Consider the following 57671-nt stretch of genomic DNA (forward strand, 5'->3'; position numbering starts at 1 on the left):
TATCCGCGAGCGAGGTCATGGGCACCGAGGTACTGCCGTCGATGCTGGCGCGCATCCGCGCCCTTCACCCGGGTCTGACGTTCGAACTGATCCTGTCGGACAGCGAGACGGATATCCTTCGGCGGGACGCCGACCTCGCCGTGCGCATGGTGCGGCCCCGGCAGGGCAGCCTCGTCGCCCGGCGTGTCGGCACGATCAAGGTGGGCCTCTATGCCCATCGAAACTGGCTCGCCGAGCACGGCGCGCCCTCCTCATTCGAGCAACTGCTCGCTGCGCCGAACTTCATCGGTCAGGACCGTCGCCGCACCTTGGCGGATGCGCTGAAGATCGACCAGACGCGCCTGCACCAGAGCCTCGTTCTGGCGACCGACAGCGATGTGGCGCAGATCGCAGCCCTGCGCGCTGGCTTGGGCGTCGGCGTCATGCAGGTGCCGCTCGCCGCGCGAGAGCCCACGCTCGTCCGCGTGCTTCCCAAGCTCGACCACAGAATGGAGGTCTGGCTGGTCACGCACCCCGACCTCAGATCCTCGACCCGCGTGCAGAGCGCCATAGCGGCGCTGCACGCCGAGCTAAAGGGCTATATCCGGTCGGCATGAGCGTCATGCACGACCTGGCCAATTAGGACATCAGTGCGTCAGCCAGCAATTGCGCGTGCGTGATCATCGCATCATGGCTCGCGTCAAGCTCGAGATAGCGCCAGCCGTCCCTTTCCCGTACCCGAGATACAGATTTTTCAAGAAGATCGCCGTTCGCCTGAGTGCAGCGGATATAGGTCTTGCGGGCTATGGGAAGCGTTCCGCGCATCATGGCGGGCTCGAAATAGCTGCCGACCGGTTGCGGCGTCAGGAGGCTATCGACCCACGGCTGATCCTCTTTCCTGATCCCGAAGACGGCTGCCGGCAAGGGTGGAATATGCCAGCCAGGATCTGCCATGGCGGAAGCGCGATAGGACTCGATCAGATGCGGTGCATGGTCGAGCAGGATTTCTCCATCGTCCGGCAAGAAGGCATCGAGCAGCACAAGATGGAAGACGAGGTCGCTCAGGCGATACGCGGCAGCTGTCGCCGGAAAGCCACCGTAGGAATGGCCGACCAGCGTGACGTTCGTGCGTCCGAGATTGAGAACATGGTCGACGATCTCGGCGACATGCGTTTCGAGGGTGATGTCGCGTGAGAGTAGCGGCGCCCGCTCGGCGAGCCCAGCCAGCGTCGGCGCCGAGACCACATGCCCCGCCCGCTCGAGCAGAGGCACGACGCGCTGCCAGCACCATCCGCCGTGCCAGGCACCGTGAACCAGAACGAAGGTCCTCATTCTCCGCTCTCCTGTGCCTTAGCACCTGTTCAGCTCGGTCTTGGCGAATGCGTCGGTTGGTGCCGAACAGGCTGGCCTTTACGCCGCCGCCTTTGTCCGCGCCATGCTCGACAACCTCGCGACGGCCGTTCTCACCGCAATCCTGCTGATGCGCATGACCAAACCTCGTGCGGATAATCGTTGAGGGCTCCGCCCGACGGCCGCCGCGTTCTGGCCGATCGCATATTGGAAGTCTTCTCCAAATTCCGGGCGGAAGCGTCACGTCGACCGCCGGGCATCGATACTGTATGGATTTCCGACAGGCATGGCGCTTGGTACGCTCTCGGCGGGACAATCGACAAGGAAGCAGAAACAATGGATTCTGCGCCACCTCCTCACGCACACCGCTGGCCTTGGCTACGGTTTCCTGGAGCCAGAGAACGGCCCGCTGCATCGGGCTGGCGTCTCGGATGGCATGGATCGGGCCGGCATGACACTTGCGGAAAATCTGCGCCGGCTCACCGATGTGCCGCTCCTGTTTCGTCCGGGAACGCGCCGCTCCTATTCGCTCGGCCTCGACGTCACGGGCGCGCTGATCGAAGCCGCGACGGCATTGGCTCTTCCGCAAGCCGTGCGCCGGCTCGTGACCGACCCGCTCGCGCTCAAGGACACCGGCTTTTCGGTTGCCGATACCGCCCGGCTCGCCACAGCTTATGCCGACGATTGCCCGCGCCCGCGTCGCATGCGCGAACCGGACTTGGTGCCGTTCCTTCCTGGTCTTCCCGGCATCCGAATGGACCCGTCGCGCGCCTTCGACGCAACGGCTTTTCCGTCCGGCGGCGCCGGCAAGGTCGGGAGTGCGCGGGATACGATGGACCTCCTTGAAACCCTGCGCCAGGGCAGCGGAGCGCTGATGCCAGCCGAATGTGCGGCGGAAATGGCGCACGACCACATCACGGAGCTCGAAATCGAAGGCTCGCCGGGCTGGGGCTACGGCCTCGGATTCTCGGTGCTGCGCGAGCCGCGAGCGGCGGGCGTGGCCGAGACGCCCGGCACATGGCGTTGGGGCGGCGCCTATGGCCACAGCTGGTTCGTCGATCCCGCCAAACGCCTGACACTTGTCGCCTTCACCAACACCGCGCTCGAGGGTATGTCGAACGGTGGCCGCTTCTCCGCCGATCTCAGCCGCGCAATCTACGCGGCGGACTGTCGTTAGCGCGGCGTTGGTGACGATCTCGAAGCGCCCCGCTTGCTGACCGAGACGCCGAGACATGTGAACCATCCTGCGACGGAGTGGCGCCACAGGCGATTTGGACGCGATGGATATGGGCAATTGCCCTCCGTTCCGGTCCGAGTCAGCATCCGCCCCAGGGACAAAGGCGGGCCCCCTTGCGAAACGGAGCGCGGCGGCCGATGCTTCGCTCGCATCGCGATTCACAAGGAATTCCTCATGTCCGTCGACACCCAGGCCGCCACCGACCGTCTCATGCGTTTCCTCAGTGTCGAGGGTGTGAGCGGAAAGGAGGCGGCGATCGGGCGCGAACTCGCCGCGGCGCTGAAGGAGAGCGGCGTGCCAGCCAAGGCGATCCGGTTCGACGACGCCAACAGCCGCATTCCCCTGCCGACCGAGACCGGCAACCTCATCGTCGACCTGCCGGGACGCGGCACCATGCACAACCAGCCGCGCATCATGTTCATGACCCACATGGACACGGTGCCGCTGTGCGCCGGCGCCAAACCGAAGATCGCCGGCCGCAAGATCGTCAACGAGGCTAAGACCGCGCTCGGCGGCGACAACCGTTGCGGCTGCGGCATCCTCGTGACGCTGGCGGCTGAGCTTGCCAAGCAGAAGCTCGATCATCCGCCGATCACGCTGTTGTTCTGCGTGCGCGAGGAGACCGGGCTGTGGGGCGCGCGCCACGTCAAGACCGACGACCTCGGCGCTCCGGTGATGGCCTTCAACTTCGACGGCAGCTCCGCCTCCGGCGTCACCATCGGCGCCGTCGGCGCGGACCGCTGGCAGGTCGAGATCTTCGGCCGCGCCTCGCATGCCGGCGTCGCGCCGGAGCGCGGCATCAGCGCGACCATGATCCTGGCGCTCGCGCTGGCCGAGGTGAAGGCTGGCGGCTGGTTCGGCAAGGTGGTGAAGGGCAAGGGGCAAAGCGCGAAGGCCGGCACCAGCAATGTCGGCCCCGTCACCGGCGGCGAAGGCCGCCCTGCAGGCGACGCCACCAACGTCGTCACCGACTACATCCATGTGCGCGGCGAGAGCCGCAGCCACGATGCGAAGTTCTGCAAGGAGATCACCAAGGCCTACAAGACCGCGTTCGAGAACGCCGCCAAGCGCGTCACCAACAGCGACGGCAAGTCGGGCCGTGTCAAGTTCAAAGCCGAGACCGACTACTATCCGTTCCGCATGAAGGAGAGCCTGCCCGTCGTCAAGCGCGCCGTCGCGGCGGTGTCCGACGTCGGCGGCACCCCGGCCATCCGCGCCGGCAATGGCGGGCTGGATGCGAACTGGATGGTCCGCCACGGCGTTCCCACCGTGACCTTCGGCACCGGGCAGAACGAGCCGCACACAACGGACGAATGGATCGATCGCAACGAATACGAGCGGGCCTGCGCGCTGGCGCTGCGGCTTGCGACGATGCGATGAGCTCAGCTGTTCATGGCGGCCGATCCCCTCTCCATCCTCAAGACCGTCTTCGGCTATGACAGCTTCCGCGGGCGGCAGCGGGACATCATCGACCATGTGACAGCGGGCCGTCACGCCTTCGTCCTGATGCCGACCGGCGGCGGCAAGTCGCTGTGCTACCAGATCCCGGCGCTGGCGCGTCCGGGCATCGGGCTCGTCATCTCTCCTCTCATCGCGCTGATGGAAGACCAGGTGACGGCGCTCCGGCAGGCCGGCGTGAAGGCGGCGGCGCTCAATTCCCGGCTCTGGGGCGCGGAGAAGGATCTGCTCTGGCAGGACATCGAGCGGGGCGAACTGGACCTGCTCTACATGGCCCCGGAAACGCTGCTGAAGCCGGAGAACCTGAACCGGCTGACATCCGCGCAGCTGTCTCTGATCGCCATCGACGAGGCCCATTGCGTCTCGCAATGGGGCCATGATTTCCGGCCCGAATACCGCGCGCTGAGCTGTCTCGCTGAGCGCTTCCCCGCTGTGCCGCGCATCGCGCTCACCGCGACGGCGGACGCGCCGACCCGGGCGGAGATCGTCGAGCACCTGAACATCGGCGTCGAGAACAGCTTCGTCTCCGGCTTCGACCGGCCGAACATCCGTTATGGCGCGGCCGAGAAGACCAGCACGATGCAGCAGACGCTGCGCTTCCTGGAGTCCCGCAAAGGCGAGAGCGGCATCGTCTATTGCCTGTCCAAGCGCAAGACGGAGGACGTCGCCGCCGCCCTGACCGACCATGGCTTCACCGCGCTGCCCTATCACGCCGGCATGGAGATGAAGGCGCGGGAAGCCAACCAGCGCCGCTTCCAGCTCGAGCAGGGGCTGATCATGGTCGCCACCATCGCCTTCGGCATGGGCATCGACAAGCCCGACGTCCGCTTCGTGCTGCATGTCGACCTGCCTTCCAGCATCGAAGCCTACTATCAGGAGACCGGCCGCGCCGGCCGCGACGGCCTGCCCTCCGAGACCCTGATGCTCTACGGCGCCGACGACATCGCGCTGCGCCGCCGCTTCATCGACGAGTCGGAGGCATCAGATGCCCGCAAGCGCACCGAGCGCCGCAAGCTCGATGCGCTGCTCGGCTTCGCCGAATCCTGCCAATGCCGCCGGCAGGTTCTGCTGCGCTATTTCGGTGACGACTGCGAGCCCTGCGGCAATTGCGATGTCTGTCTCGATCCGCCCGCGACCTTCGACGGCACCATCGCCGCGCAGAAGCTGCTGTCCTGCGTCCACCGCACCGGCGAGCGCTTCGGACAGGCCCATGTCGTCGCGGTCCTGCTCGGCGAGACCGACGAGCGCATCGAGCGGCTGGGCCATGACAAGCTCTCCACCTTCGGGATCGGCAAGGAGCACGACCGCAACGCCTGGCGCTCCATCGTCCGTCAGCTCGTCGCACATGGGCTCATCACGGTGGACGTCTCAGGCCATGGCGGCCTGTCGATCTCGCCCGAAGGCCGTCAGTTCCTGCGGGACAAGCCGCCCCTGAGCTTGCGTGTCCTCAAGAAAGCCAAGCGCGACCGGGCATCGCGAGATCGCCAGACGGCACAAACGTTTCCTGCCGCCGACCGCGACCTGTTCGAGAAGCTGCGCGTCAAACGGATGGAGTTGGCCAAGGCGCAGAACGTGCCGCCCTATGTCATCTTCCATGACAAGACACTGGCCGAGATGGCCGCGCGGCGGCCGCGATCGGTCGCCGAGTTTGCCGCGATCCCCGGCGCCGGCGCCGTCAAGCTCGCGCGTTATGGCGAGGCCTTTTTGACGGTCATCAATGACCATGCTGCGAGCGCCTGAGACGGCCTGCGCTTGGTCGACTGATCCAACTTGTCAGACAGCCAATTGACCGAATAGCCAAGGCGCGACGTCGCGATCTCGCGGCGGCTTGCGCCCGAGCTTTGCTCGATGGTCCCCTCTTCTCCTTGAAGAAGAGGCGCAGGGAAGACCGGGTATCGGCTGATACCCGCGGTCCGCGTGCAGCAAAAAAGCACGCGGCAGAACCACAGGTCAGCCCAACAACCGGCCTTCCCTGCGCAATGGTTTGAACAGATTATACGCGATCTCCTCGGGGACCGGCTTGTTTGCCCCCGTCGCCGGCGCGATGCGAAGCATCGTCGCCGACTTGGTCTCAGCACCGGGAGACCAGGACCACGCGATTTCACTGTCGCATCGATCCGTTCGTCCGCATGAAAAGATCATGCTGCAAACCGACGCGCCCACCGCATCCCAGGCTCGACGTTCGTGACGATCGCGAAACGTCCCTCTTCTCGAGCCGAGACGCGGGAGAATGTGAACTTGATTTGCCCGACGACACAAGCCGAGCGACATGCGACAAACTGGCACGACGGGCAATTCACGCATGACGCATGTGCGGAGATCTGCCGTCAGGGCAAGAGCGCGGACGATACCGCTCAAGCGCAACGACATGCCGCGCGAGCCAAGCACGTGTGCCCAGGTCGCTCGGCTCTCGCTAGTTCTTGAAGACATCTCCTGTGACGACGACCAGATCACAGCGGAACTCGTCAGAGGTTTTGCCGCCGGCATCTTCAACCCGGCGATAGCAGGCGTTATTGCCGAAGGGTCTGTTCTCAAATTTTCCGTTCTTGTCCTGCACGACCTCGGATTGGATCTTCCCGCCGAGCATATTGAACAGGACGCGTGCCTTATCGCCTTTGCAGGCTAGAATGATGGCGTCACCGCCGTCTTCCAGGCCCCCCGCGCTCACGGATTCTTTCAGGCAGTCGTTGACGCCTGCGAAAATCAACTCCTTCCGTCCGACTTCGGCGGCGGACGCACTCGGCAGAGCGAGACAGATGAACAATATGAACTTCTTCATGACGACGGCTCTCCAGGCCGGGTTGAACGATCGATCGCCTCATCCAAACCATTTGGGACGATGAGGAATGCCTGCTTTGACTATCAGCCGAAAAACTCGGCGCAAGTCAGGCAGACAACGCAAGAGCCCTTCCAAATCTCGGCGCCGGACGAACGCGCGTGCCGGTGCCGGCCTTGCCTCTCTCCCCATTGTCACGGCCATGGAGTCCCGATTCATCCGCGCGCCGTCCGGCTGGATCACGCCGCCGAGCGCGCTACGTCGCTGCGACCCCATTTTTGGTCGTGATGCGCCCCGAGCGCTTCGATCCGAAATGGCGCGGCGTAATCGGCCTCACGTCAGGCGCCTGTTCACTCACGATAGCCTCGCGTTCAGCCACGCATCGCTTCGCTGTCGCGCATCGAGAGCCTGAGCTGGTTATGCTCCTCATTGTCGCCCCCCCGCGTCCTGTACGCTGGCCAGCACGAAATCCGTTGCGCTTCGCCCCTGCAAGGCAGCTGAACGCTTGATCAGGCTCTGGTGCGCGGCACTCACCCGCGCGTCCAGGCGCTCCGCCCGAACAGGCCCCTCTGTTGGCGCGAGATGCGGTTGATTGGACCGTGACACAAGGCAAACACTGGTCGACAGGCTGCAGCGCGGAGACGGACTTGGTGCCGTCGATCCGGTTGCGCTCGCGCGAACTTTGAGCGATTGAATTGAGCCGCTCCACCCAGGGAACCGCGAACATGATCACCGTCTTCGGCGAAGGGAGAGGGTTCCGGGTCGTCTGGCTGCTGGAGGAAATGGGGCTCGCCTACCGACTGAGGCCGGTGGACCTTGCCGGCGTCGAGAACGACGCGGAGTTCCTGGCCGTCAACCCCGCCGGATTCATCCCGGCCATCCAGGACGGCGATGTCACCATGGTCGAGTCGATTGCGATCATGGAGTACCTGATGACCCGCCACGGGCCGACGTCGCTCGCCCCGGACCCGCACGATCCCACCTTCCCCACCTATCAGCAGTTCCTGCACCTGGGAGAAGCCGGCCTCGCGATGGGCGCTTACTTCGTCGGCGGCGCCCGCAATTTCGCCCCCGAGGCCGAGCGGAACAACTGGAGCGCCGGCCAAGCGCTGGAGATGTTCGAGAGCCGGCTGCGGCTGGTGAGGCGGCAGCTTGCGCGCTCGCCCTATCTCGCCGGCGAGGCGTTTACGGCGGCCGACATTTCGGTGACCTATGCCCTGGAGCTGGCCCGAAGATTTGGGGGCATCGCCCTCGGCGAGGCGGAGCAGGCCTATATGGCCCGCACCAGCGCACGCGACGCCTACGAGCGGGCCATGGAAACATGTAAGGGCAGAAGGGCATGGCTCGCTGCCGCGGCCGGTCAATGACCGCTCTCGGCGCTCAACCGCTTACAGAGCGCGAGCCAGTCCCGTAGGCCGCCATGAGCGTAGCGACATGCGCGCCGGCCTCGCCTCCGGGGTCGCTCCCGCCGACGCCCGTTGGGCCTCGGCGGGCGCTCGCCCGGGCTATGCCAAGAGAACACGACGCGCATCACCCATGTGCAGCGCGGCCAGGAGTATGCTCACGACGCGTCCGGCGCGACGACGCCCTTGCTGAAAATGAAGCAGCCGTAGAACCGGCGCTCGCCTGTCGCGATCACGCAATAGGCGGCCTTCGCCTTCTCATAGAACGCGTGGCGCTCGACGCCGACCAGCGGCCAGGATTTTCCTTCGGCGCGATCGATCACGGCCTGGACCTCCTGCTGCACCGGCGGCACCACCTCGGGCTGGCCGACTACCTCCATCCTGACCGCGGCATCGTTGACGAAGGTGTCGAGCGGCAGCACCGACAGCACCGCCTGGACGGCCCGGGCCGCGCTCACATTGTCGATGCGCAGCAGTTCGCCAAACACGGTCTGGCGCGCGATCGCGTCGGCCGGAAAATTGGTGTCGCAGATCACCAGCCGGTCGCCATGCCCCATCGCGCGCAGCGCATAGAGCACGTCGGCATTGAGCAGCGGATCGAGGGTCTTGAGCATGGTCTCTCCCTGCATCACGGTTTGCATTGTCATTCTGCCTGCCCTCACACTTTCGGCCGCGTCGGGCGAGGCGTTCAGTTGGTGGTGCGCTCTTCTCCAATGGGGTTCCAGACATTCTTCAGCTCCACCAAATGGCGCATGATGGGTGCGGGCCGACGGGGATGATCTGCAATGTTCGCGGACGACATTGCAGGGCGCCCCTATAGCAAGGCCGAGCACAACCGCTCCCTGCAGGCAGCGACCGGCTGACCGCCGTCAGCGAAACCCATCCTGACCGAACCAATCAATCGAGGGGTTTCGCCGCCGGCTCAACCCATCCTGCCTACGACCGCAACCGCGCGCGCCCGGCCGTGCGCTGCACCGGTCGGTAGACCTTCAAAATCATCCCGACGGCAGCGCGGCCGAAGGCTGCGCGTCGTGGCCCACCATTTGCTTTGACGTCTATTGCACCATAGGCGACGGGCTGGCGCATCCCGAGTATCTGATCCCGTCGGCTCCCTGACACAACGCCTCGCACGAATGTCGGATTGGCCCCAACCTGAACGTCGTCTGGCCGGTTTGCCACGACGGCAGCAAACGCAACCGACAGCCTGAACCAGGATGGGAGGCAATTTGACGAGATATTCAGGCCGCAGCCAAGACATGTGCGAGTGGGACGAGTTCGATCAGTCCCAGTCGCAAATGCGAGCCGTGCTGGCGCGAGACCAAGGGGGTGAGGTGCCGCCGTTCCTGCTCCTCTCCCTTCCCGGAATAAGCGCGCACGAGCAGCGCGTGTGTTCAGATCTTTGGGTGCGCGATCGGATCGCCGCACGTCGTCCTGAACGCGACAGGCTTGCTTTCCGGTTTCCCATCGCTCCTCGCGATAAGATACGCGTCGCCTATCTCTCGAACGACTTCCACGACCATGCCACATCGCGGTTGCTCATCGAGACGCTCGAGGCGCATGACCACAACCGCTTCGAGGTGCATGCCTATTCATTCGGCGTCGACGACGGCGGAGGAATGCGTCAACGCCTCTGCAGCAGTTTCGACGCTTTTCATGACGTGACGGCGATGAGCGACACGGACGCCGCGCGCACCATACACAGCGCAGGAATCGATATCCTTGTCGACCTGAAGGGATACACGCGGGGCGCTCGGACAGGCATCATGATGCTGCATCCTGCACCTGTTCAGGTGAACTATCTCGGATATCCCGGGACGATGGGCGGGGACACGTGCGACTACATCATCACCGACCCGTTCATGACGCCGATGGAGATTGCCTCTGCCTATTCGGAAGCCTTCGCCTATATGCCACACTCATATCAGCCGCATGGCCGAAAAAGCACCATCGGCCGTCGGCCTGAGCGCGCAGAGCTTGGCTTGCCGAAGACGGGTTTTGTGTTCTGCTGCTTCAATCAGGCCTACAAGATCACACCGCCGCGCTTTGACTTATGGTGCCGCTTGCTCAATGCAGCCCCCGACAGCGTGTTGTGGCTCCTTGCCGACGAGCGCGCGCAAGGCAATCTTCGGGGAGAAGCCTTGCGACGCGGGATCATCCCTGATCGTCTCGTCTTTGCTCCCCACATGACTCAGAGTGATCACCTGAGCCGTCTGCAGAATGCCGACCTCGTTCTCGATACCTCACCGTTTGGCGCTCATACGACGGCAAGTGATGCATTGTGGTGCGGCGTCCCGATCATCACATGCGCCGGCGAGACCTTTCCGTCCCGAGTGGCCGGAAGCCTCTTGCATGCGATCGGGATGCCGGAGCTGATAGCCCGAAACGAGGACGAGTATTTTTCAGCCGCCTTGGCGTTCGCGACACAGCCGGGCCTGCTGCATGCGTGCAAAGCCAAGCTCCGACGCAACCGCATGACGACGCCGCTTTTCGACGTGGCCGCCTATACAGCGGCTCTCGAAAGTCTTTATGGCGCCATGTGGGAGCGCCACCGCTGTGGCGTCGCGCACACAACAATTGGCGCCGTTGCGATCTGACAAGGGCGCAAGGCTGTTATTCCCTGTGGCGATCCTGACGGATCAACCTGCAAACGGCGTGACACTGGAAGATGGCCTGCGGATCGCCAAACCATCTGCAGCCGCACGCTGATCGGTACCTGCTACTTGCAGCGTACGGCCGAGGCGAACCACCCTACTCCCACTCGATTGTTTAACACGCAACTAAATCATTGATACTTTGATCTTATTTCGCGGCGCTGCTTCAGGATGCCGATGGTGGCACCGACGATTTTTCTGCGTCTTGATTCCACAGGAATATTTTGCACGATCAGGCCAAGCTCCTTTTGACAACTATCGGCTGCTATCGCTTGCACGGCAATGCCCAACTTCTGAACTGGTGCCAGCTACTATCGAATGAGAGCGGGACGGAAACCACGGGTTACAGTCAGCCGTCGACGCAAGCTGCGCCGCGCCTCTATTCCGATAGCTCTCACACCGCGGTGAGTGAACGGATGTCACGTCGTAGCGTGCTCAACACGTCCTGCTCCGCAGAGCGGACGAAGAAATGGTTACCCGGAAACGCCCTGACGGCGCAGGAGACGGCGGCGTGCTCCCGCCATCCTTCCAGCTCGTCGAGACCGACACTGTTGTCGCTCTCGCCACCATAGACTAGCAGCGGACAGGATAGTTTGAACGCCTTCGGCGCGTCATATGTCGCAACTGCCTCGAAATCGGCGCGCAATACCGGCATCGCGAGCTCCATCAGGTCCCGGTCAGCGAGCAGCTCCTCCGGCGTACCGTCGAGCTTGCGCAACTCCTCGATGAACTCCTCGTCGGGCAGAGCGTGGATCTCCGGCTCGGAGCCGCGCAGGACGGGCGGCCGACAACCGGACATCACGGCGGCGATCACGGGCCGCCTGGGAGACAAGACGCGCAACACCTCGAACGCGACCAGAGCCCCCATGCTGTGGCCGAACAGAATGATCGGCCCGGTCATTTCCGCCACGATCTCGGGAATGATCCCCTGGACGAGATCGGCAATCCGGCGCGAGAGCTGCTCGCGCCGGCGAAATCCCCTGCCGGGATATTCGACGGCCACGACATCGACATGCGGCGACAGCGCCACGGCCCAATCGCGATAGCCCGCGGCCACGCCGCCGGCGTAGGGAAAGCACAGCAACTTCGGGCAACCGGGTCGCGCGCTGGCATAGCGCAACACAGATCGGCTAGACGACGCCTGCACGCGACAACCCTTCATATCCAGTTATGGCCGACATATCGGCTGCGATCCTTCCATCATGGAACCTGACGATGCGATCAGCGACGGCGTCGAATGACTCGTCATGCGTCAACACGATAACGAGCTTCCCGTCGCGCTTCAACGCCGGCAGGAGCGAGAGATAAAACTGCTCCCGCGATCTCGCGTCCTGATCTGCAGCCCATTCGTCAAAGATGTAGATGTCGCGATCTTCCATCAAGGCAGATACGAGCAGCAGCCGCCCCTTCTGACCACGCGACAGATCCTGTGTGTTCAAGAACCTGGCGTGCTCCGTCATGACCTTGCGGTCGATCGACCATTCCTCAAGCAAGCCGCGCGCGCGATCATCGCAGGTCTCGTTTCCGGGAATGCGCTCGAACGCATGCGCATCCTCGAACAGGCAGCTGTAGATCTGGCGATAGAGCTCGCGGCTCCGATCATCGATCGGCCGACCGTCCAAGAGGATCACGCCGCTCGACGGCTCGTACAGGCCGGCGAGCAGCCGCGCAAAGGTGCTCTTGCCGCTGCCGTTTCCGCCCTTGATGAAGACGATCTCTCGGCGTTTCAGCACGAGATCCACCGGCCCGAATGCAAATGCATCGGCGGGCCCGGGCTCGCCGTAGGAATAACAGACGCCCTCGAAGCTAACCTGCCGCCACGGGACATCACCCGCGCCGCTCTCTCCCGCTTCGGGGTCAACGGCTGATGATGACGCAAGCACCACGCCGAGATCTTGAATCCTGCGAAACACCGCATTGACATGTCCGAGCGACGCGAACGACCCGATGGCGGCATCCAACGGGCCGATCAGGTAGATCGCAGCAAAGAAGAACTCGACATGCCGGGCGTCCGGAGAATGCTGAAACAAGAGGATTCCGATCACCAGCAGAAACACGGCCTGCCCAACATTCATCGCGATGGCGCCGGCCCATGTCGCCTGCTCGCGAAAGCGGAGAAACTCGGTCTGACGCCCATCGATGTCCTCGGACAGGTAACTGGACGTTCGGACCGCGCTCAATTTCAGCTGTTTCAGTCCTGCGATCAGGCCCCCCAGCACCTTGTCGAGGCGCTCCCACGCCAGCCAGGCCTGATAGCTCAATCTGGTCGACCGCTCGACCACGGCCCAGTACAGCGGCACGCCAATCATCGCCGCGCCGACGATCACGCCTGCTCCCACCGGCGAGAGCCAGCACATGTAGACCAGGAGGCTCGCGACCATCGCGAGGTTCGTCACCATGTTGACGAGGATGGGAGCCGCCGTCGCAATCGTCTGGACGTCGGCGGCGACGACCGCTTTCAGCCTTCCGGCTCCGATCATCTCGAGCTGGCGGTAGCGCGTATTCAGAATCGCCGAGACCAACGTCTTTCGAAGCCGCAGAATGACTGCGCTGCCAACACGGACCGAAGCTCTCGCGGCGGCGAGACGGCTGACGACCGATGCCGATGCGAGGGCCGCGAATGAGATGACCTCGGGCAGAGCAGCCGGCGCCTGGAGGCGAACATGCGCAAAGACGTAGGCAAACAGCGCGACGGTCGTGGCAGCCGCGACAATGCTGCACCCCGAGGCGACAGCGATAGGCCCGGGCACTAGGCGAAGTAGGAAAGAGACGAGATTGTTCTGCATGAGGATGACCTAGACCGGCTCGACGGCCAATCTCTCGGAGACGGGCTGGGCTCTCTCGAGCTCGGCCCGCAAGCGAGCCGCGATGTGGTCCGAGGCCGGATGCTGGATCATGGAGCCGTGATTGCCTGGGACGTAATGCACGTCAAAGCCGTTCAGCGACTTGGATCGCCAGAATTCCTCAGCCCTGGCGAAGTGATCCGGCGTCCTGACCGGATCTCCGTCCGGCTGGAACAGCAACAGCTTCCCGACATAGGGCGACACCACGTGCTGCTGGAGAGCATGCAGATTGGCCTGGAACACGGAGACCACATGCGCGAACTCTGCGTCCGTCATTTCGCTGGACAGCGACCTGTGGCGCTTGGCCAGACGCAGCACATAATCGGCCTTGGCAGCATCGGAGAGCCGCCAGAACGAATGCCATCGCGACGTCAGCCCGCGCTGTGGCGGAATTTCCAACACGCCCATGAATGTGAGCCACTCGGTGCGTTCGACCTGGCGCCTGTTGTGCCGCCACTCTCCGGTGGAGCTCGGCGGAACGGTATCGATCAGCGCCAGCACCCCGACCTGATGTCCGAGCTCGTTCAGCTTCCTGGCGATGGCAAAGGCGATCAGCCCGCCGGCGGACCAGCCGACGAGGTTGAACGGTCCCGTCTGCTGTATCTCAAGCATGCGGGCGACATGGTGATCCGCCATCTGGTCGATCGAGACCAGCGGATCCTGCTCGCCATGAAGACCAAGCGCCTTGATGCCGTAGACGGAATAGCCGGGCCCCAGCGACTTCGCGAGGTCGCGATAGCACAGGATGCCTCCCCCGATGGGATGAACACAGATGATCGGCGTCCCCTGCTCGCTCAACTGTATCGGAATGATGCAGGAGTAGTCGCGCCTGCCCGATCCCTGCATCTCGAACCCTTGTTTCGCCGCCCGCGCGACGGCGATGTGGGCGGCCATCACCCCAATCGTCGGCTTCTCCTCGAACAGGAGGCGCACCGGCAGATCGACGCCGAGCGCATGTCGGACTTGCGCGATCAAGCGCATCGCCAGCAGCGAATGGCCGCCGAGCTCAAAGAAATCGTCATGCACGCCGACGCCGTGTAGTCCGAGCAGGTCCGACCACAGCTTCGCGAGAATTTCCTCGGCGGCCGTGCGTGGAGCAGCTTCACCGGCGCTGTGCCGCCGTTGCGGTTGCGGCAGCGCGTCGCGGTCGAGCTTCCCGTTCGGCGAGAGCGGAAGCTGATCCAGAATGACGAAGGCCGAGGCTGCAGGCACCATGTAGTCTGGAACCCGTCGCTTGAGATGCGCGCTCAACGCCACCGGGTCGATGGTCTTCTCGTCACCGACGACATAGGCAACGAGCCGCCTGTCGCCGCTGCCGTCAGCCGGCGCCGTCACCACCGCCTGCGACACGTCGGCATGCTCGGCGAGCGCAGCCTCGATCTCGCCGAGCTCGATTCTGAAGCCGCGGATCTTCACCTGATGATCCAGGCGACCCAGATATTCCAGTTCGCCGTCCGTGCGACACCGGACGAGATCTCCCGTCCGGTACAACCGCTCGCCATCTCCGAACGGGCTCGGAACGAAGCGCTCCGCCGTCAGATCGGCACGGCCGAAATAGCCGCGAGCAAGTCCCACGCCGCCGATATACAACTCGCCGGCGACGCCGACGGGCACGAGCGCACCGTGATCATCCAGAACATGGAGCTGCATGTTCGAGATCGGACGGCCGATCGGCACGCTGACCGCATCCGCCCCCAGGCGGCACGCGAACGCGCTCACATCCACCGCAGCTTCGGTCGGTCCGTAGAGATTGTGCAGCTCGCTGCGCGAACGCCGCAGGAACCGCGTCTTCAGCTCTCCCCCGAGCGCCTCGCCGCTGCACATCACGGCACGCAGGCTGACACAGCGGGAGACATCCTCGGTCTCCAGGAACACCTGCAGCATCGACGGGACGAAGTGCGCGATGGTCACCGCCTCACGCTGGATCAGGGCCGCGAGATAGGAGGGATCCTGATGACCCTCGGGCCGGGCCACGACGAGCGGCACGCCCTCGATCAGCGGCCAGAAGAACTCCCACACTGACACGTCGAACGAAAACGGCGTCTTCTGCAGAACGCGGTCGCCGGGGCCGAGCCGGTAGGCCGCCTGCATCCACACCAGCCGGTTGACGATGCCGCCATGCGTGTTGGCGACCCCCTTGGGCCGCCCCGTGGATCCCGAGGTGTAGATGACATAAGCGAGATTGCCAGGACGGCTGCTGTCGACAGGAGCCTGCTGCGGCTCGGCCGCAATGGCGGACCATGCCGCGTCGATCTCCACCACGCGGCCGGCATGCGCGGGAAGCGACGCGGCAAGACGCTGCTGCGTCACGATGACGGGCGCGCCCGCGTTCTGCATCATGTAGCTCAACCGTTCCGCCGGATAGCCCGGGTCGAGCGGCAGATACGCCCCGCCCGCCTTCAGGATTCCGAGCAAGGCCACCACCATCTCCAGGCTGCGCTCGACGCACAGCCCCACCACGACCTCAGGCCCCACGCCAAGCCGACGCAAATGGTGCGCAAGCTGGTTGGAACGTATGTCCAGCTCCTGGTAGCTCAGCTGCTGGCCCTCGAACACCACGGCGAGGCCGTCAGGTGTCCGTGCGGCCTGCTCGGCAAACAGCTCGTGCAGGCATTTGTCCGCCGGATAGTCGGCCTTCGTCGCATTCCAGTCGATGATCAGCTGATGACGCTCCGCCTCGCTCAGCAGCGGAAGCTCCGACAAGCGGGCTTCCGGGGTCGACACGATGCCACCCAGCAGGATTTCGAAATGTTCCGCCAGCCGTTCGATGGTCGCGCGGTCGAACAGATCCGACGCATATTCAAACGTCCCGACCAAGCCGGCCTCGGTCTCGCGCATGAACAGCGTCAGATCGAACAGCGACGTGCGGTGCTCGCTGCCCAGCAGCCGAAGCGTCAGTACCGGCAGCTCGATCGCGTCCTGCGGCGTATTCTGCAGGCTGAAGCTGACCTGAAACACCGGCTGGCGGCTCAGGTCGCGGACCGGCTGCAACTCCTCGACCAGCTTCTCGAACGGAAGATCCTGGTGCGCATAGGCCCCGAGCGCCACCTCCTTCACCCGCCCGAGCAGCTCGATGAAGCTCGGATTCCCGGACAGGTCGGTGCGCATCGCGAGCGTGTTGACGAAGAACCCAATCAGTCCCTCCAGCTGGCGGTCGACGCGCCCGGCGATCGGCGAGCCCACGACGATGTCGGTCTGGCCGCTGTAGCGCGACAACAGAACCTGATGCGCGGCCAGCAGCACCATGTAGAGCGTCGCGCCCGAACGGCTCGACAGCGCCTTGAGCCCGTCCGACAGCGCACGCGACAGCGTGAACGGCACCATTCCGCCGGCAAAGCTCGCGACCGCGGGACGCGCACGGTTGGTCGGCAGCTCCAGCGCTGCCGGCGCTCCCGTCAGCCGCGTCTTCCAATAGGCAAGCTGGCGCTCCAGCGCCTCGCCCTGCAGCCAGGCCCGCTGCCACAGCGCATAGTCCGCATACTGCACCTGGGGATCAGCCAGCGGCGGCGCAGCGTTGGTGCGATAGGCCTCGTACAGCGCTGCGAGCTCTCGGACCAGCACGCCGATCGACCAGCCGTCCGACACGATGTGATGCATCGTCACCAGCACCACATGGTCCTGCGGCCCCAGCCGGATCAACCGTGCCCGGAACAGCGGTCCCCGCGACAGATCGAACGGCTGCACGGCCGCATCGCGGAGCAGACGATCGATCCTGAGCCGGCGCACCTCATCGTCTTCGAGTTCCGATAAATCGTCTCGGCCGAGCCTGAACACCGAGGGGGCGTCGATGATCTGCACCGCCTGCCCTTGCTCCGTCTCAAAGTGCGTCCGCATCGCCTCGTGACGCCGGACCACTTCGGCAAAGCTCCGCTCCAGCGCGATGGTGTCCAGGGTCCCCTCGAGCCGCACGGCAAACGGCAGATTGTAGGCCGCTCCCACCAGCCCGAGCTGATCCAGGAACCACAATCGCTCCTGCGCGTAGGACAGCACCAGCCGCTCCGGACGCGGCTGAACCTGCAGCGGCGGCAGCGCCACTCCGGCGCCACTGCGCAACGCGCTCTCGATCCGTCCCGCCAGATCGCTCAGTCGCGGCGCATCGAACATGGCCCGTAGCGGGAGATCGATCACGAACTCGTCGCGCAGCCGGGAAAGCGCCCGCATCGCCAGCAGCGAGTGGCCACCCAATGCAAAGAAGTCGTCATGCCGGCCAATACGGTCCAGCTTCAGCAGCTCGCACCAGATCTGCGCCAGCCGCTCCTCGACCTCGCCCAGCGGCGCAATGAAGGCGCGATGCCCAAACGCTGCCGATCCCGGCGCAGGCAGCGCCTTGCGGTCGAGCTTGCCGTTCGGCGTCTGCGGCAGAGCCGCCAGCTGCACATAGGCCGACGGGACCATGTAATCGGGAAGACGCCGCGACAGCTGCGCGCGCAGATCTTCTGCGCGCACCGCCGCCTCTCCCACCACATAGGCCACGAGCCGCGTGCCACCGCTACCGTTCTCCTGGGCCGTCACCACCGCCTGCGACACGCCGGCGTGCGCAAGGAGCGCCGCCTCGATCTCCCCAAGCTCAATCCGGAAGCCGCGGATCTTCACCTGGTGATCCAGCCGCCCGAGATAGTCCAGTTCGCCATCCGCTCGCCAGCGCACGAGATCACCCGTCCGGTACAGCCGCTCGCCATCCCCGAAGGGGCTCGGCACGAACCGCTCTGCTGTCAGGGCGGCGCGGCCGAAATAGCCCCGTGCCAGTCCTGCACCACCGATATACAGCTCACCCGCGACACCGACGGGCACCAGCTCGCCATGACCATCGAGGACATGAAGCTGCGTGTTCGCGATCGCATGCCCGATGCCGATCCGGCGCTCGGTCGTGATCCGGCTCAAGCTCGACCAGACCGTCGTCTCCGTCGGACCGTAGAGATTCCAGCTCGCGGATGATCCGTCCGCGAGTCGCGACGCCAGATCAGGTGGCAATGCCTCGCCGCCACAAAGCACCTTCAGCGAAGCGGACGGTCGCCAGCCGGCGTCGGTCAACAAGCGCCACGTCGCAGGGGTCGCCTGCAGCATCGTCGCCCCAATCACGGCAAGCCGCTCGCGCAGGCGTTCTCCGTCGGCGCTGAGCTCGCGGGGCAGCACCACCACGCGCGCCCCTGCGAGCAGCGGCAGGTAGATCTCCAGTCCTGCGATGTCGAACGAGATCGGCGTCACCGCCGCCACGACGTCCGATGCGTCGATGCCAGGACGCACGGCCATGTCCGTCAGGAAATTGATCAGCCCCGCATGCGCCACCATCACGCCCTTGGGCCGTCCGGTCGAGCCCGAGGTGTAGATGACGTAAGCGAGGTTGGCCGGCCGGCTGGTGTCGACCGGCGCCTGCTGCGGCCAAGCCGCGATAGCAGCCGCATCCGCATCGAGCTCCACCACCCGCCCTGCATGAGCGGGCAGCACGCCGGCCAGGTGCCGCTGCGTCACGATGACCGGCGCGCCCGCGTCATGCAGCATGTAGCTCAGCCGATCCGCCGGGTAGCCGGGGTCGAGCGGCAGATAGGCTCCGCCGGCCTTCAGGATTCCCAGCAGCGCCACCACCAGCTCCAGGCTGCGCTCGACGCAAAGCCCCACGACGACCTCGGGCCCCACGCCGAGCCCGCGCAGATGATGCGCCAGCTGGTTCGCGTGTGCGTCCAGCTCGCAGTAGCTCAGTTGCTCGCCCTCGAACGCCACCGCCACGGCGTCCGGCGTACGCGCAGCCTGCGCCGCGAACAGCTCGTGCAGACAGCGCTCAGGATAGGCCTTAGCCTTGCCCGCCCAATCCTCCAGCAGAAGGCGACGATCCGCGGCGCTCAGCACCTCGAGCCGTCTCATCGGCCTTTCCGGATGCTGTGCCAACGCATCCGCAAGCTCTGTCAGCGCCGTCTCCATCATCCTGCACAGCGGGGCCGCTCCTATCGACCTCATCGTCTGCGCCGTCAGGCCAAAGCCGTCTCCGGCGTCATCGACCGACAGCATCACGGGATAGTTCGTGCGTTCCTCTCCCCACAACAGCTCGATTCCGTCCCACGCCGGGTCGTTGGCCACGCCGCCGCTGTAGCGGTAGTTCAGCAGTGACGTGAACAGTGGGCCGGAACCTTTGATGCCGCAGCAGCGCTGCGCGAGTGCGAGCGAAGCATGCTCGTGACGGAGGAGCCGCCCCAACAGCGCATGGACATCGCGAACGCTCGCGGCTGCGCTCTTCTCTCCGATCGCAATCCGCACCGGGAGCGTGTTGATGAACATCCCCGCCGTCCGATCCGCTCCGGACATCCCGTGCAAACGTCCGAACAACACAGTCCCAAACACCGCATCACGCCCTCCCGACGTCCGCGACACCACAAGCCCCCACGCCAGGTGAAACAGGCTTGCAGCACTCACCCCGAGCTCACGCGCGTGGCCGCGCAGTCGTGCCGACAGGGCGGCGGGAAGCGCATGACGCGCGTCCTCGATGTCCGTACCGTCTCCCTGCACATTGACGAGGCCGAACGGTGCTGATGGCTCGGTCACGTCCGCCAACAGCTCGCGGAAGAACGTCTCGTGCTCCGCCGTGCTGACGCCGTGCAGCGCCTGCCCGATGAAGTTGCGGAACGGCACCGGCGCAGGCAGCTCCGCCTGCCGGCCCATCAGATGGGCATGAACCTCATACGTGAGCACCTCCAGGGTCGTATGATCCATGACCAGATGATGATAGGTCAGCAGCAGCAACCAGCGTCCATGCTGCCCGTCGTGGGCGACACAGCCCCGCAAGAGCGGCGCATGCCGTACATCGAGTCGTTGGCTGCGTCCGAAGCGGGACCGCAGCTGCAGAGCCGCATCGCCGCCCGGCTCATCGAGGACCACGTCTTCGACCGCAAGCCGCACGCGCCGCCACACCACCTGCACCGGCTGCGGCAATTGCTCCCACATCACGGACGTTCGCAGAATGTCGTGCCGACTGATGACGGCGTCCAATGCCGCGACGAAGCCGTCGAGCCGCGACCGCGTGTCGAACGCCAGCACGCTCGACAGCAGATACGCATCATGCTCCGCATCCATCATGTGATGGAAGAGGACGCCCTCCTGCAGCGGCGCGAGAGGATAGATGTCCTGAATGTTGGCCATGCCGCCGTCGACAGCCGAGGCAATCAGGTCGATCTCGCTCTGGCTCAGCTTCACCAGCGGCAGCATCGCCGGCGTGATCGCAGTGCAGCCCTCGGGAACTAGATTGGCGGGCACCTCGACAGATGGCACCTCGCTGCTGGCGGCGGCCGCTAGTCCGGCGAGGTCAGACGCACTGAACACGGCCCGGATATCCGCAACGAGGCCCGCTCGACGCATCCGCTCGATCAGCGTGATCGCCAGCAGCGAGTGGCCGCCGAGCGCGAAGAAGTCATCGTGGCGGCCGACACGCGCGACCTTCAGCAGCTCGCACCAGATCTGCGCCAGCCGCTCCTCCGTCTCGCCTCGCGGAGCTTCGTAGCGGTCATGCGGAAATGCTGCCGTTTCCGGTACGGGCAGCGCCTCGCGATCCAGCTTGCCGTTCGCCGTCAACGGCAGAGTAGCGAGCTGGACATAGGCCGAGGGCATCATGTAGTCGGGAAGACGGCGCGCAAGATGGGCTCGCAGATCTTCCGTGGCAACCTCCGCATGTCCCACGACATAGGCCACCAGCCGCTTGCCGCCTCGGCTATCGGCCTGGGCGGCGACGACCGCCTGCGAAACGCCGGCATGCTCGGTCAGCGCCGCCTCGATCTCGCCAAGCTCGATGCGGAAGCCGCGGATCTTCACCTGTTGATCGCGTCGCCCCAGATATTCGAGCACGCCATCCTTAAGCCACCGGGCCAGGTCGCCCGTGCGGTACAGCCGCTCGCCACAGCCGAACGGGCTCGGCACGAACCGCTCCGCCGTCAGGTCGGCGCGGCCGAAATAGCCGCGCGCGAGCCCTGCCCCGCCAATGTACAGCTCACCGGCGACGCCCGCGGGCACGAGCTCACCCTGGTCATCCAGAACGTACAGCTGGGTATTCGAGATCGGCCGCCCGATCGGCACGTTGACGGCCAGTCCAGGCCGCGGCGCGACCGCAAAACAGGCGCTGAAGGTGGTGCCTTCCGTGGGCCCGTAGCCATTGACGAGCTGGCAATCGGGCATCTCGTCGAGGACGCGTTGGACATGAGACGGCGAGAGCACGTCTCCGCCCGCCAGCAGATAGCGCAGCGGTCTGACGAGCTCGATGTCGTGCTCGATGACGGTGTGGAACAGTCCCGCCGTCAGCCAGAGAACCGTGACACGGGATTCCGCGATCACCCGCTTCAGCGTCGCGACCTCGACAAATCCCGCCGGGTAGACGATGAGCCTCGCTCCGTTTAACAACGGCATCCAGATTTCGAATGTCGAGGCATCGAAGGCGAGCGGCGCCAGATGCAGGAATACGTCGTCAACCCCGACGCTCACATAGTTCGCATTCTTGACCAATCGAACGATATTGGAATGGGTGACGGCGACGCCCTTGGGCCGTCCGGTCGAGCCCGAGGTGTAGATGACGTAAGCGAGGTTGGCTGGCCGGCTGGTGTCGACCGGCGCCTGCTGCGGCCAGGCCGCGATAGCAGCTGCTTCCGTATCGAGCTCCACCACGCGCGCTGCATGAGCGGGCAGCACGCCGGCCAGATGCCGCTGGGTCACGATGACCGGCGCGCCCGCGTCGTGCAGCATGTAGCTCAGCCGTTGCAATGGATAGCCCGGGTCGAGCGGCAGATAGGCGCCGCCGGCCTTCAGGATTCCGAGCAGCGCCACCACCAGCTCCAGGCTGCGCTCGACGCAAAGTCCGACCACGACCCCGGGGCCCACGCCGAGGCAGCGCAGATGATGCGCCAGCTGGTTCGAACGTGCGTCCAGCTCGCGGTAGCTCAGCTGCTCGCCCTCGAACCCCACCGCGACCGCGTCCGGCGTACGCGCGGCCTGCGCCATGAACAGCTCGTGCAGACAGTTCTCGGGATAGGACGTCGCCTGGCCCGCCCAATCCTCCAGCAGAACGCGACGATCAGCGGCGCTCAACACCGGCAATGATGACAGCCGGCGCTCCGGCGCCGCGACGATTCCTTCCAGCAGCACCTCGAGATGGTGCGCAAACCGCTCGACCGTCCCACGATCGAACAGATCGAGCGCATATTCCAGACGGCCCTGCAGGCGGCCGTCGGTCTCCCAGACGAACAAGGACAGATCGAACACCGACGTCCGCTGCTCGCCTGCGAGCGGACGAAACGTCAGCGCCGAGAGCTCGATCGCTTCCTGCGGCACGTTCTGCAGGCTGAAGCTCACCTGGAACACCGGCTGCCGGCTCAGGTCGCGGACCGGCTGCAGCTCCTCCACCAGTCTCTCGAACGGGAGGTCCTGATGGGCAAAGGCGCCGAGCGCCATCTCCTTCACCCGCGCCAGCAGCTCCATGAAGCTCGGATCATCCGACAGGTCGGTGCGCATCGCGAGCGTGTTGACGAAGAACCCGATCAGCCCCTCCAGCTGGCGGTCGATGCGTCCGGCGATCGGCGAGCCCACGACGATGTCGGTCTGGCCACTGTAGCGCGACAACAGGAGCTGATACGCGGCCAACAGTACCATGTAGAGCGTCGCGCCCGAACGACGCGACAGCGCCGTCAGTCCATCCGACAGCTCGCGAGACAGGGTGAACGGCACCATGCCGCCGGCAAAGCTCGCCACCGACGGACGCGGACGGTCTGTCGGCAACTCGAGCGCCGCTGGCGCTCCCTTCAGCCGTTCCTTCCAATATGCAAGCTGACGCTCCAGCGCGTCGCCCTGCAGCCAGGCCCGCTGCCAGAGCGCGTAGTCGGCATACTGGACCGGTAGCTCCGGCAGCGGCGATGATTTGCCCTGGCTGAACGCCTCGTAGATCGCCGCCACCTCGCGCGTGAGGACGCCGATCGACCAGCCATCCGAGACGATGTGATGCATCGTCGCCAGCACCACGTAATCCCTGGCTCCGAGCCGAATCAGCCTTGCCCTGAACACGGGGCCGCGTGTCAGCTCGAAGCGGTACGAGGCCTCCTCCTTTGCCAGACGTCGAATCTCAGCTTCCTGAGTGTTGACGCCAAGGTGCGACAGATCCAGCAGCTCAAGACGGAACGAGGCGGCCGCATCGATCACCTGCACGCCCTGCCCGTCCACCAGCTCGATATGCGTCCGTAATGCCTCGTGCCGTCGCACAACCTCCGCCAGGCTCTGCTCCAGCGCGGCAGCGTCAAGTTCGCCATCCAGACGGAGCGCGAAGGGCATGTTGTAGGCCGATCCCACAAGCCCGAGCTGATCCAGGAACCACAAGCGTTCCTGCGCATACGACATCGCCACGCGATCCGACGGCTCTCTGGCCGCCAGCTTTGGCCGGCTGGCCGCGGCGCGATGTGCGTAGGTCAGGAAGCTGATCACGCCTTCCTTGTTCGCGCGGAGTTCTGCCAGCTCGGCCTGCGACAAGCCGCCGGCAGGCGCCCGGTATTTGAGCTGCCCGTTGTCGAGCCAGATGCTCACGCCGTTCTTGCGCAGCGACGTCAGGAGAGCCTGGACCGTGCTCATACGATCCCCACCTCTTCGTCACGATCCTCCGAGCGTTGCGCGCTATCGGCTGCCCGAGGCTGGGCGGCCCAACGGACCGTATCGATCCAATCGGCCAGCCGAGCGAGAGTGGGCGCTTCGAACAGCGCGCGGAGCGGCACCTCAATCGCGAGCGCTTCGCGCAGCCGCGCCATCATCCGCATCGCCAGCAGCGAATGCCCGCCAAGCTCGAAGAAGTTGTCGTCGATTCCGATCCGATCCAGCTTTAGGATGTCGCACCAGATCGCCGCGAGCGTCTCCTCGACCGGCGTACGGGGCGCAACATAGGGGCGTGACGAGGCGCGCGGTCCCGGGGCCGGCAAGGCACGGCGGTCGAGCTTGCCGGTCGGCGTCAACGGGAAGGTCTCCATCGCCATGAAGGACGACGGGACCATGTAGTCGGGCAGGCTCCGCTTCAGATGATTGCGAAGCTTGTCGGCATCGAGTTGCCCGCCATTCTCCGCTCCGACAACATAGGCGACCAGGCGCTTGTCGCCCTCCTCCTCGTGCGCGACCACTGCAGCCTGCGCAACGGATTCATCGGCGAGCAGCGCCGCCTCGACCTCGCCGAGCTCGATCCGGAAGCCGCGGATCTTGACCTGATGGTCCGACCGGCCGAGGAATTCCAGATTGCCATCGGCGCACCACCGCACGCGATCGCCGGTCTGGTACAATCGCTCGCCGTCGCCGAACGGATTCGGCACGAACCGTTCCGCTGTGAGATCAGGGCGGCCGAGATAGCCCCGCGCAACACCGAAGCCCCCTACATATAATTCCCCGGCGACGCCGATAGGGACGGGACGAAGATCGGGATCGAGGACAAAGACCTTCATGTTCAGAATCGGTCGGCCGATGGGAATGGCCGCAGGCATCGGCGTCCCGACGACATAGGACGACGCATCGGCGGAGACTTCGGACGAGCCGTAGATGTTGACGAAGCGGCAGTCCGGCAACGCCTCCGTCAGGCGGACCATCAGGTCCCTGCTCAGGGCCTCCCCGCTCAGCGTGCAGCTTCGCAAGCCCGATAGTTGGGCTCTTGTCGCCGCATCGGACACAAGCGCGAACGCCAAGGACGGCACCATCACGACGCGCGTCACCCCTTGTCCGGCCATCATCGCGACGAGCTCCGTCGGCCGCCGGCCTGCAGCGTCGCGCGCGATGACCAGGCGAAGACCTCGGCAGAGCGGTCCGAGGCTTTCGAAGATCGAGTCCACAAAGCCGATCGAGGTCTTCTGGCAGCAGACATCATCGTCGTCGAACGCCGCGATGCCTTCCTGCGCCACGATCCGGTTCACCATCCCTTCGTGCAGTCCGCACACCCCCTTTGGCCGACCTGTGGAGCCCGAGGTGTAAATGACGTAGGCAAGGTTCGCAGGAACGGCGCTGGTCTCCGGCGGGGTCGCGGGCTGACGCGCGATATCCTCCCAATCCGCATCGATCCGCAACATGGAGCCGGAGTGGGCGGGCAAGTGCGGCACCAGATGCGCCATGGTGACCACGAGCGGCGCTTTCGCATCGTTCAGCATGTAGGCCAGCCGGTCGGCCGGATAGGACGGATCCAGCGGGAGATAGGCGCCGCCCGCCTTGAGGATGCCCAGCAGCGCGATCATCATTTCGAGGCTGCGCCCGATACACAGCCCGACCACCAACTCCGGTCCCACCCCGAGATGACGCAGATGGTGCGCCAGACGGTTCGCGCGGCGGTCGAGCTCCGCATAGCTCAGCTGTCGATCGTCGTCGACGAGAGCAATCGCATCAGGTGTTCGCCCCGCCTGCGCTTCGAACAGCTGATGCAGGCACTTGTCCGAAGGATCATTCGCCGCGGTCGCATTCCATTCCACAACCAGCCGATGATGCTCTACCTCGCTCAACAACGGCAGCGCCGATAGGCGTGCGTCCGGCGTCGCCACGATGCCTTCCAGCAGTCGCGCGAAGTGGTCCGCCAGCCGCTCGATCGTCGTGCGGTCGAACAGATCCGATGCATATTCGAACGTCCCGATCAGCCCCGCGTCGGTCTCGCGCATGAACAGCGTCAGGTCGAACAACGAAGTCCGGTGCTCACCGCTGAGCATTCGAAGCGTCAATGCAGGCAGCTCGACGGCTTCACGCGGCGTGTTCTGCAGGCTGAAGCAGACCTGAAACACCGGTTGACGGCTAAGATCCCGCGCCGGCTGCAACTCCTCGACGAGCTTCTCAAACGGCAGATCCTGATGCGCATAGGCGCCCAGCGCCACATCCCTCACGCGCTTCAACAGCTGCACGAAGATCGGATCCCCCGACAGGTCCGTCCGCATTGCCAGCGTGTTAACGAAGAATCCGATCAGCCCTTCCAGCTCGGGACGCCGGCGGCCGGCGATCGGCGTGCCGACCACAATGTCATCCTGACCGCTGTAGCGCTTCAGCAACAGCTGATACGCGGCCAGCAAGAGCATATACAGCGTCACGCCTTCGCGACGCGCGAGCGCCGCGAGCTTTCCCGACAGCTCGCCTGGGAGCGCGAAGTCAACCGCACCACCGGCGAAGCTGGCGACCGCCGCCCGCGGCCGGTCGGCCGGCAAGTCCAAGGCGGGCGACGCTCCCTGCAGCTGGCGCTTCCAATAGCCGATCTGCTGCTGCAACACCTCTCCCTGCAACCAGCTCCGCTGCCACAACGCATAGTCCGCATACTGGACCGGAAGCTCCGCCAGCGGCGATGGATCGCCGAGGCTGAATGCCTGATACAACGCCGCCACCTCGCGCGTCAGAACGCCGATCGACCAGCCATCCGACACGATGTGATGCATCGTCGTCAGCAGCACGTGGTCGCTGGCTCCGAGACGGATCAGCGTCGCCCGGAACAACGGCCTGCGCGTCAGCGCGAAGCGATGCGAGACTTCGTCCTGCACCAGGCGGCGAACCTCGGCCTGCTGTGCGTCGACGCCAAGCCCCGACAGGTCCCGCTTGGCAAGACAAAACGAGCCAGCAGCGTCGATCACCTGCACGCCCTGCCCATCCAGTGCCTCGAAATGCGTCCGCAACGCCTCGTGGCGCCGCACCAGCTCCGACAGACTCCGCTCCAACGCGACTACATCGAGCTCACCCTCGAGTCTGAGCGCGAACGGCATGTTGTAGGCTGCTCCCACCAGACCAAGCTGGTCCAGGAACCACAGCCGCTCCTGCGCATAGGACATCGCCGGCCGGTCCGGGCGGTCCGGGAGCCGGAGCAACGGCGGCAACACGGCTACCGCTCCGCCGAGCTGCTCCGCCTCGATCCGTGCTGCCAGATCCCTGATCGTCGGCGCTTCGAACAATGCGCGCAGCGGCAACTCGACCTGCAGCGCATCCCGCAGCCGGGCCATCACGCGCGTTGCCAGCAGCGAATGCCCGCCGAGCTCGAAGAAGTTCTCGTCGATCCCGATCCGATCGCGTCTCAAGACCTCGCACCAGATCGCCGCCAGCATTTCCTCGGCCGGGTTGCGAGGCGCCGAATAGGATTCGGTGAGGCGTTGCAGGTCCGGCATCGGCAATGCGCGGCGGTCGAGCTTGCCGTGTGCCGTTCGCGGCAATTGCTCGAGCTGCACAATGGCCGAGGGTACCATGTGCGGAGGCAGCCGAACGGAGAGATGCCGGCGGAGCTCGGCGCCATCCGCGCGGCCTCCATCATGCAGCACCACGTAGCCGATCAGGGTCTTCTCGTGGCCAAGGGCGCGCGCCACCGTGACGGCCTGCCGAACCGCGGGATGCGTCAGCAGCGCCGCGGTGACCTCCTCAGGCTCGATGCGGTAACCTCGGATCTTGACCTGATCGTCACCCCGCCCGAGGAACTCGATGCTTCCGTCTGAAAGAAAACGGGCGCGATCGCCGGTGCGATACAGCCTGCGCCCGGAATCGGAAAACGGATCTGGAATGAAGCTGCTGGCCGTCAGGTCCGCGCGACCGAGATATCCGCGCGCCACTTGGGCGCCACCAATATACAGGTCGCCAACCACTCCGATCGGAGCCGGATCGAGATTCCCGTCCAAAATGAAGGACTGGGTGTTGGCGAGCGGCCGCCCAATCGGAACGCACTCGGTGGTGCCGCGCTGGATACAGCCATCGACACTCTGGACGGTGACCCCGACCGTCGTCTCTGTCGGCCCGTAGTGATTGAAGATCCGGCAGCCGGGCGCCGCGGCTCTGAGTCTCTCGACCCATTCCCACCGACTGACGTCGCCGCCGACGATCAGAACCTTCCTTGGCAGCAACTCGCTGCTCCCTGCGGCGTCCAGCAGCGAATGCAGATGCGGAGGCGCGATCTTGAGACAATCGATCGGGCTCTTCCTGACGTAGTTCGACAGATATTGCGCGTCCAGCGTCTCCTCATAGCCGACGAGATGCAGCGTTCCGCCGCTCAGCAGCGATGGGTACAGCACCGTTACCGAGGAATCGACGGTCAATGGCTGCAGCATCATGTAGCTGGATGTCTCTGCCAGCCCCGCGGCCTCCACGACCGCCGACACGTAATTCGTCACATGTCGATGCTCGAGGACGACTCCTTTCGGTCGACCGGTCGATCCGGACGTATAGAGCAGATAGGCCATGTTGCCCGGCTGCACGCCGCTGCACGGGGAGCGGTCGAGCAGATCGTCGGCATCCGCAAGGTCGGCGTCGACAGCAACCACCCGACGGCCTTCTCTCGCAAACCGCGCCGCGAATGCCGACCGTGTCGCCACGACTGTGGCGGCTGCATCGTCCAGCATGACGTCCAGCCGGTCATCCGGATAACTCAGATCAAGCGGCAGATAGGCCCCGCCCGCCTTGAGAATCCCGAGCAGCGCGACGGTCATCTCGACGCTGCGTTCGAGGCCGAGCCCAACGACCATTTCGGGCCCGACCCCGAGCCGGCGCAGATGGTGCGCCAGCTGGTTCGAACGACGGTCCAGCTCGCGATAGCTCAGCGATGCATCGCCACACACGACCGCCGTCGTCTCCGGCGTCCGGCTCGCCTGGATCCGGAACAACTCATGCAAGCATTTGTCGGCCGGATATGCTGACGTCGTCGCGTTCCATTCCACGATCAGCCGATGGCGCTCGTCCTCGCCAAGCAGGGGCAAATCCGACAAACGTGCCTCGGGCCGCGCCACCACAGCCTCGAGCAGCACCTGAAAATGCTCGACGAGCCGCTCGATCGTCGTTGCTTCGAACAGGTCCTTGGCATACTCGACATGCCCCTCGAGCCGGTCGCCGCGCTCGTAAAAGTAGACAGCGAGCTCATGCTTGGCTCTCGGCATGTTGCTGCGGATCCACCGCGCCCTGATGCCGGCGAATGTCAGCAGCCTCTGCGGCAGGTTCTCCAGTGAGAACACCGTCTGAAACATCGCGGAACGGTTGAGATCGCGGACGGGGTTCAGCTCCTTCACCAGCCGTTCGAACGGCACATCCTGATGCGCATAGGCCCCGATCGCCACCTGCTTGACGCGCTTCAGCAGCTCCAGAAACGGCGGATCACCCGACAAATCCGTCCTCAATACGATTGTATTGACGAACAGACCGATCATTCCCTGGAATTCAGCGCGGGATCGCCCGGCCGTTGGCGAACCCACGACGATGTCGTCCTGCCCGCTATAGCGCTGCAGCAGGACCTGATAGGCGGCGAGAAGCAGCATGTACAGCGTCGCCCCTTCGCGCCGCGCGAGCTCGAACAGCTGACGCGACAGGCCCGCCGATAACGCGACGTTGATCGTGCCGGCGTTGAAGCTCGCCATCTTGGGCCGGACACGGTCGACCGGCAGATCCAGTGCGACAGGTGCGCCCGCGAGCCTCTCCTTCCAATAGCCGACCTGCTTGTCCAGGACGCGGTCCTGCGCCGCCTCACGTTGCCAGATCGCGTAATCACCGTACTGGATCGGCAGCTCGGGCAGCGGCGATGCGTGGCCCTGGCTATAGGCCTCGTACAGCGCGCTGACCTCATCAATGAGAAGCGCAATCGACCAGCCATCGCAGACGACATGATGCATGGTCACGAGCACGACATGGTCGGCATCATCGACGCGAACCAACTTTGCCCGAAACAGCGGCCCGCGCCGGAGATCGAACGGCCGCGCAAGCTCCTCATCGGCGAGGCGCATGATCTCCGCCTCCCTGAGCTCCGGCGGGAGGGCGGAGATGTCGATCCGTTCCAACCGGAAGCCGCCGGGGGAATCAACCACCAGAACCGGCTGGTCGTCCTTCACGTCCAGGCGGCTCCGCAGAACCTCGTGACGCCGCACAATCTCCAACAGACTCCGCTCGAGCACGGCCGTATCCAGCACCCCTTCCAGCCGAACCTCGAACGGCAGGTTGTAGGCGGCGCCGGCAAATCCGAGCAGGTCCAGGAACCAGAGGGACTCCTGAGCGTAGGACACGGGAGAGCCAGCAGCGGCGCGCCTCACCGGGATCGGCGCAGCCGCGCCTCTCGCTCCCTTGATACGCTCTTCGAGAAGCATCTGCTGGCGCGCCGACAATCGCTTGCGGCGCGTCGCAGGATCCATCGTCTCCATGACCACTCTCCAAGAACAACAGCTCGTCGGTCAAACAGTTTGTCAGGCCGGTCGAAGCCGGCGCCGACTATGCGTCCTCGAGGGCGTCGATCTCGTCGATCAGCTTGTTCTCGATGACCCGTGCGATGCCTGCGACCGTACCGCCCTCGAACAGGTCTCGGGGCATCAGCTCGATCTGGAATCGGCTGATGAGCTTCGGGATCATCTGCATCGCCAGCAGCGAGTCGCCGCCGAGTTCGAAGAAATCGTCCTCGGTGCCGACGCGGTCGAGGTTCAAGGCGGTCGCCCAGAATTCAGCGATCACTTGCTCGATCTCGTTGCTCGGCTCCATGAATCTGGCGCTGATGTCCGGCCGCACGCGGCGCTGCCCTGTCTCCTTCCGACCGCCATCAGGGGCATCGCGGGCCGGCTCTTCCGCGGGCCCGCTCATTGCTCCCTCAGCCGACAAATGACCGAGCTTCCTGCTGAGATTTTTCGACACAACGACCTGGGACAGGCCGCTTTGCAGGATCCGCATCAAGGCGTCGATCGCCTCGTCGGTCGCGAGGCCGTCGCGCAAACGAAGACTGCCCGAGCCCTTGAAGTCCTGCGCCAGGCGGGCCGCGATCCCGATCTCGCTCCAGATGTCCCAGTCGATCGACACGATCTTCGGCGGGCGCTTCGCGGCACGGCGGCTGACGGCGAATGCGTCCAGGAACGCATTGCCGGCCACATAGTCGACCATGCCGACTCCGCCGGCCACGGCACTGAGCGACGAGAACAGCACGACGAAATCCAGCGGCTCGTCGCGGAGCAGCTCGTCAAGGATCAGCGTCCCTGCGATCTTGGGCAACAGCACGGTGAGCGCGTCCTCCCTCGTTCGCGAGACGATGATGTCGCGGCCAGGCAGGCCGGCCGCGTGGAACACGCCATTGATCTGGCCGCACGCCCTGCGCGCGTCGTCAACGACGGCGCGCATGGCATTGCGATCGGCGACATCCGCCGTCCCGACGATGACGACTGCCCCCTTCGCCTCGATCTGACGGATGCGGGCCAGGATCTGCTCCACCCGCGAGTCGCCGTCAGGACTTGCCAGACAGTTGTCCCACTCCGCGCGCGGCGGCAATCTCGTGCGGCCGGTCAGGACGAGGCTGCCGGCCCCCATCTCCGCGAGCGCAGACGCCACCGCGAGGCCGAGGTCGCCCAGCCCTCCCGTGATCAGATATGCGCCGCCTGGGCGAATGATGGGCTTGACCTGGTCCGGCGCCTTCAGCGCGATCTTTTCGAACGCGGTGGTCCACGTCCGATCCTGTCGGTAGGCAAGCAGCGTCGGCGTGTCGTCGGCCGCGACATCTCCGACCAACCTGCCAACGAGATCCTCGTCCTGGTCTCCCGGCAACCTGCAGCTCTCCGGAAGGTCGAAGTAGAGACAGGAGATGTATTTGTGCTCGATCGGAGCAACCAGCCAAGGCCCACGCAGGATCGCCGCAGTGGGATCGACGATCTCACCACCGACCACGTCGACGCTTCGCGTTGCGGCGATCGCGATACGCGTCCGTCGTCCCGACTGGGTCCGGTCGATCCACTGAACCAGATACATCAAGCCGAAGAAATCCGTGTCGAGGACCGGGTCGATATTGTCGAGGTCGATACGCGGCGCATCGAGGGACCAGAGATAGACAACACGTTCTGGCGCGAACGACCGCCCTTCGAGTTCGCCGAACAGCTTCGCGAATTGGTCCGGGGTGACGCCCGACAGGGATACCTCGTTGCCAGAAACACCGAAGTCGCGGCCGCGCCTGACGACCACGACGTTTGCTCCGCGCCGGTTCAGATGGTCGACCACCGCGCCGCTCAGCCCGTTGGCGCCGGCCAGCACCAGCCAGTTCTGGCCGTCGAGCTGAACGTCGGCTGCCGAACGCCCTGCCGCGCTCGTGGATCGCCAATACGGGGCCAGGATGAAATCAGGCGCCTGGGATCGCGGTTCGGCCGGCCGCCGGACGTCCGCACGCGCTGGCCGGTCAGACCCCAGAGTGATCCTGTGCAGGATCTCCTCACCTTCGAATGGGTAGTTCGGCAACGACACCTTGACCCGTCGTTCATCGCGATATTGCGCGTCCCAGTGGATCGCGCATCCCGACATCCAGGCCTCGCCGAGCGCCTGGTTGAGAGATCTCACCTCTCCGGCGAGATCATCCGGACTCGGCATCGAGCTCAGGATCGCGGCACCGTCGGACTCGCGCAGGTTCTGGCGCGCCAGGCTCCAGAGCGCACGGCCGGGTCCGACCTCGATCAGCGCGCCCGGTTTGTTGTCCAGGATCGTCCGCACGCCTTCAGAAAACCGCACGGGCGCTCGCAGTTGCTCTCCCCAATATGCGGGATTGGTCGCCTGCTCCGCCGTGATCCACGTTCCGCTGACATTGGACACGTAGGGAATCCTCGGCGCACGGAGCGTGATCCCGCTCATGACCTCGACGAGCGGCTTCACCGCTCCGCTCATCATGGCCGAATGGAACGCATGCGAGGTGTGGAGCGCCGAGCACATGACGGCCCGCTCACGCAGCTTGGCCTCGAGCTCGGCGATCGCAGCTGCAGGCCCCGACACGACAACGGCCCCCGGCGCATTGATCGCGGCGACCGAAACATCGTCTCCCAACAGCGGCAGGACCTCGTCGAACGCCATCGGCACGACGAGCATCTTTCCAGCGGGCTGCTGCTGCATCAGGCGCCCGCGCAGCGCGACGGCCTTCAGCGCATCCTCAAGCGTCAACACCCCGGCGATGCAGGCCGCGGCAAACTCCCCGACGCTGTGCCCGATCATGCCGGCCGGCTCGACCCCGCGCGAGCGCCACAGCGCCGCCATCGCATAGCTGACCGAGAAAATGGCCGGCTGTGCGAACTCGGTCGACGTCAACCTTGCAACGGCGTCATCACTGGCCCCATTGCGCAGAAATACGATTTCGCGCAGATCCGTCTCGATGTGCCGCTTCAGACCGTTGGCGCAGTCGTCGAACGCCGAGCGGTAGGCCGGCTCCTCAAGATAGAGCGCCCGCCCCATGTCCAGCCGCTGCGTGCCCTGCCCCGGAAACATGAAGTACGCCGGGCAGTTGTCGCTGGAGGCCACCGCGCGTGCCGATGACGAACGCAAGGCGTCGACGGCCGAGACGCGGTCCTGGCACACGATGGCCCTTCGGATCCTGTGCAGCGGACGTCCCGTGGCGAGCGTGTGCGCGACGTCGGCAATCTCGACCTCCGGCTCTGCCGACATGTGGTCCTGCAGGCGATCCGCAAGACGCGTCAGCGCCTGCTCGCTCTTTGCCGATATGGGCAGCACGTGCCAGGTCTTGCGGGACGAGATCGGCCGCCGGAGCGGCGCCTCCTCGACGACGAGATGCGCATTGGTGCCGCCGATCCCGAAGGCGTTGACCCCGGCCAGCCGCGGCTTCTCGGAGCGCGGCCAGTCTCGCAGCGAGTTGACCACGAAAAACGGCGTCTGCTCGAAATCGATCTGCGGGTTCGGCGCCTCGTAGTTGATGCTCGGGGGCAAGCATTCGTTCTCGAGCGCCAGGATGACCTTGATGAGCCCGGCAACGCCGGCTGCCGTGTTGAGATGTCCCAGGTTGGACTTGACCGAGCCGAGACCGCAGAAGCCGGTGTTCGCGCTCGAATTGCGGAACGCACGGGTGAGCGAAGCGACTTCGATCGGGTCTCCGAGCGACGTCCCGGTGCCATGAGCCTCGACATAGCTGATCGCCGACGCGGGCACGCCCGCGACCGCATGCGCCTCCACGACGACCGACGCCTGACCTTCCAGACTCGGCGCCGCAAATCCCACCTTCGACGAGCCATCATTGTTGATGGCCGATCCACGGATGATGGCCCTGATATTGTCGCCATCGGCCAGTGCACGATCCAGCCGCTTCAACACGACGATGCCGACGCCGTCGCCAAACACGGTGCCGTTGGCACGATGGTCAAACGGCCGGCAATGCCCGTCCGCCGACGTCATGCCAGGAGACACCATATAGCCGAGCTTCATGAAGCTGCCCGGCGTGGCCGAAACGCCGCCTGCGAGCGCCGCCTCGCACTCTCCCGAGAGCAGGCTCTGACAGGCCAGATGGACGGCGACGAGCGAGGTGGAGCATGCGGTCTGCACACTCAGACTCGGTCCCCGCAAATCGAGCTTGTATGAGACGCGGGTCGACAAATAGTCCTTGTCGCCCCCGAGGAAGAACATCAGATCGGTCTCGAGCGACTCGAAGATGTCCTCGACGGATCCATGGGCTCCCGACAGCAGCCGGTTGCGAAGCGCGAGAAACTGATAGGCGTTCGGATTGACGCCGCCGAACACGCCGATATTGCCGTCGTAGCGCTTCGGATCGCACCCGGCATCCTCCAGGGCATGCACGGCGCATTCGAGGAAGATCCGGTGCTGGGGATCGATATATTCGACCTCCTTCGCACTGATGTTGAAGTAGCGGGCATCGAACAGCGTTGCTCCCTCGATCGCGGGGAATGCCCTGACGTAGTTGGGATCGGCGACCCTGTCCGCACTCAGGCCGGCTTCCTTGAGATCCTTCTCCGACACCTGCCTGATCGACTCGATCCCCTGCGTCAGGTTCGACCAATAGGTCGTGAGATCGGGCGCGCCGGGAAATCTTCCAGCCATGCCGATCACGGCGATGCTGTGTTCGTGGGCGTCCACCATCCTCTTCTCCCATTTTCCCCGGCCGATCCCGTCAATCGACCCAAATATCTAAGCCTCGACAAACACCTTCTTGTGCGCTCCTCCAAGATAGGCATGGAGAAGGACGTGCTGCGGGCCGAGCTGGAACTGCGGTCGATAGGGGGCGAAATCGACTCCTCCCAGATGAGCTAGGCCGATGCCGCAGTCAGGCGCGGCATCGTCGAGCAGCTGGCACATCATCCCTGCTTCAAGGAACGCAAACCGGAGGCTCTCACCGCCATAAACCGGAGCGATCGCATCCTGGTCGCAGATCAGGAACAGCGAAAACGACGCTCGCTTGAACACCGGGCGATTAATCGGAAGGTGCAACTCTGATGCCGACGGTTCATCCGGACTGATCAGCTCCAGGGCATGGCGATCGGGGTTGTAGTAGTAGCTTCCGTTTGCGATCCCCTCGACGCCTCTGGCCTCGGTCAACCGGTGAACGGCGACATAGAGCTGTACGGGATACAGCCCGCCCGCGGAGGCGTACCGATATTTGACCTTGTCCGCCGTGCCCCTGCTGCGAAGATGACACAAGAGGTCCGCGAGCGCGGCGGCATCGACCGGCGCATCCTCGAAGTCGCGCGCGCTGCTGCGGCGCCGCAGCACCGCATCATCCGGACCTCCGCCGGACAGCGCGACCGAGGACAGGACGCCCCCCGAACGAATTCCCGGCCGCCGGCTCTTGAACTCCCCGCGCGCGACCTCCGACTGCAGCGACGGGACAATCGGGTCGCGTTCGACGTGAGCCCGCCAGGAGTGGAGCGTCTGATAGATCCGCGTCAGGACCTGCCAGCTGTCCTCATGCTCGTCGGCGACCGACTGGGTCGGCAACTGGTCAGATCCCCGCCGCGCGAGTCGTCTCCTGCGGTTTTCACCGCGGAACTGGCTCCGGTCGAGATTGCCGCCGGCGTCGGCGTTGCGGAAGAACTGTGCGAGCGTCGCGATCGTCGGCCGCTCGAAGAAGATCGCGGCCGGAACATCGCGCTCGAACTTGGTCTGGAGAATTCTTCGGATCCGCATCAGCGAGATCGACTGGCCGCCAATCTCGAAGAAATTATCATGAAGGCCGGGGCTCTCGATGACGAGCACTTCGGCCCATACACCGGAGATGAAGCGTTCAATCTCGTCGCTCGGAGCCTCGGTCCCCTTGCCGGCGGACGGTGATGGAAGGACTTGAGGAAGCGCCATGCGGTCGACCTTTCCGTTCGACGAAAGCGGGAGCCTGTCCATGCGGACGAAAACGCTGGGGATCATGTAGTCGGGAATGCGATCCGCCAGCTGATCCCGCAGTGCCTCAACGTCGAATTCCGGCGGTGAAACAACATAAGCGACGAGGCGCTTTGCGCCGAACCGCTCCCCGACCATCACGACCACAGCGGCCCGCACCCCGGGACGTTCGAGCAGCGCCTGCTCGATCTCGGACAGCTCGATCCGATACCCCTGCACCTTCACCTGCTGATCGCGCCGGCCGAGGAATTCGATCTCGCCATCCGGCCGGTAGCGGGCGCGATCGCCCGTGCGGTACAAGCGCCGTCCGGTTTGAGGATGAACGAAGAAGCTCCGAGCGGTTCGCTCGGCGTCCCGCCAATATTCCCGCGCAAGCCCGAGGCCGCCGATATAGAGGTCGCCTTCGACCCAGTCGGGACACGGCGCGAGATCGTCATTGAGGATCTCGTAGAACTGGTTGGTCAGCGGATAGCCGTAGGGAATGCTGCTCCAATCCGACTCGATCGCGTCCACCCATTTGTAGTTCGACCAGATCGCCGCCTCGGTCGCACCGCCCATCGCCAGCACACCGAGCCCTTGCGCAACACGCCGTGCCTTGGCGGGCAGGCCAAGCGGAATCCAGTCGCCGCTCAGCATCGCGATCCGCAGGCTCGGAAGCGGCACCTGCGCCTCGATCGCCTCTTCAACCAGAAGATCGAACAGCGCCGGAACCGAATTCCAGACAGTCACGTTCCAGCGCCTGACCGCCGATGTCCATTTCCCCTGATCCGCGGTTTCTGCCCGGCCCGGAACGACGATCGCAGCGCCCGCCGACAGCGGCCCGAAAATGTCGTAGACTGAGAGATCGAAGCTCAGCGAGGAGAGCGCATACACCCGGTCGCTGGCGCCAAGCCGGCACCGTTCATTGACGTCGAGGACGGTGTTGACGACTGCCTCATGGGCGATGACCACTCCCTTCGGATGGCCCGTCGAACCGGAGGTGTAGATCACATAGGCGATGTCGGATGGATCGATCTCCGGCAGCCGTTGGTTCAACGCGACAACGTCGTCACTTTCCTTCATCACGACGACGCACGTTACGCCCGCCGGCCAGCCGGTCGCCTCGGCCAGCCACGGCTGCGTGAGGGCGATCCTGACCTCCCCGTTGCTGAGCATGAATTGGAGGCGCGCATCCGGGAGCCGCGCGTCAATCGGAAGGTAGGCGCCTCCCGCCCGCAGCACGGCGAGGACCGCGACGACCTGCTCCCACCCCTTGTCCATCACGACGGCGACGAGCCGGTTCGGGCCCGCTCCCATCGCCACGAGCCGGCTGGCTAAAAGGCGAGACTGGCGCTCGAGCTCGGCGTAGCTCATCTCGCAATCATCCGCCAACAGCGCCGGCGCCTGCGGCGTCGACTTGGCGCGCGCGAGAAACTCGTGATGCAAGGCGCGCGGCAGAACCGCCCTCGAGGTGGCGTTGACCCGCAGCCGGACCGCCGCCTGCTCGCCGGGCAGCTCCGGACGACAGGCATCCTGCCAACGGCGAGCATCTGCGGCGAGGTTGTTCAGCGATCTCAGATAGCTCTCGAACATCGCCTCCAGGAGGCCATCCGGCAATAGCGCGAACACCGCATCCCAGGCGACGTGCAGCCCATCCCTGCTTTCCGAGACCTGGCAGTCGAGAATGACTTGGGGGGTCTGCGTCAGATTGAAGCTCACTTCCGACGCGCCGAGCAACTCCTTCACCTCGCCGTCCGGCTCGCCGGCGCCCAGCAGGCTCGTGAACACGATCGGCATCAGGACGGGTTTCCCGGCCTGCTGCGACAACAAACGCAGAACCTGAACGCCGCTGATGGCGCTATGATCGAGATCTTGCCAGAGCCGGTCCTGCACACGCCGCGCCCGCGACGCGAACGACGTGGCGGACGCGAGATCGACGTCCAGCAGCGTCATCGACGTGAAGTCGCCGATCACGTCAGCGATAGCTGGATGCAGCGGCTTGCGATCGAACAGGATCAGATTGAGGGCGAACCGCGACAGGCCGCTGAACTGCGCCAGCACATCGGCGAATCTGGTCAGCAGGACGACCGCCGGCGTCACGCCCGACTGCTTGGCTTGGCGCTGCAGCTCCTGCCATGCGCTCGCCGTCACCGTCCTGGACATCCGTTTGAACTCCGGCCGATCGATGCGCCGGATGTCCTGCGTGAGTGGCAGCGCCGGAGCCGGCGGAAAATCCGCCAGCCGCTGTTCCCAATAATGTCGCGCGCGCTCCACGGCAGCAGCTCCGGCGCCTTGGCGCGCCAGGACATAGTCGCGGAAAGCGCAGGCCGGCCGCACAATTTGCCTCGCCGGATCCTGGTAGAACTCCTTGAGGTCTCGATTGAAGATCGAGAAGCTCCACGCATCTCCGATCAGGATGTCGAAGCTGACGAAGACACGGGTCCTGCCTCCCGGCAACACGGCTGCCCGGATTTCGAACAGCGGCCATTGAGAGACGTCGAACACCTGGTGGGACATTCGCCCACGCAAGGCGGACATGCGCCCCGCCGCCTCATCGGGCGACAGGTTACGCAGATCGTCGATCCGCACCTGAAAGGGCGGGACCTCCGGCATAACCTGCTGCTCTCCTGAGGAGAGGATGACCGCGCGCAGCATGTCATGTCGTTCGATGACCGATCTGACTGCCTGCTCGAACCGCCGAAGGTCGAGCTCGGCAGCATCGAACTCGTAGTAGCTGTGAGCGCCGATATTGCCGAGCGGGAATGCGCTGCCGCGGCCGGCCCAATAGGCCTGCTGGATATCCGTCAGCTGGAAAGGTCGAAACCGGGCGTCCTCATCCGGAACCAGGAGCGTCGTCGGATCTGCGACGGCCGCCTGTCCCGCCAGTTGGTCGATATGCTGCGCCAGCCTTTCGATGGTGGGCGCTTCGAACAGCTGGCGGAGCGACAGGTCTACTCCCATCTCCGATCGAATCCGTTCGACGAGGCGAAGGGCCTGCAGCGAATGGCCGCCGAGCTGAAAGAAGTTGTCGCGGATGCCGGGCGCGCTCCGGTGCAGCACATGAGCCCAGATCTTCGCCAGCGTTCGTTCAGTCGCGGTGCGCGCGACCACCGGCGCGGCGGAGCTCTCAGTGACGGCAGCGACATGGCTCGACAGCCTTCGCCTGTCGACCTTGCCATTTGCCGTGAGCGGCAGCCGGTCCAGGACCACGATCTCCCGCGGCATCATGTGCGGCAGCAGGCGAAGCGCGAGCCGATCCTGCAGCTCGCCACGCTTCAAGCGAAGATCGCAGACATCCTGCAGCCGCTTGATGTGGTGGAGATTTCCGAGGATGTCATCCTCGGACACGCCGAAGTCGATGAGACAGGCGATCTCGTCGACCCCGATCGCATGCAGACGCTCGGCGAGATCGGCGCAGCTGCTTGGCGAGCCGAGCAGCGAAATCTGCCCGACATAGCGCTTCAACAGCTCATCGAGCATCAGCTCGGTGCTCACATCGCTGGCTTCCGCAGCCAGATTGCTGGTTCCGAGTAGCCGCCTCCTCAGCTCCGCGTGCGAGGCCAGATACCTGCGCATAGGCTCTTGCGCGAGCGCAAGAGCAGTCTCATCAGTGTCGGCCACCAGCGTATGGAGCATCACGGTGACAACGAACCTGGCCGGATCGAAACCTTTCGACCGCAGCGTGCTGCGATAACGCGCGATATTGTCCGCCAGCTCTTCGATCGACTGGTTCAACAGTCCGGTCAGGACGTTGAGGCCGTTTTCCGCAGCGGATTCGAAGCTCCGCATCGAGCCTGATGTCGTCAGCCATGCCGGCAGCTCGCGCTGGATGGGACGCGGAAGCGTCCGCACGACAACCGTCTGTCCTGCACCGTTGCAGCGCTCGACGGCCTCGCCCCGCCAGAGCCGGCACACCTCGTCGATCATCGTCAACGTCTGCGCGGCCCGATCGGCATAGCGTCCGGGCGCGAAGACGAAATCGTCGGCCAGCCATCCTGGCGCAAAGGCCACCCCTGCCCTGCCGCCGGACAGATTGTCCACGACCGCCCATTCCTCGGCCACCCTGAGCGGTTCGTGCAGCGGCAGCACGACGCTGCCTGCCCTCAGCTTCACGCGCGTGGTCGACGTGGCAATCGCAGCCGCAAGGAGCGATGGGTTCGGATAGGCGGCGGCCACGTCGGTGAAGTGCCGCTCCGGCGTCCAGATTGCTGCCAGCCCGAGCTGATCGGCGCGCCGCGCACTGTCGATATAGAGACGATAGATGTCCGATGGATTGTCGTTGCCGCCGCCCTCGGCGAAGTAGAACAGCCCGAACGGCAGGGTCGGCTCGGCCGTCGCGGGCCGCTGATGAGGAACGACATAGGCGATGAGATGCCGGCCTGCGTCCTCACCGCCCGCCACCACAACCGCCTGCGCCACGTCCTCATGGTCCGCGAGCGCGGCCTCGATCTCACCGAGCTCGACCCTGTAGCCGCGGATCTTGATCTGATGATCGATCCGCCCGAGATACTCGAGATGACCATCGGCGCGATAACGCACCAGATCGCCCGTGCTGTACAGCCGCGTGCCGTCGCCGAACGGATCCGGCACGAATCGCTCGGCCGTCAGGTCGGGCCTATGCCAATAGCCGCGGGCGAGTCCGGCGCCGCCGATATAGAGCTCTCCAACGACACCGATCGGGACGACATTGTAATCCTCGTCCAGCACATAGAGGGCCGTGTTTGCGATCGGATGACCGATGACGACGTCCCGCGCCGGATCCAGCCTGCAGACCGTAGACCAGATCGTCGTCTCGGTCGGGCCATACATGTTCCAGACCGACGAGGCCATCTGCGCGAGCTGCGCGGGAAGATCGACCGGCATCGCCTCGCCGCCACACAGGCATTTCAGCGGCTGAGCCGGACGAAATTTCGCCTCGGCCAGCAGACGCCAGGTGGACGGCGTCGCCTGGACGATGGTCGCCCCGGACTCGTCGAGAACGCGCGTCAGTTCGAAGCCATCGACGGCGACGCGCCGTGGAACGATCACCACGCGCGCGCCTGTCGTCAGCGGCAGATAGATCTCGAGGGCCGCGATGTCGAACGAGATCGGCGTGACCGCAGCCAGCACATCGCTCGAATCGATCCCCGGCGCCTTCGCCATCTCGTGGAGGAAATTGATCACCGCTGCATGTGTCACCAGCACGCCTTTCGGCGTCCCGGTGGATCCCGACGTATAGATGACATAGGCCAGATTGTCGGGAGATGGACCATGGCCGACGGGAGCCGTGGCCGGCCTCGACTCGATATTCTTCCAATCGGCATCGATCAGCACGACGTCACCGTCATGATCGGGCCATGCGCCGACGAGGTCCGCCTGCGTCACCAGTACGGACGCCCCGACATCGGACATCATGAAGGCCAGCCGTTCCCGCGGATAGCTCGGATCCAGCGGCAGATAGGCCCCACCCGCCTTTAGAATGCCGAGCAGTCCGACCACCATGTCCGGACCCCGCTCGACGCATAGTCCGACCACGACCTCCGGCCCGACGCCGATCTCCCGGAGGTGATGCGCCAGCCGGTTGGCGCGGCCATCCAGGTCGCGATAACTCAGACGCTGGTCCTCATGGATAATCGCGACCGCGTTGGGCGTCAGCTCCGCCTGCCGCGCAACAAGGTCGTGAATGCACACATCACGCGGCACTGCGACCGTCGTCGCGTTCCATTCCTCCACCAGCCGATGCCGCTCGGTCGCGGGCAGCATGGCCAGCTCGGATAACCGCCTCTCGGGCGAGACGACCATCGCCTCGAGCAGTGCCTGGTAATGTCCGGCCAGCCGCTCGATCGTGGTGCGATCGAAAAGATCGCTCGCATACTCGATCTGCCCTTCGAGCGCATGATCCTCCGGCGTCATGTACAGCGAGAGATCGAACTTTGCGGCGGTCTTGACCTCCTCGTAGCGCGTCAGCGTCAGTCCCCCGAAGGCCTTGACCGGCAAAGCCGGCGGCTGAAGCGCAAAAAAGACTTGAACGAGCGGATGCCGGCCCGGGTCGCGGGACGGCATCAGCTCTTCCACGAGCGTTGCGAACGGCAACCCCTGGTGCTCATAGGCACCGAGGGCAACATCCTTGACCCGCTTCAGCAGCTCACGAACCGTCGGGTCGCCCGACAGGTCTGTCCGCATCACCACCGTGTTGACGAACAGCCCGATCAGTCCTTCGAACTCCCGGCGCGGCCGCCCCGCGATCGGTGTGCCGATCATGATGTCCAGCTGCCCGCTGTAGCGCTTCAGCAGGAGCTGAAACGCAGCCAGCAGCACCATATATAAAGTCACCTGCTCGCGCCGCACGAAGGCGCGCAACTTCTCCGCCAAGTCGGGCGACAGCGTAAAATTCAGCGCTGCGCCAGCGGAGCTCGTCGTTTTCGGCCTCGGCCGATCGATCGGAAGCTCGAGGGCCGCAGGCGCATCCCGCAGCCACATCTTCCAATAGTCGACATGCTTCTTCAGCGTCTCCTCATCCAGCGCGGTCCGCTGCCACTGCACGAAGTCGGCGAACTGGATCACCGGCTCCGGCAATGGCGATGGCTGCCGCTGGATGAACGCGTCATATAGCGTCGCCAGCTCGCTGATCAGAAGTCCCATCGACAAGCCGTCGGACACGATGTGGTGCATCGTGACGATCAGCAGATGCTCGCGGTCGCCGAGCCGGATGACCTTGGCCCGCAGCAGCGGGGCCTGCGTCAGAACGAAGGGACGGCGCGCCTCTTCCTCCATCAGGCGGCGACTTGCCGCCTCCCGCATATCCGCCCCGAGGCCGGACAGATCAGCCATGTCGATGTAAAACGGTCTGGGCGCATCGACCACTTGCGCGCCTTCCCCGTCCAGAGCCTCGAATCGCGTTCGCAACGTCTCGTGCCGACGCACGATCTCCTCAAAACATTGCCGCAACACCGTTGCGTCCAGCGTCCCGCTGAGCTCTGCTGCAGCACAGATGTTGTAGACCGCATCGTCTCCGAACAGCTGCCCGCCGAACAAGAGCGGCTTCTGCGCAGAGGACAACGGCAGACGTTCGCCGACGCGATGCCGGACGACTGGCTGGCTCGTTCGACCGATGCCTTCCTGTTTCAACAACCGATCGAGAAGCCGCCGTCTGTCGTCGGACAGAGCACCAAAGTCATGCTGCTTATTCACGACGTTCCCCAGCTTCCTGATGCTCGTCCAAGGCCAGCAGGCGGGACACTTCGTCGTCCGAAAGGCTGGCGACCCGCTCGAACATCTCGTCGATGATGGCTGCAGACCGGCGCCGCGCGCCGCTCTCCACCTGAGCCGCCACCTGCTGCACCATGCAGCCGACAGTTCCGGCCTCCAACACTCTGGCCAGCTCGAGCCTGATGCCGAGGCTGTCCTCGATCCTGTTCTGGAGGCGCGAGGCCATCAGCGAATCGATGCCGAGGTCGTAGATTGATCGATCCTCATCGATATGATCCGCCGGCATTCCGAGCAGCTCGGCAAGATGTGCCTTGAAGACATGCCGAACGGCCTGCTCCACATCGGCAGCGTCGGTCAGGCGGATCTCCAAGCTATCAGCCTCGCTCCGTACCGGACTGGTCCGAAATCGCCACTCCGCGACCATCGCGAGCTGCCCGGCCAGGAATTCTGCGCGGCATTGCTGACGCCGGATCTTCCCGCTTGTGGTTCTCGGAATCCTGTTGCGCCTGACCAGGACGATGGCGTGCGGCTGCAGCCCGAACTCTCGGGACAGGATACCTACGACAGCCTCGAAATCAGCCTCCGACGGCCTGCGTCCCGCATCGTCCAGTTCGTACGCGACAACCAGCCTTTCCTCTCGCTCCTCCTCGACCGAGAACACCGCTCCAAAGCCGGCACGAAGCCACGGGACCGCCGATTCGAGTACATGTTCGATGTCATAAGGATGAAAGTTTGCACCGCGAATGATCAGGAGATCCTTGTGCCGGCCGGTGACGAACAATTGCTCATGCCACACAAATCCGAGGTCACCCGTGCGCAGGAACTCCTTATCCATGCCGAGCGGACGCGCGCGAAACACCGTCAGGCTCTCGTCAGGACGATTCCAATATCCCCGGCCGACGCTCTCGCTGTGCAGCCAAATCTCGCCCACCGCACCATCAGGACAGATCATCCTCGACGCGGGATCGACGATCACCACCCGGTGACCATCGAGCACCGGGCCCGCGCCGATCAAGTCGACACCCTCTTGGTCGCGAGAAGGCTCTGCCACGCGACCGATCTCCAGCGAGGATCGATCGAAGCGCTGCGCGCTGCGATCGCTCCAGCTCTGTCCGCTGACCATCAGCGTCGCCTCAGCCAGCCCGTAGCAGGGAAACATCGCCTCTTTGCGGAAGCCGACCCGACCGAAGGCGGCGCAGAAGCTTTCGACCGTCTCCACACGGATCGGCTCCGCACCCGTATAAGCCGTTCGCCACGACGACAGGTCGATCGATCGCAACGCGTCACCAGCGAGCTCACGCTGGCAATGCTCATATCCGAAGTTCGGCGCACCGCTGATGGTCGCAGCAAATCTCGAAATTGCTTCCAACCACCGGACCGGACGGCGCAGGAACGAGGCGGGTGACATCAAGGTGACAGGAAAGCCTGCATACAGCGGCATCAAAATTCCGCCGATCAAACCCATGTCATGGAAGTGCGGCAGCCAGCTCACCCCCACGCTTCGTTCGTCGACCTGAGATGCTGCTGCTATCAGGCCAACGTTGTGTAGCAGGTTGCGGTGCGAGATCTCGACGCCCTTCGGGGAGGCCGTCGAACCCGACGTGTACTGAAGAAAGGCGAGGACATCCGGGTCGAGGTCCGGCTCGCGCCCCTGGTGCTCACTCTCGAGCGCCTCGGGAAACGACACGATGTCGAATGCGAGCCCTACCTTGCCGCGCGTGAGCTCTCGGCGAACACGCCCGGCCTCCGAGCCCCCCACCAGAATGACCGACGGACGGATGTCCGCGAGCGCCGCGCTCACGCGTCCAGCTCCACCGGAGAAGCTCGGAAGACTGAGGGGGACGGCAATGGCTCCGCCGCGAAGGCAGCCATAGAACGCGAAAATGAAATCCAGGCCGGGCGCAAAGATCAGCGGAATTGGTTGGCCGGAAAGCCCGCGCGATCCGACCCATGCGCTGATCCGGCGCGAACTCTCTTCAAGAGAGCGGTACGAGATCTCTCTGTACGCGGCGCCGTCATCGGACAGAAAGCGATAGGCAATGTCGTCCGGTTGACTGATCGAACGATGACGCACGAGATCATTGATCGTTCGAGATGTGGCGCCACGCAACATAACACCACCTACTTCCCCCGCCGGATGACGAACAATGCAAATCCCGCGGCATTCACGGTCGTCTTATGAGAGGTATTTTCGCTAAGGTTGCAACAGAGTCAATCGGATTTTTTCACAACTAATAGCTTTGCAGATCAATCGATCGCCAAGCGATGAGATCGGCAGTCGTTTTCTACTACAAAATAACAACACAACCCTTAATTGCTTGATGCAACTGAGAAAAAACGGGCCTACCGCGCAAGCTGCTCTGGGTGTCCGCGGCTTGCGAGACACAGCAGCGGACGAGATCAGTCCAATGGAGCCGGCCGGCTCGCGACGTGGCCCATGGCGTCACGGCTTCTTGAAACGCAGCCACTGCCTCGTCTGCCAGGAAGGCAGCAGGTCGCCGTAATGCCTCGACATCAGGTTCCCGGATTGGCCGGGCACGATCATAAAGCGGGAGGCATCGAGATCGGCAAGATCAACGACCATTCGCATCGTCGAGCCGAAATAGCTCGGCAACCTTCCAACATCGTTGGAGAAGGAGATCGCGGCATTACTGACGGTGTCGGTGCTTCCTTCGGCTGGCGGCTCGAAGTTGGACACGCCCGCAATGAGGGGCACGCGGGACCACAGCGGATGGGAAAAAATGGCATGGTGGGCATCACCCCAGCGCCAGCGGTCCGAAGGTTGACCGAGGCGCTCGACGAGCTGCGAGATAGCGAGGTCGAACGCTCTGGCAATCTTGGCGTCACACGCTTCGGTTTCGGTCGTCGCTGGATCGTCACACCAGTCCGGATGCTGCGTCAGGATCAGATAAATGACATCCGGATGGAAGCTTCCATAGCTCTGATAAAGGGACCCGAGGCGAGGCTGCAGCAATGACCTGTTCAACTCCTTGAGCCAGGTCGAGAAAATCAGCGGCTCGATGCGGTCGGCGGCCATCCGCGCGTCCCATCGCTGCAACAGGCCGGCGAGATCTTGCGACAGCGGGGTCGACAATTTTACGTCACGGAGAAACGGCACGAGTTGCCGCGCGGCCAATGACACCGTGTCATGCTGGATATCATCCATGTCGTCCGCGGAGAATGGCCGGTCCCGCCCAAGCAATTCCTTGATCCGCTCTGCACGAAAGGGCGGAATCCAGTCCCGCGCGAGAAAGGGATAGTCGCCCTCCTGCAACTTGTTGTTGGCGGTCACGATCACGCCGGTCAGCGGATTGAAGCTTGCCGGCAGATCGTCGAACGGGACAATTGCGCTCCAATCGTGCTTGCCGTCCCAGCCCGGCACCGGCAGCCAGCCGTCGCCCGCGGACCGGATCGGGATCCGCGCCGGCGCGATGAAGCCGATGTTGCCCGACGTATCGGCGTAGACATAATTCTGTTGCGGCGCGGTCAGCTTACGGAGAGCCTGACGGAATTCGTCCCAGTTCTGCGCGCGGCTCAAGCCCCACGCTGCTTCGGGAGAGGTGTCTTCGCTGCTGAGCCAGGTCGCCTGCAGCGACAGCACGTGATCTGCGGACGGAACCTGCTTTGCAAACTCGGCCAAGTCCGAGATCACGGGACCGTGCCTGGTGCTGCGGACAGTCATCGCGATCGGCGCTTCGCCCTTGACCGCGATGATCTCCTGGCGGCTCTCGAACGGCTCCGACCCATCGGGCGTCAGGTAGGCCTCACGGTTGGCGGCATCGAGCTTCTCTATAAAGAGATCTGCGACGTCGCTCCGGGTCGCGGTGATTCCCCATGCGATGTGTCGATTGTGTCCGATCAGGATGAACGGAGTTCCGGGAGCGCTTGCGCCGGTCAAGGTCTCCGTGGGGGTCTTCACGCGCGCCAGATACCAGGCACTTGGGATCCCGAATCTCAAGTGGGGATCGTTGGCGAGCAGCGGCTTTCCGGATGCGGTTCGCTTACCCGACAGAACCCAGTTGTTGGACGCCTCGAACGCACCGACACCGTCCGGCAGGCTTGCATAGATCTGCTCGATGGGAATGTGGTCAAGCTCGGCCCTCGTACGCTCGAGCACGACGGGCGCCGTTCGCGGGTAGGAGGGAAACAGGACATCGAGATCGGCCGGCGGAAGCTTGCGCAGCAGCTGAGCATGCAACAGCTCGTCCCTGAAATTTCCCGTCAGCTCGATATCGATCAGCTTTGCCCAGAGCAGGCAATCCTCAGGACGCCAGGGTTCGAAGCCGACGTTGAGCGCGTAATAATCCGGCGAGAGCGCTCGGAATCCTGACGCGGCATAGGCGTTCACCCCCTCCGCGTAGCTTCGCAGCATCGCCTGCACTGGCGCCGATAGCTGGCGATATTGCTTTTCGACCAACCCGCTCAGTCCGAGCGTCCGCATGAAACGATCGCTACCCAGACCGGCTCGACCGAACCACTCGGACAGGCGTCCTGCCCCGTACCTTCTCGTCAGGTCCATCTGGAACAGACGGTCCTGCGCATGAACATAGCCAAGTCCAAATGCGCCGTCATCGGCGGTCGGCGCCTCGATCGTCGGCAATCCCGCGTCATCGCGCGTGACAAGGATCGAAGCCTTCGTACCGGGCCTCACCAATGTCTCGGATGGTTGCGGCAGGCCACTGTACAACCAAAACAGGACGCCTCCAATTACAACCACACATATAAAGAGAGCCAACGCGACGCCAAAGAGGACCCTGCGCAGCACCGTTTTGCGGAAGCCTATCTTACGAACCGGCATCAGGTACTTCCGGCATGCGCGAGGTGTCAGCTCAGCCACGAAAAAACATCGCAGAGGTATGCTAATGATCTTGTGCACGCTAGAAATCAACCATAACCTCAAATTGAGTTGATCGACCGACCTCTTTCCAACAAGGACATCCAAAAATGGACAATGACGACGAGCATTCAGACCGTCTGTACCACGTCGTCGTCAACTCCGAGGAGCAGTACTCCATCTGGCGCGCCGATCGCGATCCTCCCAAAGGCTGGTCGATCGTTGGCGAAAAGGCCGCCAAGCCACAATGCCTCGACTACATCAACAGCGTCTGGACCGATATGCGCCCTCTCAGCCTGCGTCAGCAGATGGCTGCCGCGAAGCATTGAGGCTCAACCACCATCCACTCGCTTGCCCTGACAGGGTGTTGATGCGGTTCGACGACGGACTCGACTCCGCCTGAGCGATCGTCGGTCACCTGCCCTTGCAGATCTGCCACGGGACTTCGCACAAACGCGCGTTCTACAATTCAAACAGCGGGCACGACCAAGCTATCTCGCGACGGTCTCCGCCCGAGTTGTGTTTTCAAGCGAACTTCTCCTCTTAACGAAGAGGCGCAGGGAATGCCGCATATGCGTTAAGTTTATTCTTGAGTGTTGGAATCACACGTGATTCCAAGGGGGGATGGCAGACGAATCGCTTCTGAACGAGGACTGGACGAGAGTGGTTACGCAGCTGGGCGGGGCTGCGCAGCTTGAGATAAGTGCGCGCCAGACGAAGGCTTTCGTACGGCGGCGCCAAATTCCAGATGCGGTGTCGTTACTGCGGCTGATGCTGGCCTATTGTCTGGGTGAAAGAGGGTTGAGATCGACAGCCGCGTGGGCCGCTTCTGTTGGCCTTGCCGACCTCAGCAGCGTGGCGTTGTTCTATCGCCTGCGTCAATGTGGCGATTGGTTTGCAGTGCTGGTGGAGGATGTTTCGCGCCGTCGTGCGCCCTAAAGAACCCTGGTCCGCGATCATACCGCCGGTCGCGTGGCGCGCGAGCCTACGATTTTGCCGGCACTCCGGCAATCATCCGTGCTCAACTTGTCAAATAGCGTAGGCGTGAATTCGCGATCTCGCGGCGTGTTGCGCCCGAGCTTTGGATCAGTTCGGCCCTCGTCGGGTATCGGCTGATACCCGCGGTCCGCGTGCAGCAAAAAAGGCACGCGGCAGAACCACAGGTCAGCCCAATAACCGGCCTTCCCTGCGCAATGGTTTGAACGGGTTATACGTGCTCTCCCCGGGGATCGGCTGTCTTACCCCCGTTTTGGCGACAACGCTTGCGCGTTGCGCGGACACCAGCACGGGATGCCAGGACCACACGATTTCGCCGTGCCCAGATGGCGTACCGCAACGTATCGATGCTGCCGACCACACTATCTGGCGATGATTGCCTGCTGACCATTGGTGCGACGGGGGCTCCGCGTCCGGCACAGTCCTCGGACATGCCGATAGTTGAGTGCAGCGTCACCGTAATTCCGTCCCGAGTGGCCGGAAGCCTCTTGCATGCGATCGGGATGCCGGAGCTGATAGCCCGAAACGAGGACGAGTATTTTTCAGCCGCCTTGGCGTTCGCGACACAGCCGGGCCTGCTGCATGCGTGCAAAGCCAAGCTCCGACGCAACCGCATGACGACGCCGCTTTTCGACGTGGCCGCCTATACAGCGGCTCTCGAAAGTCTTTATGGCGCCATGTGGGAGCGCCACCGCTGTGGCGTCGCGCACACAACAATTGGCGCCGTTGCGATCTGACAAGGGCGCAAGGCTGTTATTCCCTGTGGCGATCCTGACGGATCAACCTGCAAACGGCGTGACACTGGAAGATGGCCTGCGGATCGCCAAACCATCTGCAGCCGCACGCTGATCGGTACCTACTACTTGCAGCGTACGGCCGAGGCGAACCACCCTACTCCCACGCGATCGTCCCCGGCGGCTTGCTCGTCACGTCATACACTGCCCGGTTCACGCCCGTGACCGCGTTAACGATGCACGTGGCGGCGGCGCCCAGAAACATCATGTCGAAGGGATAGAAATTCGCGATCATGCCGTCGGCCGATGTCGCTGCGCGCAGGCCAACGACGAAGCGGGACGGCAGACGTTGCCGCATCGCCGTCGCCCGTTCAGGCGCTCCTCCATCTGCGAAGATATCGCGGAGCTGCGAGCTGCAATCCGCTTCATCGCCTATCACCAACCAGGCGAAGATCGATCCTGCCGATCAGGTCCGAGCGAAACCTCTCGGCGGCGGCCATCGCGGCCATGGTCTGTCGCAATGTGCCGACGTTCGATCCGAGCGAGACGATGCCGCCCAGCACCGCGGCAATCGCCCCGAGGAGCGCGAGCGCATTGGACCCGAGCAGGCCCAGCACCGCGCCGAGCAGCAAGGCGGCGCCGCCTGCTATCACGATCTTCGAAGCCAGGATGATCTTGCGACACCGCTCGGCCGCTTCGGCAAGCTCCTCGATCCGCGCCTCGATCCGGGAGATCTGTTCACTCCGGTCGTCATCCTCGATCACACGAGCTGTCCTCCGCGATATCTCGCGCCAATCGCATGTCCGCGCGAGCCTACGACGCGTTCCGCGCCTTCGACCGCCGCTCGGCTGAGACCACGACTTAGCCGATATATTGCACAGCCGTCGTAATGCCCGCCTATTGCTTAAAACAGTGCTCCCGGTGCCACTTTAAGAAATGCGGATGTGGGCGATCCGACTGACGCCTCGGCGCAAGCGCCCGGCCCGTTTTGTTGATGATGGTTCGAACTCCTTCCGGATCATTCGTCTGACGAGAGACTAATATCTCCAAGTCGTCAGCCAGACCAATTAGACCGCGATCGAACATCCAGTGTGCCGTACCCGAAAGAGCGATTCCATTACTAACGATATCTGGCCCGTTCGCTTCCACTGGCCGGATATGTGCCGCAGCAACTTCGGCGCGTCCGCTTCCATTGATAAGCTTCAATCCTGTAATAGCGCAACGCTCATCGTAGGCGCGTAGGACCACGCGCCGGAAGATTCGATCGCGCATGACCCTTGAAACGGTGACGCTAATTCGCTCCCGCTCTTGCCCAAACCTAAAGGGCAGCTGCTCCTCGTCTAGACCGGATGATGGCAGATCACCATCAAACCTCGGCAACAAAGGCGTCTTCTCCGCAAATCCCAGTTCGACGATATTATGGAAATCACTCGGCGAGATTGAACGGACTGCCGATTGAGCACGCCCCGAAATCCGTCCCTGGTCGTTGAGAAGGCCTCGCTCGATCGGTCCAGCCGGCCCACTGAATGGAACTGGATTAGCGAAATCGAGATAGCTTCCGGGCTCAATCAACGCCACGTACATTCCGGAAATACTCGGATCAGGAATGATTTGGCTGACCTTCGCGACTGCAAAATAGCCCCGCGTCTCGGCGACCTTGCTCGGTTCATAATAGATTACCCAATCGCCGACGCAGGGCTCCGCGCGACTGAGATACTGGCCGGGAAATTGATACTGCTCGGCTGGACTGTCGTCGTAAATCGAGTCTAACCGGTGAACGAACACTCCAAATGCCATTGGATTTTCAGCACGGCCTCTCTGGCCTTATTTTCTCGTGACAACTTTCCAGAGATCTAGCTTTGACGCCACTTGTCTAGAGGGAGCAAGCTCACTACTCCCACTCGATCATCTCGCGCGCGACTAAACCACTGATCCTCAAGACTTTTGCCGAGATGGTGCCTCAGGGCACCGATAGCGAGACCGGCGATTTTCTTTCGTCTTGATTCCACAGGAATATTTTGCGCGCTCATGCCGAGCTTCCGTTCGGCAACTATCGGCTGCTATTGCCTGCACAGCAACGAGTCATTTCTGAGTATCATTAAAATCGTGCCTCGGCTTTGGCACGTTTGCACCAACGCCTCGCGCGACTCATGCCTTCCTGTCACGGCTCGCGAGCGAGAAACTCGGCGACATAGAAGCGTTTCCCCAACGCAAGCAGCACGGCCGCGACAGGCGTGGCCAACGCAAGACCCAAAGTGCCGAACAGGACCACGAACAGCAGTTGCATCGATATGGTGAATGCCGGTGGAAGAGAGACCGTTCTCTCCTGAACTCGCGGTGTAATCACGTAGCTCTCGATGAGCTGGATCGCGATATAGAGGGCTGCGATCCACAGCGCCCTCACTGGTCCACCCGACGGCGCAAGAGATGATTTCGCGACAAACTGGCACGACGGGCAGTTGCCGCATGCCAGGCATACAAGGGATTGCCTGTCGGGTAGATCCCCCCTTATCAAATTCGGCAGCGAGGAGTTTCGACAACGGGCGAGGTGCAGGAGTTTTATGCACTGGACCGCACCCCTTAAGTGAGACACGATAATTTCTGTGACAGTGGGGTTGCCACGACGACTATCGTGCCTTGTTTTGCGCGAACGCGGCTTCGAACTCAATAGGCGATCGATAGCCGAGCGCCGAGTGCAGGCGCTCCTTGTTGTAGACATCCGCAATGAAGCTATCGATCCGGCGGCGAGCGTCTCTTATGTCGGAGAACGCCTTGCCGTTGACCTCCTCGGCCTTGAGCGTCTTCATGAAGCTCTCAGCCTTGGCGTTGTCGAAGGGGTTGCCCGGCCTGCTCATGCTGATCGTGATGTCGCGATCCGCTAATATTTGGCGATAGGCGATTGACGCGTATTGCACGCCGCGGTCGGAATGGTGGATCAGGCTGCTGCGTTGCGGCTTGCGGACCTCGATGGCCTTGTTCAATGCTGCAATCGCGAGCGAGGCATTGAGCGTGTTCTCGAAGGCCCAGCCAACCGCCTTGCGCGAGAAGGCATCGAGGATGACCGCGAGGTAGGCGAAGGTCGTGGCGAGATGGACTTAGGTGATGTCTGCGACCCAGATCTGATCGGGAGCGGACGGCACCAGGCCGCGCACCAGATTGGGCACCACGACAATGTCCCTTGGTCGCTCTGCAGGCGGCTTCAGGAATGGCGCCTTGCGCTGTGCGAGAAGATTGTCCTCGCGCATGAGCCTGAGCACCTTCTTAGCATTAACGACCATGCCTTTACGTCGGATGGTGGCCGTCACGCGCCGGTAGCCGTAGAACGGATGCTTCAGGCAAATGCGTTGGATCTGGTCGCGCAGCTCGCAGTCGGCAGTCTCACGACTGCGTTTGTTGAGATGCCGGTAATAGGTCGCGCGTGGCAGGCCGGCCAGACCGCAGAGCCGTTGCACGTCGGCGTGGGACTCCGTTGCCTCCGATGTCATGGCTTGGATGACTTCGATGATGCGGGTGCGGGTCCGCCTTGCGCTGCCGGCCGCTCCAATGCGCGCAAGGCTTGCCGAAAAAAATCGAGATCCATCTGCTGACGGCCGACAAGCCGTTCGAGTTCGGCGATGCGAGCATTTGCGCGCGTCAGCGCAGACCGCTTGTCGTCATAGGTTGCCGTAGCTTTGAGCTTCCGGGGGCCGGGCTTCGGCCCTCGCTTGCGGTTCAATCCCTCGGGTCCTTGCGCCTTCCAGGCCTTGATCCAGTCATGCAGGATCTTGCGAGATATCCCAAGCTCGCGAGCCACAGGCAGAACGCCTTCGCCTCGCTCGACGCGCTTGATCGCCTTCAGTTTGTAAGCCGTCGGAAACTGACGGTTCTTCCCTCTTGCTGCCACAGGTCATCCTCGAAATGCCTGTCACAGAAATTATCGTGTCTCACTTAAGGGGTGCAGTCCAGCACTGTCACCGTAATGCCCCTTCCCTGAAGCTAGCCGCCCAGGCGCTTTCGCGGACGCGTCCACATGTCCCCGCGCCAGATGACGACCATGTAGACCTGGTGGTGCATTCCGCCTGGGCACCGTGCCACCCGACCTGCCACGAACGCTAGCATCAGATGTGAGCTCATTTTTGCCGCGCCCCGCCGATGCAGGACCTTAACTCCATCATAGTGACAGCTTACCGATCGACGCGCCGCCATCGACGTGCAGTGTCTGACCGGTCATGAATGCTGCGTCATCGGATAAAAGGAAGGCGACTGCCGCAGCGACTTCCTCCCGCTTGCCGAAACGGCGCATCGGAATTCCGGCGAGATAACGCGCCTCCCCCTCGCTCCCAGGGGCGTTGTTTGCCCTGAACAGCTCGGTCTCGGTCGGTCCCGGCGAAACGGCGTTGATCGTGATACCTGTCGCGGCCAGCTCCAGCGCCCAGCTCCGTGTAAAGCTCACGAGGGCAGCCTTGGCCGCTGCATAGCTCGTGCGCTCGACGCTGCCGAGCACAGTAAGGCTGGAGATATTGACGATCCTTCCCCATCCGCGTGAGCGCATGCCCGGAAGGGCTGCCTGCGTCGCGACCAGCGCCGGATGCAGATTGACACGCATGACTTCCTCGAGCGTCGAGACAGCGATGTCACCAAGGGGGGCCGCACGCACGAGGCCGACATTGTTGACGACGCCGTCGACTTCGGCCTCCCGGATGATCGCCGCGAGCCCGTCGCCAGCGGCCGGATCGGCGAGGTCGAGGAGATGTAGCTCACCGGGAAACCGTTCCGACGCGTTGCGCGCAATGCCGACGATGGTGTGTCCCTGTTTTGCGAGGCGGTGTGACAGTGCGAGGCCGATGCCCTTGCTGGCGCCGGTGATCAGGAAGGTTCTCTTCATGGGATATCCTTCGGCTCCGCTGCTTGTGGGCGGGGCCTGTTGAACGGGTTCGATCAGGCGGCGAGGCTGGCGGCGCGGCGCAGCGCCGGCAGCATGTCTTCCGGTTCGGGACGGCGGGTGTAGTCCGGATTGACCTCGGCATAGAGGACGACGCCGTCCTGGCCGACGACGAAGCGGGCCGGCATCGGCAAGGTCCAGCTGGGATCACCGTTGAAGGCCGGCAGGTCGTTCTTCAGCGACTTGTAGAGATCGATCAGATAGTCCGGCATTTCGAAGCGCAGGCCGAAAGCAGCGGCGACGTCGTTGTGCGGGTCCGACAGGATCGGAAAGGACAGGTTATTCTGCCGGACGGACTTGCGGCTGTTCACCGGATTCTGGGGCGAGATCGCGACCAGGCTCGCGCCGAGTTCCTTGAACTGCGGGAGCGCTTCCTGCAGTGCCTGAAGCTCCATATTGCAATAGGGGCACCAGACGCCACGGTAGAAGCTGATGACCAGCGGTCCCTTGGACAGAAGATCGTCGGACGAGACCTTGTTGCCCTCCGGGTCGGACAGCATGAAGGCCGGCAGCTCGTCGCCCGCCTTCAGAGCGCGCTGGGCAGCACCGGAGGCGATCAGTTCGGCCGTGGCACGGTGCATCGTCTCGATGACTGCGTAGGGAACCTTATACGGTGGTTTGCCGGCTTCGAAATCGGCTTTGAAAGCGTCGAGCTTGGATTGCAGGGGCATGGCTATTCTCCTGAGGGTTTGAATTTCTCGGTGAGGATGCGGTGGTGATCAGCCATTGGCCGCCATCGAGCGGGCAACTTCGGCGGCGCTGATACCTTCCAGCGCGAGCCCGTAGCCGGCGCCTTCATCGACGATGCGGCGCAACTTCTGGGTCAGCGCGATGCGGGTGTACCGGCTCGTCAGTGGCGGCAGAGCGGCAAGGCTCTCAGCGATCTCGTGTGCGCGGGCAAGCAGCCTGTCGGCCGGCACCACTTCGTTCACCGCACCCCATTCCTTGGCGGTCTGGGCGTCGAGGATCTGCCGGGTGAGAATGAAATAGCGGCCGCGAACGCTGCCGATGACTTCCGGCCACAGCAGGTTGACGCCGTCGCCGGGCACGATGCCGAAGTCGAAATGTGGCTTGTCCTGAAAGACGGTCTCAGGCGTCGCCAGCACGATATCGGCGAGCAGCGCATATTCCGAATGCAGGAGAACGGGGCCGTTCAAGGCGGCAATCAGTGGCACCTCGATGTCGAGAATGTTCATGAGGACTTTCTTGCCCTCGCGATAGATCTTGTCGTAGCCGCGCGGCGAGAAGAAATCGAAACCCTCGGGGCTGATCGCATCCATGAAGGCATCGCCGGAGCCGGTCAGGATGACGACGCGGTTGTCCGGATCTGAGCCGATCTGGTGGAAGAGCTCGACGAACTGCTCATGGGTGTGGCCATTGAAGATCAGCTTGCCACCGTCGGTGTGCAGCGCGACCTCCAGGACACCGCTTTCCGAGCGGGTCAGGCGGGCGTTGGCGAAGGAATCCTTGTAGGTGTTGAAATTGGACATGATGATTCTCCTGCTGTCTGGAATTGGATGGATGTTCGGGAAGGATCAGGCGGCGGGCACGAGGGCTTCGACGCGGGCGATGGCTCGCTGGACGGCCGCGCGTGCCGCGACGTCGTCGTACCAGCGGGAAAGGTTCGGCCTTTCGGCCAGCGTCAGGCCGGCAAACTGGCGACGCCACAGCCAGCCGAAGTGGGCGATGTCGGCGATCGAAAAATCGTCACCGGCGGCGAAGGCCTGATCGGCCAGCTTCGCCTCGAGAAGACCGAGAATGCGTTCCGCCTCGCTGGTGAAGCGGGCCTCGGCGATCGGCTGCGGCTCCGGTGAAGAGCGCTTGAAGAAGCCGGCATTGCCGAAGGCGGGGCTCAAAGCCGACGCATGAAAGAAGAGCTGCTCGAAGACCCGAGCACGGGCGGTGGCGCTCTCCGGCAAGAATTTGCCGGTCCTCTCTGCCAGATAAACGAGGATGGCGGCGCTTTCCGTCAGGACGAACCGCTCGCCGTCCACGTCATCGACGAGCACCGGCACCTTGCCGTTGGGGTTCAGAGCAATGAAGGCCGATTCCTTCTGCTCGCCCTTGCGGAGGTTGACCGGTTTCAGCGCGTAGGCCAGCCCCATCTCTTCCAGCGCAATCGGGACCTTGACGCTGTTGGGCGTGGCGAAGGCGTGAACTTCGATCATCTCTGTCTCCATCGGACTGTCGTTGGAGAGAGTTGTGACCATTCCTCTTATATTGCGGCAGAAGCCTTGAAGCGATATTGCTTATTCCTATGGAGAATGAGCGATATGGACAGACTG

33 protein-coding genes and 2 pseudogenes (2 of these 35 only partly in view) are annotated in these 57671 nt (G+C 63.8%); 11 read left to right on the forward strand and 24 right to left on the reverse strand.

Annotated features, from left to right (window positions below; translation table 11 throughout):
* Nucleotides 1–596: the 3' portion of a LysR family transcriptional regulator gene (locus QX071_RS25780; RefSeq protein ID WP_315705414.1), read on the forward strand. The gene continues 283 nt to the left of window position 1, outside the view; only the last 596 of its 879 coding nucleotides appear in the window; its start codon lies off the left edge, out of view; its stop codon occupies nucleotides 594–596.
* 22 nt (nucleotides 597–618) lie between these two features.
* Here the strand turns inward: QX071_RS25780 and QX071_RS25785 are convergent, their stop codons facing one another.
* A complete protein-coding gene (locus QX071_RS25785; RefSeq protein WP_315705413.1) occupies nucleotides 619–1311 on the reverse strand; it encodes an alpha/beta hydrolase family protein in 693 nt (230 codons plus the stop codon).
* A gap of 40 nt (nucleotides 1312–1351) precedes the next feature.
* On the opposite strand from QX071_RS25785, the gene QX071_RS25790 reads away from it, so the two are divergent.
* From QX071_RS25790 to recQ, 4 genes are all read left to right on the forward strand, one after another.
* On the forward strand, nucleotides 1352–1495 hold the full coding sequence (locus tag QX071_RS25790) for a hypothetical protein (RefSeq protein WP_315705412.1): 144 nt from the start codon (nucleotides 1352–1354) through the stop codon (nucleotides 1493–1495).
* Between the two features lie 120 nt (nucleotides 1496–1615).
* Nucleotides 1616–2506 (forward strand): serine hydrolase domain-containing protein, encoded by an 891-nt coding sequence (locus tag QX071_RS25795; RefSeq protein WP_315705411.1) that lies wholly within the window; start codon nucleotides 1616–1618, stop codon nucleotides 2504–2506.
* A gap of 234 nt (nucleotides 2507–2740) precedes the next feature.
* Nucleotides 2741–3946, forward strand: coding sequence for a M20/M25/M40 family metallo-hydrolase (locus QX071_RS25800; RefSeq protein WP_315705410.1), 1206 nt, complete (start codon nucleotides 2741–2743; stop codon nucleotides 3944–3946).
* A 12-nt stretch (nucleotides 3947–3958) separates the two neighbouring features.
* A complete protein-coding gene (recQ, locus tag QX071_RS25805) occupies nucleotides 3959–5764 on the forward strand; it encodes a DNA helicase RecQ (protein WP_315705409.1) in 1806 nt (601 codons plus the stop codon).
* 673 nt (nucleotides 5765–6437) lie between these two features.
* On the opposite strand, the gene QX071_RS25810 is transcribed toward recQ, so the two are convergent.
* Nucleotides 6438–6803 carry a hypothetical protein gene (locus QX071_RS25810; RefSeq protein WP_315705408.1) on the reverse strand — a complete coding sequence of 122 codons (366 nt, stop codon included), beginning with the start codon at nucleotides 6801–6803 and terminating at the stop codon, nucleotides 6438–6440.
* A gap of 423 nt (nucleotides 6804–7226) precedes the next feature.
* On the reverse strand, nucleotides 7227–7406 hold the full coding sequence (locus QX071_RS25815) for a DUF1778 domain-containing protein (RefSeq protein ID WP_315729485.1): 180 nt from the start codon (nucleotides 7404–7406) through the stop codon (nucleotides 7227–7229).
* A gap of 119 nt (nucleotides 7407–7525) precedes the next feature.
* Between QX071_RS25815 and QX071_RS25820 the strand changes: the two genes are divergently transcribed.
* Complete coding sequence (locus tag QX071_RS25820) at nucleotides 7526–8167, forward strand: glutathione S-transferase family protein (protein ID WP_315705406.1); 642 nt, start codon at nucleotides 7526–7528, stop codon at nucleotides 8165–8167.
* 194 nt (nucleotides 8168–8361) lie between these two features.
* Here the strand turns inward: QX071_RS25820 and QX071_RS25825 are convergent, their stop codons facing one another.
* Nucleotides 8362–8817 carry an RbsD/FucU family protein gene (locus tag QX071_RS25825; protein ID WP_315705481.1) on the reverse strand — a complete coding sequence of 152 codons (456 nt, stop codon included), beginning with the start codon at nucleotides 8815–8817 and terminating at the stop codon, nucleotides 8362–8364.
* A gap of 642 nt (nucleotides 8818–9459) precedes the next feature.
* On the opposite strand from QX071_RS25825, the gene QX071_RS25830 reads away from it, so the two are divergent.
* Nucleotides 9460–10797: a UDP-N-acetylglucosamine-peptide N-acetylglucosaminyltransferase gene (locus tag QX071_RS25830; RefSeq protein ID WP_315752401.1), complete on the forward strand. Its 1338-nt coding sequence runs from the start codon at nucleotides 9460–9462 to the stop codon at nucleotides 10795–10797.
* Nucleotides 10798–10985: 188 nt separating this feature from the next.
* On the opposite strand, the gene QX071_RS25835 is transcribed toward QX071_RS25830, so the two are convergent.
* The 9 genes from QX071_RS25835 to QX071_RS25875 form a co-directional block, all read right to left on the reverse strand.
* Nucleotides 10986–11144, reverse strand: coding sequence for a hypothetical protein (locus QX071_RS25835; RefSeq protein ID WP_315728667.1), 159 nt, complete (start codon nucleotides 11142–11144; stop codon nucleotides 10986–10988).
* Between the two features lie 104 nt (nucleotides 11145–11248).
* Nucleotides 11249–11974: a thioesterase II family protein gene (locus QX071_RS25840; protein ID WP_315705404.1), complete on the reverse strand. Its 726-nt coding sequence runs from the start codon at nucleotides 11972–11974 to the stop codon at nucleotides 11249–11251.
* 10 nt (nucleotides 11975–11984) lie between these two features.
* Nucleotides 11985–13640, reverse strand: a complete 1656-nt coding sequence (locus QX071_RS25845) for a cyclic peptide export ABC transporter (RefSeq protein WP_315705403.1) — start codon at nucleotides 13638–13640, stop codon at nucleotides 11985–11987.
* Nucleotides 13641–13649: 9 nt separating this feature from the next.
* Nucleotides 13650–24281 (reverse strand): non-ribosomal peptide synthetase, encoded by a 10632-nt coding sequence (locus tag QX071_RS25850; RefSeq protein ID WP_315705402.1) that lies wholly within the window; start codon nucleotides 24279–24281, stop codon nucleotides 13650–13652.
* Nucleotides 24278–30796 carry a non-ribosomal peptide synthetase gene (locus tag QX071_RS25855; protein WP_315705401.1) on the reverse strand — a complete coding sequence of 2173 codons (6519 nt, stop codon included), beginning with the start codon at nucleotides 30794–30796 and terminating at the stop codon, nucleotides 24278–24280. Before QX071_RS25855 ends, QX071_RS25850 begins: the two co-directional genes overlap by 4 nt.
* Before the next feature lie 67 nt (nucleotides 30797–30863).
* Nucleotides 30864–35483 carry a polyketide synthase gene (locus QX071_RS25860; protein WP_315705400.1) on the reverse strand — a complete coding sequence of 1540 codons (4620 nt, stop codon included), beginning with the start codon at nucleotides 35481–35483 and terminating at the stop codon, nucleotides 30864–30866.
* Between the two features lie 48 nt (nucleotides 35484–35531).
* The gene (locus QX071_RS25865; protein WP_315705399.1) at nucleotides 35532–43883 is read right to left on the reverse strand and encodes a non-ribosomal peptide synthetase; all 8352 of its coding nucleotides are present in this window, start codon (nucleotides 43881–43883) and stop codon (nucleotides 35532–35534) included.
* The gene (locus QX071_RS25870; protein ID WP_315705398.1) at nucleotides 43876–46014 is read right to left on the reverse strand and encodes an AMP-binding protein; all 2139 of its coding nucleotides are present in this window, start codon (nucleotides 46012–46014) and stop codon (nucleotides 43876–43878) included. The genes QX071_RS25865 and QX071_RS25870 overlap by 8 nt, the downstream gene beginning before the upstream one ends.
* Nucleotides 46015–46344: 330 nt before the next feature.
* Entirely contained in the window at nucleotides 46345–48843 is a 2499-nt protein-coding gene (locus QX071_RS25875) for a penicillin acylase family protein (protein ID WP_315752403.1), read from the reverse strand.
* Between the two features lie 2 nt (nucleotides 48844–48845).
* On the opposite strand from QX071_RS25875, the gene QX071_RS25880 reads away from it, so the two are divergent.
* The 3 genes from QX071_RS25880 (at nucleotide 48846) to QX071_RS25890 (ending at nucleotide 50468) form a co-directional block, all read left to right on the forward strand.
* A complete protein-coding gene (locus tag QX071_RS25880; protein WP_315705396.1) occupies nucleotides 48846–49064 on the forward strand; it encodes an MbtH family protein in 219 nt (72 codons plus the stop codon).
* A 295-nt stretch (nucleotides 49065–49359) separates the two neighbouring features.
* Entirely contained in the window at nucleotides 49360–49674 is a 315-nt protein-coding gene (locus tag QX071_RS25885) for a hypothetical protein (RefSeq protein ID WP_315705395.1), read from the forward strand.
* 383 nt (nucleotides 49675–50057) lie between these two features.
* Nucleotides 50058–50468 (forward strand): hypothetical protein, encoded by a 411-nt coding sequence (locus QX071_RS25890; protein WP_315731167.1) that lies wholly within the window; start codon nucleotides 50058–50060, stop codon nucleotides 50466–50468.
* A gap of 154 nt (nucleotides 50469–50622) precedes the next feature.
* Here QX071_RS25890 and QX071_RS25895 read toward each other — a convergent pair.
* From QX071_RS25895 to QX071_RS25945, 11 genes and pseudogenes are all read right to left on the reverse strand, one after another.
* Nucleotides 50623–50799 (reverse strand): annotated as a pseudogene (locus tag QX071_RS25895) (GMP synthase (glutamine-hydrolyzing)); the annotation flags it as partial.
* Between the two features lie 91 nt (nucleotides 50800–50890).
* A complete protein-coding gene (locus tag QX071_RS25900) occupies nucleotides 50891–51226 on the reverse strand; it encodes a hypothetical protein (RefSeq protein ID WP_315705480.1) in 336 nt (111 codons plus the stop codon).
* Between the two features lie 136 nt (nucleotides 51227–51362).
* Entirely contained in the window at nucleotides 51363–52262 is a 900-nt protein-coding gene (locus QX071_RS25905; RefSeq protein WP_315705393.1) for an HNH endonuclease, read from the reverse strand.
* 364 nt (nucleotides 52263–52626) lie between these two features.
* Nucleotides 52627–52869, reverse strand: a complete 243-nt coding sequence (locus QX071_RS25910) for an AI-2E family transporter (RefSeq protein WP_315705392.1) — start codon at nucleotides 52867–52869, stop codon at nucleotides 52627–52629.
* A gap of 223 nt (nucleotides 52870–53092) precedes the next feature.
* Nucleotides 53093–53539 (reverse strand): annotated as a pseudogene (locus QX071_RS25915) (IS3 family transposase); the annotation flags it as partial.
* 21 nt (nucleotides 53540–53560) lie between these two features.
* On the reverse strand, nucleotides 53561–53950 hold the full coding sequence (locus tag QX071_RS25920) for an IS3 family transposase (RefSeq protein ID WP_315705391.1): 390 nt from the start codon (nucleotides 53948–53950) through the stop codon (nucleotides 53561–53563).
* On the reverse strand, nucleotides 53947–54348 hold the full coding sequence (locus QX071_RS25925; protein ID WP_315705390.1) for a helix-turn-helix domain-containing protein: 402 nt from the start codon (nucleotides 54346–54348) through the stop codon (nucleotides 53947–53949). The genes QX071_RS25920 and QX071_RS25925 overlap by 4 nt, the downstream gene beginning before the upstream one ends.
* Before the next feature lie 267 nt (nucleotides 54349–54615).
* On the reverse strand, nucleotides 54616–55329 hold the full coding sequence (locus QX071_RS25930; RefSeq protein ID WP_315705389.1) for an SDR family oxidoreductase: 714 nt from the start codon (nucleotides 55327–55329) through the stop codon (nucleotides 54616–54618).
* Between the two features lie 53 nt (nucleotides 55330–55382).
* Complete coding sequence (locus tag QX071_RS25935; RefSeq protein WP_315705388.1) at nucleotides 55383–56057, reverse strand: peroxiredoxin-like family protein; 675 nt, start codon at nucleotides 56055–56057, stop codon at nucleotides 55383–55385.
* 48 nt (nucleotides 56058–56105) lie between these two features.
* Nucleotides 56106–56876, reverse strand: coding sequence for an enoyl-CoA hydratase/isomerase family protein (locus QX071_RS25940; RefSeq protein ID WP_315705387.1), 771 nt, complete (start codon nucleotides 56874–56876; stop codon nucleotides 56106–56108).
* Between the two features lie 45 nt (nucleotides 56877–56921).
* A complete protein-coding gene (locus QX071_RS25945) occupies nucleotides 56922–57554 on the reverse strand; it encodes a glutathione S-transferase family protein (protein ID WP_315705386.1) in 633 nt (210 codons plus the stop codon).
* Nucleotides 57555–57659: 105 nt separating this feature from the next.
* Between QX071_RS25945 and QX071_RS25950 the strand changes: the two genes are divergently transcribed.
* Nucleotides 57660–57671, forward strand: partial view of a LysR family transcriptional regulator gene (locus QX071_RS25950; protein ID WP_315705385.1) — the 5' end (the start) only. 924 nt of this gene lie beyond the right edge of the window; only the first 12 of its 936 coding nucleotides appear in the window; its start codon is at nucleotides 57660–57662; the stop codon falls past the right edge of the window.

Source organism: Bradyrhizobium sp. SZCCHNS1022 (assembly GCF_032484835.1).
Lineage (GTDB): Bacteria > Pseudomonadota > Alphaproteobacteria > Rhizobiales > Xanthobacteraceae > Bradyrhizobium.

Bases quoted from the DNA above. Each gene is read 5' to 3' on its own strand.
- QX071_RS25795 (WP_315705411.1), top strand. From the start codon at position 1,616: ATGGCGCTTGGTACGCTCTCGGCGGGACAATCGACAAGGAAGCAGAAA.
- QX071_RS25825 (WP_315705481.1), bottom strand. From the start codon at position 8,817: ATGCTCAAGACCCTCGATCCGCTGCTCAATGCCGACGTGCTCTATGCG.
- QX071_RS25860 (WP_315705400.1), bottom strand. From the start codon at position 35,483: ATGGTGGACGCCCACGAACACAGCATCGCCGTGATCGGCATGGCTGGA.
- QX071_RS25935 (WP_315705388.1), bottom strand. From the start codon at position 56,057: ATGCCCCTGCAATCCAAGCTCGACGCTTTCAAAGCCGATTTCGAAGCC.
- QX071_RS25905 (WP_315705393.1), bottom strand. From the start codon at position 52,262: ATGGCATTTGGAGTGTTCGTTCACCGGTTAGACTCGATTTACGACGAC.
- recQ (WP_315705409.1), top strand. From the start codon at position 3,959: ATGGCGGCCGATCCCCTCTCCATCCTCAAGACCGTCTTCGGCTATGAC.
- QX071_RS25850 (WP_315705402.1), bottom strand. From the start codon at position 24,281: ATGAGCACGGTCCAGGCTCTCCTGACGTCGCTGCGCAAGAACGGCGTG.
- QX071_RS25810 (WP_315705408.1), bottom strand. From the start codon at position 6,803: ATGAAGAAGTTCATATTGTTCATCTGTCTCGCTCTGCCGAGTGCGTCC.
- QX071_RS25885 (WP_315705395.1), top strand. From the start codon at position 49,360: ATGGCAGACGAATCGCTTCTGAACGAGGACTGGACGAGAGTGGTTACG.
- QX071_RS25920 (WP_315705391.1), bottom strand. From the start codon at position 53,950: ATGACATCGGAGGCAACGGAGTCCCACGCCGACGTGCAACGGCTCTGC.
- QX071_RS25880 (WP_315705396.1), top strand. From the start codon at position 48,846: ATGGACAATGACGACGAGCATTCAGACCGTCTGTACCACGTCGTCGTC.
- QX071_RS25800 (WP_315705410.1), top strand. From the start codon at position 2,741: ATGTCCGTCGACACCCAGGCCGCCACCGACCGTCTCATGCGTTTCCTC.
- QX071_RS25890 (WP_315731167.1), top strand. From the start codon at position 50,058: ATGGCGTACCGCAACGTATCGATGCTGCCGACCACACTATCTGGCGAT.
- QX071_RS25870 (WP_315705398.1), bottom strand. From the start codon at position 46,014: ATGTTGCGTGGCGCCACATCTCGAACGATCAATGATCTCGTGCGTCAT.
- QX071_RS25845 (WP_315705403.1), bottom strand. From the start codon at position 13,640: ATGCAGAACAATCTCGTCTCTTTCCTACTTCGCCTAGTGCCCGGGCCT.
- QX071_RS25930 (WP_315705389.1), bottom strand. From the start codon at position 55,329: ATGAAGAGAACCTTCCTGATCACCGGCGCCAGCAAGGGCATCGGCCTC.
- QX071_RS25820 (WP_315705406.1), top strand. From the start codon at position 7,526: ATGATCACCGTCTTCGGCGAAGGGAGAGGGTTCCGGGTCGTCTGGCTG.
- QX071_RS25785 (WP_315705413.1), bottom strand. From the start codon at position 1,311: ATGAGGACCTTCGTTCTGGTTCACGGTGCCTGGCACGGCGGATGGTGC.
- QX071_RS25830 (WP_315752401.1), top strand. From the start codon at position 9,460: ATGTGCGAGTGGGACGAGTTCGATCAGTCCCAGTCGCAAATGCGAGCC.
- QX071_RS25945 (WP_315705386.1), bottom strand. From the start codon at position 57,554: ATGATCGAAGTTCACGCCTTCGCCACGCCCAACAGCGTCAAGGTCCCG.
- QX071_RS25940 (WP_315705387.1), bottom strand. From the start codon at position 56,876: ATGTCCAATTTCAACACCTACAAGGATTCCTTCGCCAACGCCCGCCTG.
- QX071_RS25855 (WP_315705401.1), bottom strand. From the start codon at position 30,796: ATGGAGACGATGGATCCTGCGACGCGCCGCAAGCGATTGTCGGCGCGC.